Source organism: Pseudoalteromonas sp. SA25, assembly GCF_011378705.1.
In the GTDB taxonomy this organism is placed as follows: domain Bacteria; phylum Pseudomonadota; class Gammaproteobacteria; order Enterobacterales; family Alteromonadaceae; genus Pseudoalteromonas; species Pseudoalteromonas arctica.
Window position 1 is genome coordinate 115,344 of sequence record NZ_WTKV01000005.1, and the last position, 57,671, is coordinate 173,014.

Here is a 57,671-nt window from a genome sequence, read left to right on the forward strand (position 1 = left end):
CAAACCCCAATTTACACTGGCGATGATGATTTAGGTCCAAGTTTAAATGACGATCCAATTGTACCCGACCCTTTAGATGACTTGAGTGTTCAACTTGATGATAATCTTGAAAATGATATGTTGCCTGATGATGATTTGGATGACGGCCTAGATGATTTTTCAGGTGGTGAGAATTTACTCGATCAGGATGAGCTTGAAAGTCTACTAAGTGATGACATTGTTTTTGATGATGAAAATACCGATGACGATGATGAACTCGATATTTTTATGCAGCAAGGGTTTGATCAACCTTCAGATGAAAACACTGAAGATATTGATTTAGACTTATCTGATGACTCAATAAACAATGATGAAATTCTAACTAATGATGATTTAGATAGCTTGTTTGATGAAGACGATAGTCTACCTGAGTTTGATGCACCGCAAACAAGCGAAGCTTTAGAGGATGATAGCTTAGAGTCTCATGATGAAATGGCGGCTTTAAGTGAGGAGCTTGCAGATGATGATAATTTTGATATAGATGAATTATTAGATCAAACATCAACAGAATTAGATACCTCAAATAACACTTCAGCTGAACTTGATACAAGCGACGACTTTGATTTAGACGATATAGATAGCTTAATTGATGAAGCGAATGACCCAAAAAGTGATGTGGCAGATGACTCAATTGATGCAGAGTTACTCGACGAAGATGAACTTCTAGAAGAAAGCGACGATTTTGATTTAGATGACATAGATAGCTTAATTGATGAAGCAGCGGTTGACACTGCAGATGATTCATTAGTTGAGGAAAGCGACGATTTTGATTTAGATGACATAGATAGCTTAATTGATGAGGCAGCGGTTGATACTGCAAATGATTCATTAGTTGAGGAAAGTGATGACTTTGATTTAGACGACATAGATAACCTAATTGATGAGGCAGCAGTTGATACTGCAAATGATTCATTAGTTGAGGAAAGTGACGACTTTGATTTAGACGACATAGATAGCTTAATTGATGAGGCAGCGGTTGATACTGCAAATGATTCATTAGTTAAGGAAAGTGATGACTTTGATTTAGACGACATAGATAACCTAATTGATGAGGCAGCAGTTGATACTGCAAATGATTCATTAGTTGAGGAAAGTGACGACTTTGATTTAGACGACATAGATAGCTTAATTGATGAGGCAGCGGTTGATACTGCAGATAAATCATTAGTTGAGGAAAGTGACGACTTTGATTTAGACGACATAGATAACCTAATTGATGATGAACTAAAAAATTCAGATGTAAGAGATTCAGAAATTGATAATGCATTAGCAGACTCAGTTGAGGATTTAGCAGATGCTCAAGAAGAATTAAATGTTGATGATATTGAGTTGATTGCTTCATCATTAAATGAAGAGCCTGAACTTACAGAAGAGCCAGAGCTTGAAGAAGAGCCTGAACTTACAGAAGAGCCAGAGCTTGAAGAAGAACCAGAGCTTGAAGAAGAGCCAGAGCTTGAAGAAGAACCAGAGCTTGAAGAAGAACCAGAGCTTGAAGAAGAACCAGAGCTTGAAGAAGAACCAGAGCTTTACGATGAGCCAGAACTTGAAGAAGAGCCTAAGCTTGAAGAAGAGCCTAAGCTTGAAGAAGAGCCAGAGCTTGAAGAAGAGCCAGAGCTTGAAGAAGAACCAGAGCTTGAAGAAGAGCCTGAGCTTGAAGAAGAGCCAGAGCTTGAAGAAGAGCCTGAGCTTGAAGAAGAACCAGAACTTGAAGAAGAGCCTGAGCTTGAAGAAGAGCCAGAGCTTGAAGAAGAGCCAGAGCTTGAAGAAGAGCCTGAGCTTGAAGAAGAACCAGAGCTTGAAGAAGAGCCAGAACTTATAGATGTAACGGTTGATGATTTTTCAGACACATCAGAGTCGCTTCTTGATCCTGAAGATGCACTTGAAGAATATACAGATGATACTTTAAAGAGCGTTGATGAGCTTTTAAGTGAGCTACAACAGGCCACTGATGACGACTATATAGAAACACCTGATTGGTCTTTAGATGAGCTTGATGATGATCTTGAAGAAATAGAAGTTGATCTTGGTGACGATCCGCTAGCGGGCGACGATGACTCAGATCTTACTGAAATTGAAGAGCAGCTTGATAGCGAGCTTGTAACGCCAAGTGAAGAGTTGGATGAATATCCTGAACTTGAATTAGACGATGATCAATCATTATTAGAGAATGAGCCTTCGTTTGAGCCGCAAGAGCTTAAAGGAGATGCATCGGGTGATGAAAATGCAGTAGCACTTAGTCAAACAGAGAAAGATCTCGCAAATGCGCTTATGGCAGATGGTGATTTAGATAGTTTAGAAGATGATTTTGATGATGAACTATTAATTGATAATAACTTCTCTGAATTAGAAACTGAAACGGAGATTGAAGATGAGTCGCTTGATGATGATTTACTTCAAGAAATTAATAATGAGGTTGATTCTGTTGAACCACCAAGTATTGAAGATGACATCAAACCTCTTAACCTTGATGAAGTTCAAGAAACATTAGAAAGTGAGTTACCACTTACCCCTGAAGAATTACAAGGGGATGATTTAGATGGTGAGGCACCGGGAGTCGCTTCCAGCCAAGCTGAGCAAGATTTAGCAAACGCACTTATGGCAGATGCTGATTTAGATAGTTTAGAAAATGATTTTGATGATGAGATTTTAATTGAAAATGATTTTTCTGAATTAGATGCTGAATTTGACGAAGATAGTTTAGAGCAAGCACTAACTGATGAGTTATCAGACGAATCGCAAGAGCAAACAAATGCAGAGCGCGAAGCACAGTTAACAAGCTTAGATGAAGTGGGTAGCACTGATATTAGCTCTGACGACGAACTTGATGAAGAGTTTATGTCGAATTTGACGCAAACTGATTTTGATTCATTACTTAGTGAGTTAGCAGAGCCTGAAGACTTAAGTGTTGATGACCGCAGTGAATTTGATGTTGACTTTGACAGCTTGCTAAAAGAAGACTTAGAGACAGATGATTCATTAACTACAAAAGAGTCACTTGTTGAAAGTAGTGATGTTGAGCAACTTGATAATGATGAATTTGTAGATATTGATTCATTATTAGAAGAAAGTGACGACGCTGAACTTGAACACGAACCTTACACCGACGTTAATATGGATGTCGGTTTGAGTGAGTTTGATGCATTACTTGCAGGTGATAACCCAACGGATGTTGATGCTGAAAGTGGTGGCTACTCAGCTAAACTTGATTTAGCGCGTGCTTATATTGAAATTGATGATTTTGATTCTGCGCTTAAAGTTATTGAGGATGTCATTAACAAAGGTCCTGAAGAAGTTCAAGAGGAAGCACTTAGCTTAAAAGCTAAACTAAAATAATTAAAATGTTTATAAGAACCCGTATCTAGCTTAGCTAAATACGGGTTTTTTTATGTGTATTGGTTTGATTACGACAGGTCTCCTTTTATTGCATCGTTAGATAGCATAAAATGCCTCGTTCATTAGCACAGTAGGTAAAACGGTAATTATGCGAGTAGCACTTGGAGTTGAATACAACGGCGCACGTTATAGTGGTTGGCAGCGTCAATCACATGTAAATAGCGTACAGCAAGAAGTAGAAAAAGCGTTGTCGCGTATTTGTAATCATCCTGTTGAAGTTATATGTGCAGGGCGTACAGATGCTGGTGTGCACGGTACAGGCCAAGTAATACACTTTGAAACGCAAGCTGATCGCGATATGGTCGCATTTACACTAGGTATGAATACTTTAATGCCTAAAGATATTGCTATTCGCTTTGCCCAACCGGTTGCTGATGACTTTCATGCCCGTTTTAGTGCTACAGCTCGTCGTTATCGCTATGTTATTTATAACTCCCCCCTACGAGGTGCGGTATTAAACGAGGGTGTTACGCATTTTCATCATCATCTTGATGAAACAAAGATGCAAGAGGCGTGTCAGTACTTAATAGGTAAACACGATTTCACCTCTTTTAGAGCGATACATTGCCAAGCGAATACACCGACAAGAACAATTCATCATCTGTCGGTACAGCGCCAAGGTACTTACGTTATTATTGATATTAAAGCGAATGCATTTTTACATCACATGGTACGTAATATCACAGGCAGCTTAATGGATGTTGGTTTACATAAACAACAACCTATATGGATAAAAGAGCTACTTGATTGTAAAGAACGCGCAAAGGCCAGTGCTACCGCTAAGGCTGCTGGTTTGTATTTAGTGGATGTTGACTACCCTGAGCAATTTAATATTCCTCAAACACCTTTAGGCCCTTTATTTTTGCCTGATATAGATGTGGTATAAGTACTTTTTATGAGCACTTTTAACTACTAAGACCAGTTTTTTATACCGCGTTAGTGTAATTCATGTTTTAATTGAAAAAATTTGTCTGCTAATTGCTATTAGCAGGCTCGCGACACAGAACAGTATTAAGAGAGTTGCAAATGAGTTGGCTAGAAAAAATCTTACCTAAAACGACAAAATCATCAGGTCGTAAAGAAATCCCAGAAGGTGTTTGGGCTAAGTGTACATCGTGTGATTCAATTTTATATAAAGCTGAATTAGAAAAGTCATTAAACGTATGTCCTAAGTGTGACCACCACATGCGTGTTAGTGGCCGTAAGCGCCTAGAGCACTTTTTAGATGAAGGTGATCGTCAAGAGCTTGGTACACAACATGAGCCTAAAGACATTCTTAAGTTTAAAGATTCTAAAAAGTACTCTGACCGTATCAGTGCAGCCCAAAAAGCAAGTGGTGAAAAAGATGCACTTGTAGCTATGAAAGGCCGATTAAAAGGTATTCCAGTGGCAGCGGTAGCATTTGAGTTCTCATTTATGGGTGGTTCAATGGCTTCTGTTGTTGGCGCTCGCTTTGTTGATGCTGTTGATCAATGTTTAGAGCATAACATGCCGCTTATTTGTTTTTCTGCATCAGGCGGAGCACGTATGCAAGAAGCGCTTATGTCGCTTATGCAAATGGCTAAAACAAGTGCTGCACTTGCAAAAATGACGGAAAAAGGTCTTCCATTTATTTCAGTAATGACCGACCCGACAATGGGTGGTGTATCTGCATCACTTGCTATGCTGGGTGATATTAACGTTGCTGAACCTAAAGCGTTAATTGGTTTTGCAGGTCCTCGTGTTATTGAGCAGACTGTTCGCGAAACATTACCTGAAGGTTTTCAGCGTAGTGAATTTTTGCTAGAACATGGTGCAATTGACATGATTATTGACCGCCGTGAAATGCGCGATACCCTTGCACGCATTTTAGCTAAATTTATGAACTTGCCTTCTACGGAGCAAGAGCATAGAGTAGCGTAAATTTCAGCTTTACTGATTACACGCTATGACAAAAACAATTCCTAGCCAATCATCAAGCCTTGATGATTGGCTTTTTTATTTAGAAAGTGTTCACCCAGCTAACATTGCAATGGGCCTAGAACGAGTTGCTAATGTTGCCAACAATATTGGCCTTTTAAACACTCCAAGTAAAATTATTCTTATTGCCGGTACAAACGGTAAGGGCACCACTGCACGTTGCTTAGAGTCGCTATTGCTAGCGCAAGGTTTTAGCGTGGGTACTTACGCATCTCCTCATTTAATTCGTTATAACGAGCGTGTACGAGTTAATGGCGAAGAACTGGCAGACCAATTTCATATAGATGCTTTTCACCAGCTTGAGCAAGGCCGTAAAGACACTCCTCTGACTTATTTTGAATATGGTACTTTGGGTGCGTTGGCAATTTTTAAACGCTGTAAGGTCGATTATGTATTACTAGAGGTTGGTCTAGGCGGGCGCTTTGATGCTACAAATATAGTAACTCCCTTTGCAAGCGTGATCACCACTATCGATTTAGATCATAAAGAGTACTTAGGTGATACACGAGAGTTAGTGGCTTATGATAAAGCCGGTATTTTTCGTGAAAATACGCCTGCTATTATAGGGGATTTAAATATTCCTCACACAATGACTGATTACGGCAAAGAAATTAATGCCAATATGACGTTGTCGGGCAGTGACTTTATTTTCAAAGAGAATGCTGAGAGCTTTAATTGGCAATATAAAGAACATAATCTTGTAATAGATAAGCCAGCAATACCGTGTCAAAATGCAGCAACTGCGTTAACTGCGCTAAGTGTTTTAAGCTTATTACCTAGTGAGCAAGTCATACGAAGTTGCCTCGCTAATTTAGTTGTAGAAGGGCGGTTTCAGCAGTTAAGCGCTGAGCCTTTAGTCTTTACCGATGTAGCACATAACCCTGAGTCGGCGCGTTATTTAGCCAATAAGTTATCAAGCTATAAAGATAAAGGCTTTAAAATTCATGCATTAGCCGCTATGCTTGCTGATAAAGATAAAGTGGGTGTACTTAAAGAAGTAAGTCACTTGGTCGATGAGTGGTCATTAGCGAGCTTAAGTGGTCCGCGAGGCGACACTGCAAGTAATTTACAAAATGCGCTGCAGGGTATATCTCATCATAATACTATCAATAGCTATGATAGTGTGGCACAGGCACTGAGTGTAATTTTACCAAAACAACAAAGTGATACTATGTTGATTGTATTTGGTTCATTTTTTACAGTGGCCGGCGCTATTAATTACTTTAAAAAATAGAGAGGATGTCGGTGAACTCAAGTTTTATTAATCGCTTAGTCGGAACAAGTATAGTAGTGATCGCAGCAATTGTGTTTATCCCTAATATACTCGATGGCGAAAAAGTGCATTATAAAGAGGGCTTTAAAGCGATACCTGATCGCCCTGAGTTCAAAACAATCGATCTTCAAGAGTCAATTGATGAAAACATGGCTAATGCTGAGCCACTAAAACAAGATGAAATTGAAGATATTCAAGCTGACGATGAAGCTTTTGAGCAGCAAAACGCTATGGATGAGAGTGACTACGCTGTAGAGAATAAAGTTGTTGAAGCGACTATTGAACCCAAAGCTACACCGAGCACTAAGGCACCGGTTCAGGCTAAACCAAAACCTATTGCGCCTCGTAAAAGTGATGAAAACCTAACAAGTATGGCTTACGTGATTCAATTAGGTAGTTTTTCACATGTTGCAAATGTAAAAGCATTACAGGCTAAATTAAAAGTTGAAGGGTTTAAAACGTTTACTAAACCGATTAAAACCCCAAATGGGACGTTAACTAAGGTATTTGTTGGTCCTTCGCTTGATAAAAATGAATTACAAAAGCAGCTTCCCCAGCTGAAAGAGCTTACTAAATTAAATGGTAAAGTTACGCAATACGAAGTAACAAAATAATTAAAAAAAGGCTTGTATCACAAGCCTTTTTTTATTTATTTATATTTGTTTTTATCATTATCTTTATCTCACAATACCCATTCTATAATGTTAATTTTTTGTATTGACTACAGCCCAGTAATCTCCCGTTTAAACTTGCATACTAACGATGTTTGGGTATAGAATGCGCCCCAAATTAGCGACTAATTGGTTCTTATGATCTGGGTTGATTACGCCATTATTGGCATCATTGCATTGTCTACCATCATCGGTTTAATACGCGGCTTTGTAAAAGAAGCAATGTCATTAGCGGTATGGGCTGGCGCCTTTATCATCTCTAGCTTATTTTACCAATATTTAGCTTCCTTCCTAACAACCATTTCTGAACCCCTTTTAAGAAATGCTGCGGCCATAGCCATATTATTCTTTGCGACGCTACTGTTAGGCGGTTTACTAAACTATATTTTAGGTGAGCTTGTACATCGTACTGGTTTATCGGGTACCGACCGTGTCTTTGGCATAGTGTTTGGTGCTCTACGAGGCGTGTTGGTCGTGAGCGCGTTACTCTTCTTTCTTGATGCTTTTACTGGTGCACCCAATACGCACTGGTGGGGCAATTCTATTTTGATTCCAGAATTTGGCTTTGTTGTTGAATGGTTCTTTTCGTACCTAGAAAACAACTCGAGCTTTTTAAATTCAGTAAACCGTTAATCGGCGAGGATAAATTACATGTGTGGTATCGTTGGAATAGTCGGAACATCCCCTGTGAATCAGGCGATTTATGATGGCTTAACTGTTTTGCAGCACCGTGGTCAAGATGCCGCGGGTATCATTACCATTGAGAATAATACGTTTAGCTTGCGCAAAGCAAATGGCTTAGTGAAAGATGCCTTTCACACACGTCATATGAAACGACTACAAGGTACAATTGGTCTTGGCCATGTGCGCTATCCTACAGCAGGATCTTCAAGCTCATCTGAAGCACAGCCTTTTTATGTTAACTCACCGTTTGGTATAGCACTTGCCCATAATGGCAACCTTACTAATGCAGAAGCTTTAAAAGAGCAGTTATTCTCAGAAGCACGTCGTCACGTTAATACAACATCAGACTCTGAAATTTTACTTAATATCATGGCACACGAATTAAGCAAATCTGATAAGTTGCATTTAGACCCTGAAGATATTTTTACTGCGGTAACCGAAGTAAACAATAAAGTAAGCGGTGGTTATGCAACTATTGCTATGATTATCGGCCACGGCATTGTTGCTTTTCGCGACCCTAATGGTATTCGCCCACTTGTATTTGGTAAACGCGAAACCGAAAAAGGTACTGAGTACATGTTTGCCTCAGAAAGCGTTGCGTTGAAACCGGACGGTTTTGAGTTTGTACGTGATGTTGCCCCTGGTGAAGCTATATATGTTACAGAAGAAGGTGAATTCCATTCGCTCAGTTGTGCTGATAAGGCATCTTACTCGCCGTGTATTTTTGAATTTGTTTATTTTGCTCGACCTGACTCAACAATAGACCGTATGTCTGTGTACGCAACACGCGTAAACATGGGGACTAAACTAGGCGAAAAAATTGCACGTGAATGGGCTGACAAAGATATTGATGTAGTTATCCCAATCCCAGAAACTTCATGTGATGTGGCACTGGAAATTGCACGTGTACTTGATTTACCGTATCGCCAAGGTTTTGTTAAAAACCGTTATATTGGCCGTACATTTATCATGCCTGGCCAAGAGATGCGTAAAAAATCAGTGCGTCAAAAGCTAAACGCAATTGATCGCGAGTTTAAAGGTAAAAACGTATTATTGGTTGATGACTCAATTGTTCGTGGTACAACATCAGCACAAATTGTTGAAATGGCCCGAGAGTCTGGCGCTAAAAACGTTTACTTTGCATCAGCGGCACCTGAAATACGCTTCCCTAATGTGTACGGTATTGATATGCCTTCAGCAGCTGAGCTTATTGCTCACGGACGTGAAGTAGAAGATATTAACGCAAGTATTGGTTCTGACGGTTTAATCTTTCAATCGTTAAAAGATTTAATTGCTGCGGTTAGCCAAGAAAATCCTGAAATTACTAAGTTTGAAACTTCAGTATTTGATGGCCAATATATTACTGGCGATATTGATCAAAACTATTTAAATCGTATTGATAAGCTACGTAACGATTCAGCAAAAAGCACCCGCGAAAGTGCGATGTCTTCAGGTTTAGAGATACACAACCAAGACGAAAATGAAGCTGATTAATAGTTAGTTAATAAAAAGTCGTTACACAAAAAAAGGAGCTAATTAGCTCCTTTTTTGCGAAGGAAAGAAAGGGAACATTTCTATCAAACACACTCTTTATTAGGTAAACTTTATTAAGTAAACATTGGGCTAACAATCCCATTTGTCCAAAGCATAGCTGTTACAGCTAAAATAATAACCAGTAATATTAATCCACACGTTACTACCGAGCTGGCGTAAATAAAGCCACGCTCTTCTGGGATATGCATAAGTATTGGTACGCCGGTGTAGAGTAAATAAACCGAGTAAGCCAGTGCAATAATTCCAATACACACTACAAACCAAAGTACAGGCCAAAAAGCGGCGAGTGCCGACATAAACACTGGTGTTGCAGTATATGCTGCAAGTTCAAGTGTTTGTGTAAATGTAGGTTTAGAGCCAAATGTAACCGCCATCCAATGGGCTAAATACGCCAATGCAAAAACACCCGCTATTAAAGCAAAATACATTGCACCTGCAATTAGCAGTGCACTATCGTGCGTTAAAAATACGGGATTGCCTGCACCTATACTCCATCCTAAATAAACAGATGAGTAGTAGCCCATTATTGAAGGAAATAAAGCAATCAGTAAAATATGCGACAAACTATAGGTTAAACTTTCATGGCGATTATCTATTGTTTGCCATTCTTCAAGTGGGTGAGCATAAATGCCCCAGAGGTGATTTAGTATCATAGTACTTACTCCATAAAAGGAACGTATTATTGTTTTGGTTGGTTTATTTTTATACAGCCTATGTACAGTTATGGTTCACTTATTTTGCAAAGTCAAGTTAACTCGTTATTAACATTTAGACGCAGATAAGGGCTTTGATTTATCCCAAGCAAAATTTCGTGTTAAAATAACGGTCTATCAAATTTATTTAGTAATGAGCAGTCAACGTGCCACATAGCCAACTTTTAGAGCCGATTAATAACTTTTTATTGTGTACCACCCCAGAGCAATGGGTGGAGCAAGCAATTAAAAAAGAAAACTTATCAGTCATTTTAATAGATCACTTAATTTGTGAATTAAAAGCAGCTCAAAGTGCGATGTTTTTAATACGTAAATACGCGGTAGATAAAGAGGGTAGTGATGCATTACTCGAGTGGCTAAAGCCATTTGAAACGCTTATTTACAAGCGAGAAGGGAATTGGCGCGATCTGGCTGCTAAAAATAAGCTCACTAAATCAATAATTCCTAAATCGAGTTCTCCATACGGGCAAGGTCTAATCGATAAAATGGTTTTGCTGATAAAAGAAGAGCTGCATCACTTTTATCAAGTGCTCGAAATTATGGACGAGTACGGTGTTGAGTATCGAAGTATTACACCATGTCGTTACGCAAAAGGCATGCTCCGTCATGTTAAAACGTTCGAGCCCGATGCATTAGTCGATAAGTTAATAGTAGGCGCTTATATTGAGGCGCGTTCGTGTGAGCGTTTTGCAAAGCTTGCACCGCATGTTGACAAACGTTTAGGTGATTTTTATATTTCGTTGTTACGTTCAGAAGCGCGTCATTACCAAGATTATTTAACTTTAGCGCAAGAAATTGCTGATTTTGATATTACCGATCGCGTAAACTTTTTTGGTGAAAAAGAAAAAGAGTTAATTTCGACAACCGATACTGATTTTAAATTTCACAGCGGTGTTCCCACTGTTTAAATACCCTCATTTTCTTTTAAAAAATTAATATATTCTGCTATTTTCTGATTGCTGAAATTATGTTTTTTCATAATTTTAGCAATGCGTCCATTTTTAGTTATTATATCAATTCCTCTATTAAATTTTTGTAAGTATTCTTTGGCTCTATAATTTGATTTAGAGACAACTAAATATAGTTTATGAGAAGCAAGATCTGGCGATAAGTACTCAATATTATTATCATCTGAATCTTCGGTTTTAGTGTGTTCAAGCCAATAATTTCCAACCTCTTTAGTACCCGCGACTAAATCAATACGCCCTTGTTGTAGTAAATATAAGCTTGTAGGAAGGCTTTTAGTGGACGTTATTGCCAGCTCCCTATTTCTAGCAAACTCTTGGCTTACAAAGGCATTGTCTTCTGTGCCAATACTATAAGGTGTTAATGATTGAACTGTACCGTCGAAATTAATAACACTCTCTTTTCGTTTGAAAACTCCTGAGTGAGCAACTGCAAGTGGACGAGAGTAGTAAAAAACTTCATTTCTTTTTAATGAATAAAAAGCACCTAAAATAGCGGTTTTTCTGTTTTTTTCTAATAGCTTTAAAGCGCGATCCCATGTCGTGAATTCTGATTCGCTATTAATACCTTGCGTTTTAAGAGCTGATTCGGCTATTTCATATAGCCAGCCATTACTAGGTAGGTTTTCGCTAAAATAGGGAGGATAGTTTTCTGTAACAATTTGCCATGTTTGCTTGCTAAATACTTGTGTAGGAATGGCAATTACTACGATGAAAATTAACAGCTTAATCATTCAACCTCTCACTATTATTCATATATATAGATAAATAATAGTCAGAATTTTAAATTATGCGAAAGGCGTGCTAATTAATTCTTGTGATTGAGGGGTAACGACTAAATAAGAGCCTTGGGTATACCAGTCACCTAGCACTGTGCGAGTAAGTGTTTGTTCATTAACTTTATACGTATGAACATTAGGGCGGTGAGTATGACCATGAATCATATTCGTAACGTTATGTTTGGCAAAGGTGGCAAGTACAGCCTCATCGACAACGTCTAAAATTTCGATAGGTTTATCAGCTTGGCTTAACTTACTTTTTTCGCGGGCATTACGCGCTATTTTTTTACGATACCAAAGCGGCATTGCAAGCATCAATTTTGGCCACCACCAACCACGGCTCTTTTTACGAAAGTTTTGATATTCAGTGTCTTGAGTGCACATTTCGTCGCCATGTAAAATAACGGTAGGCGTGCCATATAAATCAATGACTGTTTGTTCATCGAGTAATGTCATTGCGGCCATGTCGGCATATTGCTTGCGCATAATGAAATCACGATTGCCATGTATAAAATAAACAGGTGTGCCACCATCATTAACGGCGCTTAAATGTTTTGCTACATCGGCACTCAGTGCAGTAATGTAGTCATCTCCAACCCATACTTCAAAAAAATCACCCAAAATATAAAGTGCATCTACATCTTTATTTAATATATGTGTATTTAAAAAGTCAAAAAATGCAGCGCTAATGTCGGGGCGGTTTTCGCTTAGGTGTAAATCTGCAATAAAGTAAGTTTGGCGTGTCATAGGTCAGTCTATTCTAGTTTAAAAAAAACGGGCATATACTAATAGTATACACCCGCTTATATACTCACATAATATGAGTAAACGTTACTAGTTAACAGTAACGCTTTCGATGATCACATCTTCAAGAGGTACGTCTTGGTGAAAACCAGTACTACCTGTTGCAACTGCTTTAATCTTATTTACTACGTCCATGCCTTCTACTACTTCAGCAAAAACACAATAACCCCAACCTTGCGATGTTTCGCTGCTGTGGTTTAAAAAGTCGTTGTTGTTCACGTTAATGAAAAACTGTGCTGTAGCTGAATGAGGATCAGGTGTACGTGCCATAGCTAAAGTGCCTACTTTATTAGACAGGCCATTATTCGCTTCATTCTGAATTGGGTCGTTTACTTCTTTTTGTTCCATACCTGGAACAAAACCACCGCCTTGAACCATAAAACCATCGATTACACGATGAAAGATAGTGCCGTTGAAAAAATCAGCATTTGCATACTCTAAAAAGTTTTTAACTGTGTTTGGAGCTTCTTGCTCAAACATTTTAATGGTGATGTCACCAAAATTAGTGTGTAGAACAACCATGTGTTTTCCTATATCCGGTTTAAATATTGACGCTATTTTATCGTAGTTGGCTAAGATTAACAAAGTAGATGTTTGGTTTGTTATAAAGCGCTAGAGCAGGGGCTTTTCAAGTGGTAACATAACTGTTCAAGTAAATAGTCAAGGACTCAAAGTAAATGGTAAATATATACAACACACTCACGCGACAAAAAGAGCAATTTAAACCTATGGTCGAAGGAAAAATCGACATGTATGTGTGTGGTATCACCATTTATGATTACTGCCATATTGGACACGCTCGTACTTTTGTAGGTTTTGACGTAATTGTGCGCTACTTACGCCATATTGGTTACGATTTAAAATATGTACGTAACATTACAGATATCGACGATAAAATAATTAAACGTGCGAACGAAAATGGTGAGTCAATAAACGACTTAACTGTGCGCATGACTAAAGCGATGCATGAAGATTTTGATAGCCTAAATATGCTACGCCCAGATATTGAACCAACAGTTACAAGCCATATGGATGAAATTATCGTTATGGTTAAGCGCTTGATTGAAAAGGGCCATGCTTATGTTGCAGCTGATGGCGATGTATTATTTGATGTATCAACGTTTGAGCAATACGGTGCACTTTCTCAGCAAGATTTAACTATGCTGCAATCGGGCTCTCGCGTTGAAGTGGCTCAAGATAAAGACGACCCACTTGATTTTGTTTTATGGAAAAAAGCTAAAGCAGGTGAGCCATCATGGTCATCACCGTGGGGTGAAGGGCGTCCGGGTTGGCATATTGAATGTTCGGCAATGAGCTCAAAGCACTTAGGTGAGCATTTTGATATTCACGGTGGGGGGTCTGATTTACAGTTTCCACATCATGAAAACGAAATTGCCCAATCGTGCTGTGCAAACAACGGCAAGTATGTAAATACATGGATACATACTGGCATGGTTCAAGTAAACAAAGAAAAAATGTCTAAGTCGTTAGATAACTTCTTTACAGTGCGTGAAGTTTTAAAAGCATACGATCCTGAATCTGTTCGTTACTTTTTAATTTCAGGTCATTACCGCAGCCAACTAAATTACTCACAAGAAAATTTAGACCAAGCGCGTTCATCACTTGAGCGCATTTATACAGCGCTTCGTGATGTCGAACCGGTAGAGTGCGATTTAGAAGGTAATGAGTTTGTTGCTAAATTTAGAAAAGCAATGAATGACGACTTTAATACACCAGAAGCACTACCTGTGTTGTTCGAACTTGCTAAAGAATTAAACCGCGTAAAAGAAAGTGACGCAGTTCAAGCTGGGCAACTTGCGTTTATATTACGCAGTATTGGTAACGTTTTAGGTGTTGCTCAACAAGCACCGGAAGCCTTTTTACAAGGCGGGCAAGATGACGACGAAGTTGCGACAATTGAAGCATTAATTGTAAAACGTAATGAAGCACGTACGAGTAAAAACTGGGCTGCTGCTGATGAAGCACGTGATGCGCTTAATGCGTTAGGTGTAATACTTGAAGATTCAGCCGGTAAAACAACGTGGCGTAAAGCGTAAGCGTTTAAAGTAATACACGTTAAACAAAAAAAGGGTTGCCAAATGGCAACCCTTTTTTGATTTTTTAACAGCTTAGCTGTGATATTTCTCACACGCTTCAAGTGTGTTTTCAATTAAGCTCGCGACCGTCATCGGGCCAACGCCACCTGGTACAGGTGTAATAAAATGCGCTTTTTGTTCAGCCACACTGTATTGAACATCACCAACTAATTTACCCGTGTCTAAACGGTTAATGCCTACATCGATGACTATAGCGCCTTCTTTTATCCAATCTCCAGGTATAAATTCAGGTTTACCTACAGCCACAACTAATAAGTCAGCGCGGCGAACATGCGTTTCTAAGTCTTGAGTAAACTTATGGCATACTGTGGTAGTACAACCCGCTAATAAAAGCTCTAGCGACATTGGACGACCAACAATATTTGACGCGCCAACGACAACTGCATGCATCCCTTTATAACGTACACCCGTTGAATCAAGTAATGTAATAATACCTTTAGGGGTACATGGGCGAAGGGCAGGCATACGCTGTGCTAATCGACCAATGTTATATGGATGAAATCCATCAACATCTTTATGTGGGGTAATGCGTTCTAAAATCTTTTCAGCATCAAGACCTTTTGGCAGTGGTAACTGCACTAAAATTCCATCAACTTCGGCATCATTATTTAGCTCGTCAATTAAATCTAAAAGAGTTTGCTCTTGCGTGTCTGCTGGTAAATCAAATGATTTGGAGATAAAACCTACTTCTTCACAGGCTTTACGTTTTGAACCAACATAAACTTGGCTTGCTGGATCAAGTCCTACAAGTACTACTGCAAGTCCTGGTGCACGTAAACCATTTGCTACACGTTCACTTACGCGTTCTGCTACAGCGCTACGTACTTGTTTTGCGATTGCCTTACCATCAATGATGTTTGCCGTCATGGGTGACCTTTAATTGGGGTTAATTAACTAGATACCGATACTCTAAAAACGAATGCATAATAAAATAGGGGTAAAAATGCTAATAAAGAAAACATACTCTTTATTTAACTCGTTTTATAATATGCCTACTATTTTCGCAGAAAAGCATAGCAGCGCCAAGTTGCTTTTAATGTATATAACATTTGAGTTATTAAATAGTTTAAATTTCAGCCTACTATTGTAATATTTAACCATTGTGCACTAAAAATGAGCACTTGATTGGTTTTATTAAAAAAACGTTTGACCTAACCCCGTCAAATCACTATTATGCACCCCGTTGTCAACGAGGTCACTCGCTAACAATAATAAGTTTCGGCGATTAGCGCAGTTTGGTAGCGCACTTGGTTTGGGTCCAAGGGGTCGCAGGTTCAAATCCTGCATCGCCGACCATTTTTATAATTTATTATAATCGAATAGCTTATTGGTAAACTATGAAGTTTTCGATGCGCCCATAGCTCAGCTGGATAGAGCAACGCCCTTCTAAGGCGTGGGTCGAAGGTTCGAATCCTTCTGGGTGCACCATTTGAAAACATGTAAATATAGCGGTGATTGTAGCTCAGTTGGTAGAGCCCCGGATTGTGATTCCGGTTGTCGTGGGTTCGAGCCCCATCAGTCACCCCATTTACAACGAATATCGGCGATTAGCGCAGTTTGGTAGCGCACTTGGTTTGGGTCCAAGGGGTCGCAGGTTCAAATCCTGCATCGCCGACCATTTTCTTAAAATGGTCTTAAACTCTCAGTTTAAGTGTTCAGTATGAAAAAAGAAGTTAACTCTTCAATGTCGGCGATTAGCGCAGTTTGGTAGCGCACTTGGTTTGGGTCCAAGGGGTCGCAGGTTCAAATCCTGCATCGCCGACCATTTTCTTATCTAATAAGAATAATAAGTAAATTCCTCTAAGTTATAAATCTAAATCTGTTAGCCTATAATTCTATTAAATAATTTCTACTTTAATCCATTCAATGCCTAGTTAGCCTGTTTTTTATTCAGTTAGTCTCTATAGTCCCTTATCTAGTCCAAATAATTGCCCCCTATACTCGACTATCATAAATATTAGGTTATAATGCCGCGTCTATTGTTTAACATAGTGCCCGAAGGGCAAAGCAGCAATGGTATCTCATGGTAGCGACGGATGCTTTTAAGTGTGAAAAACCGCTTAAACTTTATCAAGACTCATGCAGATCACTTTGTTTGTAAAGGAAGGCGAACAGTCGCCAAAATTGAATATTGAGGTAAATCATGCAAGTTTCTGTTGAGACGACCCAAGGCCTTGAGCGCCGTATAACTATCACCGTTCCTTCAGAGAACGTTGAGACCGAAGTAAAAAAACGCCTACAACAACTGTCAAAAACACAGCGTATAGATGGTTTCCGTGCTGGTAAAGTTCCAGTATCTGTAATTAACAAGCGTTTTGGCCCTGCAGTTCGTCAAGAAGTTGCTGGCGAAGTAATGCAACGTAATTACATTGAAGCAATCGTTTCTGAAAAAATCAATCCAGCTGGCGCGCCTACATTCGCACCTAAATCACTTGAAGCAGGTAAAGATTTAGAATTCTCAGCAACGTTTGAAGTTTACCCTGAAGTTGAAGTTCAAGGTTTAGATAAAATTACTGTTGAGAAACCAGCGGTAACAGTGACTGACGAAGATTTAGCTAACATGCTAGAAACACTTCGTAAGCAACACGCAGCTTGGGCTGATGTTGATGCAGCTGCTGGCGAAAACGACCGTGTAACAGTTGATTTCGTAGGTACTATCGACGGTGAAGTATTTGAAGGCGGCAAAGCTGAAGACTTCCCATTAGAACTTGGCCAAGGTCGTATGATCCCAGGTTTTGAAGATAACATCGTAGGTAAAAAAGCAGGCGAAGAAGTAGTTGCTGATGTAACTTTCCCTGATGATTACCACGCTGAAAACTTAAAAGGTAAAGCGGCTCAATTCACTATCACAGTGAAAAAAGTTGAAGCGCAAGAATTACCAGAATTAAGCGAAGAGTTTGCAACTAAATTCGGTGTTACCGAAGGCGGCGTAGACGCGCTTAAAGAAGAAGTTAAAAAGAACATGACACGTGAGCTAGACCAAGCGGTTAAAGCAAGCGTTAAAGACCAAGCAATCAAAGGTCTTTTAGCTAACAACGAAATCGAAGTGCCTAAAGCACTTGTTGATCAAGAAGTTGATGCTCTACGTCAGCAAGCAGCTCAACGTTTTGGCGGCGACGCTCAAAACATGCCAGAGCTTCCAGCTGAATTGTTCCACGAGCAAGCTGTAACACGTGTTAAAACTGGCCTTTTATTAGGTGAAGTGATTAAAGCTAACGAGATTAAAGTTGATGACGCTAAAGTTGAAGCATTAATCGCAACGGTAGCTTCTGCATACGAAGATCCAACTGAAGTAGTAGAATACTACAAAGGTAATGATCAACTTATGCAGCAAATGCGTAATGTAGCAATGGAAGAGCAAGCTGTTGAAGCTATTTTAGCTAAAGCAGTTGTTACTGATGTTGAAAAAGCATTTGATGACATCATGAATCCACAGCAAGGTGCTTAATAAGTCATTGACTTAAGCTCTCGCTAACGATTAAATGGCTCGTGCTACTCTGTTTATACAGCGTGCCCGGGCCATTTTAGTTTTTGGCTCTAAATTTGCGAAAAACGATAACTATGCTTCCTTATAATAAGGATAAGTATAAGCGCATAAGGAATTAAATAAGTATGAATACTGGTATTACAGATCCCCTAAATGCATTGGTCCCAATGGTTGTTGAACAAACACCGAAAGGCGAGCGCTCGTATGATATTTATTCGAGATTATTAAAAGAGCGTATTATCTTTTTAACAGGTCAAGTTGAAGACAACATGGCAAATCTGATTTTAGCGCAAATGCTATTTTTAGAATCAGAAAATCCTGATAAAGATATCTTTTTATACATCAACTCACCAGGTGGTTCAGTAACTGCGGGTATGGCTATTTACGACACAATGAACTTCATCAAACCAGATGTAAGTACAATATGTGTAGGTCAAGCTGCAAGCATGGGTGCTTTTTTACTTACTGCTGGCGCTAAAGGTAAGCGTTTTTGCCTACCAAACTCACGTGTGATGATTCACCAACCATTAGGTGGTTTCCAAGGTCAAGCATCTGACTTTGAAATACATGCTAAAGAAATTCTGTCTATTAAAGATAAGCTTAACCGCTTAATGGCTGAGCATACAGGCCAACCATTAGATATTATCTCTAAAGACACAGATCGTGATAACTTTATGAGTGCCACGCAAGCTGTAGATTACGGCTTGGTAGACTCTGTGTTTACAAATCGCGACAAAAAGTAAGCGCTTGGCGAGCAGGATTGCCTGTTTGCCACTTTGAGTTACTATGCGAAAACCAATAAATTTTGGTATAGTTAAAGCGTATTGAAATAGCCGCCAACAGTTTTGGTGGCCAACGTAATAAAATGAGGTAGCTGAATGTCTGACACTCCTACAGACGGCGACAAAAGTAATAAATTGTTATACTGCTCTTTTTGTGGCAAAAGCCAACATGAAGTGCGTAAATTAATTGCAGGCCCTTCAGTATACGTTTGTGATGAATGTGTAGAGTTGTGTAACGATATTATCAGGGAAGAGATCAAAGACATTGCTCCTAAGCATGATACGTCTGACAAACTACCTGTACCAAAAGAAATTCGTAAACACTTAGACGATTATGTTATTGGTCAAGATCATGCTAAAAAAGTATTGTCTGTTGCCGTTTATAACCATTATAAACGCCTACGTAACCAATCGACTAAGCAAGACATTGAATTAAGTAAAAGTAATATTTTGCTTATCGGCCCAACAGGTAGTGGTAAAACATTACTTGCAGAAACATTAGCGCGTCTACTTGATGTGCCGTTTACTATGGCCGATGCCACTACATTAACCGAAGCAGGTTATGTAGGTGAAGATGTTGAAAACATCATTCAAAAGCTTTTACAAAAATGCGATTACGATGTTGAAAAAGCGCAACGTGGCATTGTTTACATTGATGAAATTGACAAAATTTCTCGTAAATCAGATAACCCGTCAATTACACGTGATGTATCGGGTGAGGGCGTTCAACAGGCGCTACTTAAACTGATTGAAGGCACCGTTGCTTCTGTTCCACCGCAAGGTGGTCGTAAACATCCACAACAAGAGTTTTTACAAGTAGATACGTCTAAAATCTTGTTTATTTGTGGTGGTGCATTTTCAGGGCTAGATAAAGTAATTGAGCAACGTAGCCATAAAAATACCGGTATCGGTTTTGGCGTTAGCGTAAAAGAATCTGCGGCGAGTCGTTCTTTAAGTGAAACTTTTAAAGACGTAGAACCAGAAGATTTAGTTAAATACGGCTTAATTCCTGAGTTTATAGGTCGTTTGCCAGTAGTTGCTACGTTAACTGAACTTGACGAAGCTGCTCTTGTGCAAATATTGAGTGAACCTAAAAACGCGATTACTAAACAGTTCTCAGTATTGTTTGGTATGGAAGACGTTGAACTTGAGTTTCGCGATGATGCCTTAGCTGCAATTGCCCACAAAGCAATGGAGCGTAAAACAGGTGCACGTGGTCTTCGTTCAATCGTTGAAGGTGTGTTACTTGATACTATGTACGAACTTCCTTCAATGGATGATGTAAGCAAAGTGGTTATTGATGAAACCGTTATTAAAGGTGAGTCAGACCCAATCTTGATTTATGAAAATAATAAACAAGATAAAGCTGCATCAGAATAGTTTTTAAGCTATTTGAATGAAAAAAGGAGCCTTAGGCTCCTTTTTTTATAATTAATTTAATCGAGTATGGGAAAATTGTTGAACTTTAATTAGGTTATCCCCATATACTTGAGTAATCTTTAAAATAAATGAAGTGCGAAGAGAAACTATAATGACGCTTGAGAGAACCGACCGAGTCGAAATCCCAGTCCTTGCACTGCGCGATGTTGTGGTATACCCGCACATGGTGATCCCGCTTTTTGTTGGCCGTGAAAAATCAATAAAATGCCTAGAAGCGGCAATGGACAAAGACAAACAAATTTTCTTGGTTGCACAAAAAGATGCAACTGTAGATGAACCAGAGCAAGATGATATTTATCGTATCGGTACTATTGCCACTGTACTTCAGTTATTAAAATTACCAGACGGTACAGTTAAAGTTTTAGTTGAAGGTACACAGCGCGCACAAATTGAAGAATTTGTAGATAACGATGACTTTTTTGTTGCTAATGCTCAATTTATTGAATCTGATTCGGTAGACGAGAAAGAACAAGATATTTTTATTCGTAGCGCAATTAGCCAGTTTGAAGGCTATGTAAAGCTAAACAAAAAAATTCCACCTGAAGTACTAACTTCAGTTTCAGGTATTGATGAGCCAGCACGCCTTGCCGATACAATGGCAGCCCATATGCCGCTTAAAGTACCTGAAAAGCAAAAAGTGCTCGAAATTTCAAGCGTTACAGAACGTCTTGAATATTTAATGGCATTAATGGAAGGCGAAATAGACTTACTGCAAGTTGAGAAGAAAATTCGTACCCGCGTTAAAAAGCAGATGGAAAAGTCTCAGCGCGAGTATTACCTCAATGAGCAAATGAAAGCCATTCAAAAAGAGCTGGGTGAGCTTGACGATGTACCTGACGAATTTGAAGCACTTAAAAAACGCATCGAAGAATCGGGTATGCCAGCAGAGGCACAAGACAAAGCGACGACAGAGCTTAATAAGCTTAAGATGATGTCGCCAATGTCTGCAGAAGCGACTGTAGTGCGTTCATACATTGACACATTAATTAATGTGCCATGGAAAAAACGCTCTAAAGTGAAAAAAGACTTAGCGGGCGCGCAAAAAATTCTTGATAGCGATCACCACGGCTTAGATAAAGTAAAAGAACGCATTATTGAGTATCTCGCAGTACAACAGCGTACTAATAAGCTTAAAGGGCCAATTTTATGTTTAGTTGGGCCACCAGGTGTTGGTAAAACATCACTTGGTCAGTCTATTGCGCGTTCAACTGGTCGTAAGTATGTTCGTATGGCGCTTGGCGGCGTACGTGATGAAGCTGAGATCCGTGGTCATCGTCGTACATACATTGGTTCAATGCCAGGTAAGCTAATTCAAAACATGACAAAAGTGGGCGTTAAAAATCCATTATTTTTGTTAGATGAAATCGATAAAATGTCATCAGACATGCGTGGCGATCCAGCATCAGCACTATTAGAAGTGCTTGATCCTGAACAAAATAGCCACTTTGCCGATCATTACCTTGAAGTAGATTACGATTTATCTGATGTTATGTTTGTAGCAACATCAAACAGCTTTAACATTCCTGGCCCATTACTGGACCGTATGGAAGTTATTCGCTTATCGGGTTACACCGAAGATGAAAAGCTAAACATTGCAAAAGAGCACTTAATTACTAAACAAGTAAAACGTAACGGCTTAAAAGAGTCTGAAATAGTTATCGAAGATAGTGCAATTATTGGCATTATTCGTTACTACACACGTGAAGCGGGTGTACGTAACCTAGAGCGCGAAATTTCAAAACTATGCCGTAAAGCAGTTAAAAATATCTTACTTGAAAAAGACACTAAAACAGTGACTATCAATCAAGATAACCTAGAAGACTTTTTAGGTGTGCAACGCTTTGATTATGGTAAAGCTGAAGATGGCGACCGTATTGGTCAAGTTACAGGTTTAGCATGGACAGAAGTTGGCGGTGATTTGCTAACAATCGAATGTGCGGCTGTACCAGGTAAAGGTAAACTTACTTATACCGGTTCACTGGGCGATGTAATGCAAGAGTCGATTCAAGCGGCAATGACGGTAGTACGTAATCGCGCAGATACATTTCGTATTAATAGCGACTTTTACGAAAAACGTGATATTCACGTACACGTACCTGAGGGCGCAACACCAAAAGATGGTCCTAGTGCGGGCGCAGCAATGGTAACAGGTCTTGTATCTAGCTTAACGGGTAACCCTGTACGAGCAGATGTTGCAATGACCGGTGAAATTACGCTACGTGGTGAAGTACTTCCTATTGGTGGCTTAAAAGAGAAATTATTGGCGGCGCATCGTGGTGGAATTAAAACAGTAATCATTCCAAAAATTAACGAACGTGACTTAAAAGAGATTCCAGAGAACGTGCTGGCAGGTCTTGATATTCACCCAGTTACTTGGATTGACGAGGTGTTAAAGCTTGCTTTAGTGCATCCTGTTGAGAGTTTTTCGGTCGAAACACCTAAAAACCAAGAAAAAAGCTAAAAAAAGTGCTTTTTAGGGCTTTTCAAATCTAAACGGTATGATAAGTTAAGCACTGGTTTTCAAGCCTAGCCCTTATGGGGCGTAGGCTTAAGAAAAATATAATCATGTGAGCATTAAAAGTTTGCTCTACAATTTTCAAAAAAGTGATGTTAGTTTAAAAAACCATCGCTCTTGATAATAACAATGAAAGAGGATGATATTGTGAATAAATCTCAATTAATCGATCAAATCGCAGCTGATGCTGACATTTCTAAAGCGGCTGCAGGTCGTGCACTAGATTCATTCATCGAATCTGTATCTGGCGCGCTAAAAGAAGGCGACTCAGTTGCACTTGTTGGTTTTGGTACTTTCTCAGTACGTGACCGTGCTGCACGTTCAGGCCGTAACCCGCAAACTGGTGAAACAATCCAAATTGCTGCTGCAACTATTCCTGCTTTTAAAGCCGGTAAAGCGCTTAAAGACGCAGTAAACTAATCACTGTTTTAAACACATTAGTTATGGCGAGTGTAAAGTTACTGATTCACCACAACAGATGAATTAAGTAACTTTACCGCCAGTTACTTCAAGTGAAAAAGCGTATCTGGTAAGATACGCTTTTTTTACATGTGACAAGGTAAAATACCTTGATCAAAAAGAGATAAACAAATGCTTGAGAAAATCAGAGAAGGTTCGCAAGGACCTGTAGCCAAAATAATTTTAGGCGCGGTGATTTTATCTTTTGCCTTAGCAGGGATCGGTAGTTACTTAGGTCAAACCACAGAACAACCCGTTGCTGAAGTAAATGGAATTAAAATTAGTCAAACCGATTTTAACCGTGCTTACCAAAATGAACGTAGCCGTTTAGAGCAACAATTTGGTGAATATTTCACACAAATTGCCGCTGATCCAAATTACATGGCGCAAATTCGCCAAGGTGTAGTTGACCGCTTAGTACAACAAGAATTGCAATCACAGCTAGCGGCTGATTTAGGCCTTCGCGTAAGCGACGAAAGTGTACGTAAAACAATTTTAGAACTACCGTACTTTCAAATTGGTGAAAAGTTTAATAACGATCGTTACTTACAAGTAATTCGTCAAATGAACTTTCAACCAGATGCTTTTCGTGAATACTTACGTAAAGATATGACACGTAGTCAGGTAGTATCTGCTGTTGCAGGTACAGACTTTGCCCTAGAGAGCGAGCTTAAAAGCGCAATTGCTCTGCAGCAGCAAACTCGTAGTATTGACTACTTAGTCATTAATAAAGAAGCGCTTGCCGCGGACGTAGAAGTATCAGAGCAAGAAGTGTCTGATTACTACGAGCTAAACGCATCACAATTTTTATCTCCAGAGCTTATTTCAGTAAGTTATATTGAGCTTAAAGCAGCAGATATTAATGTTGAATCGGTAACCGAGGATGACGTTAAAGCGTATTACGAGCAAAACAAAGCGCAGTACGTTGAGCCAGAAAAGCGTCGCGTATCACATATCTTAATTGATAACAGTGAAGACGATGATGCAGCAAAAGAAAAAGCCAATGCACTTCATGCACAACTAGAGCAAGGTGCAGACTTTGCTGAGTTAGCACAATCATCATCTGACGATATCGTTAGTGGCGAAATGGGCGGCGACCTTGAATGGATTGAACGTGACGTAATGGATCCTGCATTTGAAGATGCGACTTTCGCACTGCAAAACAAAGGTGACATTTCTGAGGTTGTTGCTTCTGAGTTTGGTTATCACATAATTAAACTTACAGACATTCAACCACAACAAGTTAAAGCGTATGACGATGTTAAAGCTGACTTACGTGCTGAATTAGAACAAGCTGAAAAAGTAGATGCGTTTTACGAAAAGCAAACAGAAATGGGCGCACTTGCATTTGAAATTTCAGACCGCTTAGACGACGCTGCAGAAGTTGCTGAAGTGGAAGTTAAATCTACACCTCTTTTAGCACTTAATGCTCTACCAGAGCCTTTAAACAGCCCTGCAGTTGTAACAGCACTAACATCAGTTGATTTACTTGAAGATAAAGTAAACTCTGAAGTTATTGAGCTTGGTGAGGAGCATGCAATTATTGTTCGTATTAACGAGCATAAACCTGCTGCTACTAAAGCGCTGGATGAAGTAAGCGAGCAAATTAAAGCGCGTTTAGTTAATGAAAAATCATCTGAGCTTGCTAAAGAAAAAGCGCGTAGCTTATTTGCAGAAGTACAAGCAGGTAAGAGCTTAAACGATGTAGCAAACGAGCAAAGCTTGACGGTTCGTCAAGAAGCGCAGTTAACACGTCAAAGCTACACTGTTTCACCTGCTATTGTGACTCAAGCATTTAAAATGGCTCACCCAGCAGATTCTGCGGTAGTTGAGCTTGTTAATTTAAATAATGGTGATGCAGCAATTGTTGCGCTTAAGTCGGTAACAGATGCACAAGTTGCAGCTAATATTGACCCTCAAGCAAAACAAAGCATTACTATGGCGCAAGCTAATAAAAACTACATGGTATTTATTGAAGCGCTTAAAGCCAATGCTGAACTTAACTTACCAACGGCTACACAAACTGTTGAATAATTAATTTTGGCTCATAAAGAAAGGCGCTTTTAAAGCGCCTTTTTTATTGTCTTAAATAAAGTTGGTATATTACCAATTCGCTTAATTAAGTATTATTGCGGATTGGTATTAATTACCTCTGGCAATAAACTCAATCCGATTGCCGCTAGGCTCTCTTATCATCATATGTTGGGTTGGACCTTTACCTAAGTTTTCTGGTGCAAACTCTATAATAATATTATTTTGCATTTTTAAGTGTGTATGTAGCTCGCTTAACTTTTTGATACTTTCTACACTGAGTGCTAGATGGTGTAAGCCCACATTTTCTGCCCGATTAAACTCCACACGTTTTTCATCATTTTTTACGCGCCATAATGTAATGGTTATTTTATTGTTTGATAAAAAATAAGCGGGGTAGGTTGGATCACTTCCTAGCGTTTTAAAACCAAGTACATCAGTAAAAAACACTTTAGATGAGTCTAAATTAGAAACTGTTAAACCGAGGTGATCAACGCCGCCTACCCAGCTTTTAACTTCTTGTGATGTATTTGAAATAGCTGAAGCAGATAGTAGCAGTAGGGGAGAAAGACTAAGTAGTAACGTTTTTTTAAGCATAAGATTTCTTGTTAATTAAATGTAGTTAACAACAAGACCCACCTAAATGCGGTTACCTTACAAAAAAGGTATAAATTTATAAGCTGCTTTTAGCAGCTCAGTAATCGCTGCGTTACTTTTGATTGGGGGTTTTGGAAAACGTCTTCAGTAGGGCCATATTCAACCACTTCGCCTTTATCGAGTACAACCACAAAATCACTGATGTGGCGCACTAGGCTTAAATGGTGGGTGATCATTACATATGTTAGGCCTGTGTCGCGCTGCAGCTTAAGTAATAAATTCACTATTTGAGCGCGTATAGAAGGGTCTAAAGACGAAACGGCTTCATCAAGCACAATCACCTTAGGATCTAAAATTAATGCACGAGAAAATGCAACACGCTGTAGTTGCCCCACACTAAACATATGCGGGTAGTAGTGTTTATGATCGATTAACAAACCCACCTTTGAAAGCGTTGCATCAATCTTTTCAGTGCGTTCACTAGCATCAAGCTCAGTATTATATTGCAGGCAATCATCAAGCATTTCGCCAATGGTTAATCCCGGGTTGAGCGATGCAGCTGAATCTTGAAAAATCATACGAATATGGCGACATTGATTATCGCGTACGCCATTATCTTCGATAATATTATTCTCGAGCAAAATTTGCCCGCTATCAGCAGTATCAGCTCCAGAAAGTAGTTTTGCTAATGTACTTTTACCTGCACCTGTTTCACCAATTATGGCAATACTTTCGCCTTTACCGACACAAAACGAAATATTTTTAAGTACTTCAAACTTTTTACGTGAAAAAAGCCCAGCTCGCACATTGAATGTTTTTGATAGTGCTTGTACTTTTAGTAGCGGCTGCATTATTTCATGTCCTTAATTAACGGAAAATGGCACGCATAACTATGACCATGATGCTTAGTAAGGGTGGGAGTTACCACGCAGGCTTTTTGTGCTTGCGGACAACGCGGCCCTAGGCGGCAGCCAATAGGCAAATGTTGCAGAGTAGGGATAGTCCCTTTAAGTGCATAAAAAGGTTCTTTATGCGCTAAACCTTGTTCGTAGTCTGGCAAGCTTTTTAGTAATGCTTGCGTGTATGGATGGCGAGGCTGTTTAAATATTTCATGGGTTGGGCCTGCTTCAACCATTTGCCCGCAATATAAAACATGAATGCCATGCGACCAATGTGCAATCTCTTCAAGTTCATGAGAGATCATCAAAATAGACATGTTTTTAAGTTGGTTTAAGCTTTTTAGTAGTCTAAATACTTGTGCGCGAGTTGTGCTCTCAAGTGCTGTAGTTGGCTCATCAGCGATTAATAACTTAGGCGTGCGAGCAATGGCCATCGCAATCATTACTTTTTGACATACGCCCTCTGAGAGCTCATGAGGGTAACTACTTAGTACCGCTTCGTGGTTTTTAATGCCCACCTTATGAATAAGCGCTTTTACTCTGTCTTTTCTCTCGCGGTTGCGCTTTAAAAAGAAACCTTTAGTTGCGATCTCTGGGAGTGTTTCGGCAATTTGGTCAAATATTTTAGCGGTTGGGTCAAGGCAGCGACTTGGATCTTGATAGATCATCGCTATATCTTGGCTTACTATTTTACGGCGTTTCTCTGGACTTAAACGCATTAAGTCTACGCCGCGCCAATGAATACGGTCGGCAGTAATGTCCCAGCGTTCGTTCAATACACCAATAATCGCTTTTGCTATTAGGCTTTTACCAGAGCCAGACTCGCCCACAAGCGCATGTACTTCGCCTTCTTTTAAGCTAAAACTCACTCTGTCTACGGCTCTAATTACAGTTTCAGAGGTACGTAGTTCAATTGTTAAGTTACGAACATCGAGTAATTGCATTTAATCAGCCTTACGTGCTTTTAGCACTTGTCGCAGGCCATCGCCTACTAAATTAGTAGATAACACGGCTAAAAATAACAGTATACCAGGTAGCGCTACAGTCCACGGTGCTAGATAAATGAGGCCTAGGTTTTCGGCTAATATTGCGCCCCATTCGGTCGTCGGTGGCTGAGCCCCTAATTTTAAAAATCCCAGTGCTGAAATATCTAATATAGCGGTAGAAAGCGCCATCGTGAATATAACCACAATATGCTCATAAATATTAGGAAAAATACCACGCGATATAATATGCCAATTAGACGCACCATCTAGTCTAAACGCAGTAATGTAATCTTTACTTAATTCATCAACAATCAGGTTACGCACTGAGTGAATAAATTGCGGCAGTAATGCTAAAATAATTGCCCATACGGTATTCATTAAACCCGGGCCGAGTATGGCGATTATTATTATTGCCAGTAACAAAGAAGGAATAGAAAGCGTTATATCAAGCAAGTGATTTAAAAAGCTTGAACGCAGCCCTTTACTAATCCCTGCAAAAGTACCCACTAACACACCAAAAATAGTCGTGATCAGGGCGGCTACAACAGAGAGGCCAAACGTATACGTAGCACCATTCATTAAGCGCGAGAGTACATCACGGCCTAAATCATCGGTACCTAAAAGAAAGCGTACATCGCCCATTTCTCGCCACGATGGCGGAATAAGCAGTGCATCAGTGTGTTGTTGGTTTACACCATACGGGGCTAAAAAAGGAGCGGTGGCGGCTAATAGTGCAAACGCCATAAATATCCATAAACCAACCAAAGCAGGGTGGTTATTTTTAAACTTTCGCCAAAATCGCGCCAGTGGCGATTTATTCGACTCTTCAGAAAATAAATTAAACTTTGCCATGGGCCTGATTCCGCGAGAGTGGATCGAATAAAGTGTAAGTAAGCTCAGCTGTAATAGAAGCTAAAATAACAAATAAAGACACTGCCATTAACCCGCCTTGAATTGCAGGAAAGTCACGCTGATAAATACTATCGATTAACCATCGGCCAATACCCGGCCACGAAAAAATAACTTCGGTAATCATCGCAAGCGTTATTAGCGTACTAAATTGCAAACCAATTTGCTTAATTACCGGCAGTAATGCATTACGCAGTGCATGGTGCATGATAAGTTGGCGGCGGTTAAGGCCTTTTGCCCTAGCTGTTTTAATAAAGTTTTGATCCATTACTTTAAGCATAGACTCGCGAGTAAAGCGCACTAATACAGTGGTTGGATACATAGCCAATACAATAGTCGGAAGTGTTAAATGGCGCAGCGCATCAACAAAAGCCATTCCTTTATATGGAAATCCAGCTAGAGCAATATCAATTAATATAAACCCTGTACTGGCGGGTATTTCGTAAAGGAGGCCCATTCTGCCCGACATAGGAAACCAGCCAAGCTTTAATGAAAAAACCATTATTAATAACAATGCGAGCCAAAATACAGGCATTGAATAACCCACCATAGTGGTAGAGTTTATAAGCTTGTCGGGCCAACGTTTATGATACCCAGAGCCTAAAATGCCAGTCGGTACACCAATAACAACCGATACAATTAATGCGTATACGCTTAGCTCTAAAGTAGCCGGTAGCAAATCAACAATATGGCTAAACACACTATTACCAGAGGCAAACGAAAGCCCCCAATCACCCTGAAATATTCGCCCTAAAAAGGCAATGTATTGCATAAAGTAATTGCTGTTATATAAATATTTGTCTTCAAGCTCACTATGCTGTGCAAAGTTACTACTTGGTATGCCGCTTAAATTACTTAGCGGATCACCGGGAAATAAATACGCCAGTGAAAACGTAAATACGCTGAGCATCAGTATCATAAAAAAGAACAAACCAAGGCGACGTAAAATATAATCTAAGATCATTATTTCTTCCTCGCATTGGCAAGCGAAATAGCGCCAAATGGGCCAAGTGTTATGCCTTCCACGTCGGCGCTACTCGCTTGAAAGCGCAGGCCATGAGCAATCGGTAATAACGGCAGCTCTTGAATAATTAAGCTTTGTGCGTCTTCGTAGTATTTTTTACGTTTGTTTAAATCAGTGGTGTCTAGTGCTTGAGTAAGCAATAAGTCAAATTGGGGATTACACCAGTTTGCTGGGTTTTTACCACTAAAAGTAGCGGTACAACTCAGCAGTGGGCTAAAAAAGTTATCAGGATCGGGTGTATCTGCGGCCCAACCAAGTAATACACTGTCGTGCCTATGCTCGCCAATACGTTGAATAAACGTGTTCCACTCATATTCTACAATGCTTACATTAACGCCCACTTTGCGTAAATCACTTTGCATAAGCTCAGCCATTTTTCGCGCGTTAGGGTTATAAATACGACTCACAGGCATAGCCCATATCGTCATATCAAAGCCATCAGGTAAGCCTGCTTCAATTAGTAACTTTTTAGCAAGTTCTGGATCAAACGTAGGTATATCTTCTTGTGGCTCAAACGCCCAAGAGGTTGGCGGCAAAATAGATTGTGCGCGAGTACCGTTACCGTAATAAACCGCCTGCATTATTTTATCTACATCTATTGCATGTGCGAGTGCTTGGCGTACGCGCAAGTCGTCAAACGGGGCACGTTCTGTATTAAATGCCCAATAACCTATGTTTAAGTTCGTTTCTTTTTCAACGTTTATATCATCACGTTGAGCTAAAATACTTAATTGCGCACTACTTGGATGAGCCGTTACATCGCACTCTTTAGTCAGCATTTTTGCTATACGCGTAGTGCCGTTAGGGGTTATGTCGTAAACCAATTGTTCAAGTGCAACGTCGTGCTTCCAATAAAGTGGATTACGGTAAAAGCGTACAAGGTGATCTCGGCGGTATTCTTTATAAATATAGGGACCAGTGCCAATAGGGTACTGATCAAATAAGTTTTCTTCGTTTTTTTTCTTAAGTTCCATGGCGTATTCTTCTGAAAGCACCACGGCAAAGTCAGTGGCCATATTAGCTAAAAAGCTGCTTTCAGGATTAAACAGTTCAAAACGCACTTGGTAGTCAGACACGCGCACAATTTTACGAATGAGTTGATCAATCCCCACACTTTGAAAATACGGGTAATTGGCATCGCCCACAAAGTGATATGGATTGTATACATCGAATAATCGGCTAAAGGTGAATATAACGTCGTCGGCGTTAAAATCCCGCGATGGGGTAAAATAAGAAGTTGTATGAAACTTTACATCTTTACGCAAGGTAAAGGTAACCGATTTACCATCTTTACTAATTTTCCAATCGGTTGCTAACTCACTTTGAAATTCTGCCGTAACAGGGTCAATGCTAATTAAACGGTCGTATAATTGGTTAGCAATTATATCAATAGTTGAACCGGTGGTCGTGACTTGCGGATTAAACGACACAGGGTTAGCTTCAGCGCAATAAACTAAGCCTTGGTTTTTTTCTTCTATGATTTCTTCTTTGCTATCAAGGCAACCAACTAAAGTGGTGGCAAGCAAAACAAGTAATAATTTATGCACCCGCATAACCTCTGACTATTGTTGATCCAACAAGTTGTATTTTTTAAGATAACCACGTAATTGATGATACGTTAAACCAAGTACTTCTGCAGTTTTCTTTTGATTAAATTGGCTATGTTCGAGCGCTTTATTAATCATGTTTATTTCAAAGTCGTTTGAGCGCTCTTTTAAGCTGCACGGAAATTGAATATCGACGGCTATATTACTGCTTGCTTGAGCAATCGGCGGCGCAACAACAATAGGCTCGGCATTAACAGTTTGAGCCGCTATAGGTGCTTTAATGCGCGCTTTTGGTCTAAATGGGCTATCGAATGGGTCTAAAATAATCTGGTGAACGGGGATATGTTCACTACCGTGGCGATACAAACTGCGTTCAACCACATTTTTAAGTTCACGAATATTACCAGGCCAATCATAACTAAGCAGTGTTTCTGTTGCGCTTCGGGTAAAACCGCTAAAGAGTTCCCACTCTAAATCGCGCGCCATATTCATCGCAAACTGCTCAGCAAGAAGCATAATATCGTCTTGGCGTTCGCGCAGTGGCGGCAGGGTAATTACATCAAAGGCAAGGCGATCGAGTAAGTCACTTCTAAATTCACCTTGCTCAGCCAAATAAGGGAGGTCTTCGTTTGTGGCACACACTAAGCGTGTATCTACTTTTACAGTTTGTTTGCCGCCAACACGTTCAAACTCACCGTATTCTATAACGCGCAGCAGTTTTTCTTGTACCATAGCTGAGGTATTAGCTAATTCATCTAAAAACAGTGTGCCGCTGTTAGCGCGTTCAAAACGACCTTCGTGGCGTTTGCTTGCCCCCGTAAAAGCACCGCTTTCGTGGCCAAACAATTCACTTTCGAGTAAGTTTTCGTTAAGCGCTGCACAGTTAAGTTTTACGTAGTTTTGATCCCAACGCTTTGATAAAAAGTGTAAGCGTGCTGCTATTAGCTCTTTACCTGTGCCGCGTTCACCAATAATAAGTACCGGTTTATCTAAATTAGCCAGTTGCGAGACCTGATCTAATACAGACAGAAAGCTATCTGATTGGCCGAGTAAATTATCCTGTTGGCGATATTGGCTCATATTTCCTAACTCTTGGTCATTTTTACTAACAGTTAGTGTATTTCATAAATAGGGATAACTAAAGAAATTTGTATATTTAGTTTAACGTAATGAAAATAAAGTGTATTTTAACTTTTAAAAAGTTGGCAAGCATATTGATACTAGTTATAGCAGACTAACTAAGTTTTAATTACAGAGGTAAATGTTATGGGAATTTTTTCACGTTTTGCAGATATTGTTAATTCTAATATCAACGCCATTTTAGATAAAGCAGAAGACCCAGAAAAAATGGTTCGTCTGATTATTCAAGAAATGGAAGACACGCTTGTTGAAGTACGTTCTACATCAGCTAAAACATTGGCTGAGAAAAAAGAAATTGTACGCCGCTTAGATACGCTTAAAGCACAGGTAAGCGATTGGCAAGATAAAGCCGAACTGGCTTTAAGTAAAGACCGCGACGATTTAGCGCGTTCAGCCCTACTTGAAAAGCAAAAGTCGGCAGATGCCGTTGCTTCAGTCGCTAGTGAACTTGAACATGTAGAGTCTCATATTGAGAAATTACAGCAAGAAGTAACGACACTACAAGAAAAGCTAGCAGATGCGAAATCTCGTCAAAAGGCAATTATACTTCGCCAACGTTCGGCTGAGTCGCGCCTTGAAGTGAAAAAGACACTTGATAGCTCAAAAGTAGAAGACGCACTTAATCGCTTTGAACGTTACGAAACTAAAATTGATGGACTAGAATCTCAAATTGAGTCTTACGATTTAGGTAAAAAGACGTTAGCGGACGAAATTGCTAATCTACAAAAAAATGAAAAGATAGATGATGAGCTAGCCGAACTTAAAAAGAAGCTAGCTGATAAATAATTTATAAAGGGGCACTTAAAGTGCCCCACTGCTTAAAAACATCAAAACGGATTGTCAGGAGAGAATTATGTTTGATTCAGATGTAATAATTGTTCCATTTGTTATGTTTATGATTTTTGTTGCCCCGCTGTGGCTAATTTTGCACTACCGTAGCAAAAAACAAGTAAGCCAAGGTTTAAGTGAACACGAACATCGCCAGTTACTTGAGCTTGCACATAAAGCCGAAAAAATGGCAGACAGGGTTGAAACACTTGAAGCATTGCTTGATCAAGAGTCACCACAATGGAGACGCAAAGTATGAGTGCCAAACGCGAATTATTAAGAGACCCACAACGCGGTAAAATAGCCGGAGTATGTGCGGGATTAAGTGACTACTTTAATATGGAGTTATGGTTAGTTCGCATTATATTTGTTAGTGCGGTACTGCTAACGGGTGGCCCATTATTTGTGGTAGCGTATATTGCAGCCTGGTTCATTTTAGATAAAAAAGAGCCCGCAACAGTGCAAACTAACAGCTCAACTAAACATGACGATCCGCTAGAAGTAAAATTTAAAGTATGGCAAAAAGGCGAGCCACCGCGCCGCGCATTGCAAGATTTAAAAGAGCGTTTAACGCGTGTAGATACTCGCCTTCAAGATATGGAGCGCCATGTAACTTCAAGCGAGTTTACGGTGAGCCGTGAAATTAACAAACTTTAAAGGATTTAATAGCACCTTATTTGCAGCGTGATAAATTACGGCAAATTAGGTGCAAGACACTTTATGAGCCAATCATTTGCAAAAAAGACCTTTAAAAGTATTAAAGGTAAAGCACAAAAAGCCCTTCATCGCAGTTTAGACCAACACGTAAAACTTGCCGTAACGGGCCTAAGTGGTAGTGGTAAAACAGCCTTTATTACCGCGCTTGTTAAACACTTAACAACGCAAGCGGACGATAAAAATTTACCTTTTTTTGATGTAATGCGCGAGCACCGCCATGTGGCCACTAAAGTTGTGCCGCAAGAAGCGTTAAAAGTCCCTACGTTTAATTATACGCGCGCACTAAATTCATTATTACCCAGCGATGGGATGCCTACATGGCCTGCATCAACTGAGCGGATTAATACGCTGCGCTTGGCAATAAAGTATCAGAGTAATGCTGGGCTGCGCGGCCACTTTTCGCCGCAATCAACGCTTTATTTAGATATTATTGACTACCCCGGTGAATGGCTCCTTGATTTACCTATGCTTGAGCAAAGCTATGCTCAATGGTGCGAGCAGCAATATCCGTTATTAACTCAGCCTTCGCGCGTAAACACATCAAGTGATTTTTTAATGGCCGTTGAGCAACTTGACTTAAACGCTCCCGTTGATGAAAACGCACTTGCTCATATTGCTCAGCTTTATCAAAGCATGTTAGTAGGGCTTAAAAAAGACACCAAACTTGCCATGTTACAACCTGGGCGCATGCTAATGCCTGGCGACTTACAAGGCGCGCCATTGTTATTTTTTTTTCCGGTATCGGGTAAAGTAAATAGTGACGATGTTGTTGCGGGTTCTAATTTAGCGCATTTAATTAAGCGCTTTAACGCTTATATAAAAGAAGTTGTAAAACCATTTTATAATGAGCATTTTAGACACTTCGATCGCCAAATCGTACTTGTAGATGTACTTAGTGCGCTAAACGAAGGGCACGAAACACTCCAAGAGCAAAGCAGTGTAATAAACCAATTACTCGCACACTTTAACTATGGCGAGTCGGGCTTTTTTAAACGTTTATTTAAGCCCAACATAGACAAAATATTATTTGCAGCTAATAAGTCAGATCATATAAGTGCTAAGCACCATAAAGATTTAGCACTGCTACTTGATTCGCTCGTGCATGAGCAAAGTAATCATTTAAAGTTTGATGGTGTAAAAATAGAAACCATGGCCATGTCGTCAATTACAGCAACGCAGCCGCGCCAAATTACCGACAAAGGTCAAACACTTGACTGCATTTACGGCAAACCATTATACGAGCCTGATTGGCTTACCTATTTACCGCCGCAACCTCCCTCGCGGATGCTTAATAAAAGTGAGTGGCCAGCACAGGGATTTGAGTTTTTATCGTTCTCTCCAATGCCGAGCCCCGATAAACAACTAAAACATATTCGATTAGATCATGTCATGCAGTACCTGCTAGGAGACAAATTAACATGAGTGAGTCAAACCAACCATTTCAAGCAGGGCGTCGCATAGATACGCAAAGTATTGAGCAAAACGAACCCGTTTTAGCACCTGCAAAAATTATTCAGCACGGACAAAGTGATTACGAAGAACTTGAAGATGAAGCACTAGAGCCAGAAATAGATCTAGAACCTGTGTACAAAAAGTCAAAGTGGCAAACGCTTAAAGGTGTTTTTGCTATTAGTTTTATAGTGCTGGTGCTTTTAGAGTTTGCATACTCGTTATTATTTGCTTTCGAGCAGTCAATTATTTTAGGCAGTGTTTATTTAACCGCGGTTGTAAGTGGCGTGCTGCTAATAGGGCGCTTATTGTGGCGAGAGTACCGAATGCTGCGCAGTTTAAAGCGTAACCAATTGCACCGAGTTGAAGCCGACAGGCTTTTAAACAGCGAGCAAGTAGGCGGTGCATTACCTTGGCTTGAAAAGCTTAATAAACACCAGGAGCTTGATAACTTTGAAACCTTTAAAAACCAAGTAGCGACGCATCACAGTGACAAAGAAATAATGACGCTGTACGCCAATAGTTTATTAATAACCCAAGACACCAAAGCTAAAAAGCTTATAAATCGTTTTGCGACTGAATCTGCACTGCTAGTTGCCCTAAGCCCACTGGCGCTGGTGGATATGATGGCTGTGCTTTGGCGCGGTACTAAGTTAATAGAACAAATTGGTAAAATTTATGGCATTGGTTTTGGCTACGCGAGCCGTATAAAGCTGTACCGTATGCTGATAAAACAAGTAATGTTTGTAGGCAGTGCTGAGCTTGTATCTGACCTTGCTGCAACTGCACTGAGTGCTGAGCTTTTAGGTAAGCTTTCGGGGCGGGCAGCGCAAGGGGTCAGTGCCGGTATTTTTACAGCGCGTATTGGTTACAAAGCAATGGAGCTTAGTCGCCCATTACCACGGCTTGAAAACAAACGCAGCTTACTAAAAGGCACTGTGCAAAGCATCGCAGGTAAAATTATGAGCCGTAAAAAGGCGGAACCAACACAGTAAAAAGTAGTGGCAATATTTGTGTACAAACATGAGCTGCACGGTTTTTACACAAATAGCCATCTGAGCATCCGGCATGCTTGCTGTTTGTAAGCGCATACGTTTTGATTGTTGAATCGCAAAAACATAATAATCAAAAAATGAGCCTACAATGAGCAAGCATCATATAAACACCCAGTGTATTCACGGACCACAAAAAGCAAACGACCCGCACGGCGCACTCACTTCTCCTTTGTATCAAACCTCTACCTTTCATTTTGAAAATGCCGCACAAGGTGCTGCGCGTTTTGCAGGCGACGAACCTGGCTATATTTATACGCGTTTAGGAAACCCCACAACCACAGAGCTTGAGCAAAAAGTTGCTCAACTAGAGAGTTGTGAAGCAGCTGCTGCAACCGCAACAGGTATGGGGGCTGTATCAGCCTCAGTACTGAGCTTTTTATCGCAGGGAGATCATCTTGTTGCCTCAAGTGCTTTGTATGGTTGTACCTTTGCGTTTTTCTCGCATATGTTGCCGCGCTGGGGAATCGAAGTCACTTTTGTTGATATGACCAACGAGGACGAACTACGCGCTGCCATCAAACCTAATTCAAAAATGATATTTGTAGAAACGCCAATCAACCCCACTATGGCGGTGATTGATTTGGCACTCATTGGCGCAGTTGCTAAAAAGCACAACTTAATTAGTGTGGTCGACAACACCTTTTTAACGCCGCTACTGCAATCGCCCAAAAAATACGGTATCGACATAATAATGCATAGTGCGACCAAGTACTTAAACGGCCACGGAGACGTAGTCGCCGGTATTGTATGTGGATCGCTTGAGCACATAACACACATTAAAATGACCGTACTAAAAGACATTGGTGCAACCATAAGCCCGCACGACGCATGGCTAATTAATCGAGGTCTAAAAACACTCGCTATTAGAATAGAGCGCCATTGTCAAAGTGCACAAACAATAGCCGAATATCTAGAAGCGCATCCACAAGTAAGCACCGTATATTACCCGGGGCTTAAATCGCACCCAGGTTATAAGTTTATTGGTAATCAAATGAAAGCCGCTGGTGGTGTTATTGCGTTTGAAATAAAAGGCACGCTACAAGATGGCACACAATTTATTGATAGTATGAAACTTTGTACACTTGCAGTAAGCCTCGGCGACGCTGAAACACTGATTCAGCATCCTGCATCTATGACTCACTCGCCTTATACGCCAGAGGAGCGAGCTGCCGCTGGAATAAGTGATGGGCTGATCAGACTCTCGGTTGGGCTTGAAGATGTTAACGACATTATTAGTGATTTAGACCAAGCTTTTACTAAAATTGGTTAGATGTATTTAATTGTGTACACATAAAAATAAGCTGCAGGCCTTTATTTAAAGGCCTGTATTTTTAATGTGCCATAGGTGTAATTTTAACTTTACGATTAGGGTGATCGCGCCAAATACTGATGTTAGCCTATCTATTAAACTTTTCTTCACTTTTGCATAGTATGGGGTCATTCGATATTCAATAGGTTTGAGTATCACACTGACACCGATTTAGGGCTCACACCCAAGAAGGTACTTATGGCTAAAGCAAGTAAATACACATCCAAAACACCAGACGAAAATGGTGTTATACACTGGAGTGATGAAGAAAATAAAATTTGGTCTGAGCTTGTAGCGCGCCAACTTGCATGCATTGAAGGCAAAGCCTGCAACGAGTACATGCAAGGGTTAAAAAAGATTAACCTGCCGCACGATCGTATTCCGCAGTTAAGCGAACTAAACGAAGTGTTACTAGCCACTACCGGTTGGCAAGTTGCACCAGTACCTGCGCTTATCGACTTTGATGAGTTTTTTAGATTACTGGCAAACAAGCAGTTTCCGGTAGCTACATTTATTCGTAGCCGCGAAGAATTTGACTACCTACAAGAGCCAGATATTTTTCATGAAATATTTGGCCATTGCGCCATGCTAACTAACCCTGACTTTGCCGAGTTTACGCATAAGTACGGGCAATTAGGTTACGCAGCGCAGAAAAAAGACCGTGTATACCTTGCGCGTATATACTGGTTTACAGTCGAATTTGGCTTAATGCAAACCGAAGACGGTCTGCGTATTTACGGCGGTGGTATTTTATCAAGCCCAGGTGAAACTCAGTACGTATACTCAAACACGCCAGAAATCAGCCCAATGAATGTGCTTGATGTACTGCGTACGCCGTACCGTATTGATATTATGCAACCACAGTACTACACCATAAATTCGATTCATGATCTGTTTGATATATCGCAAATGGATATTATGACTTTGGTTGAGCGAGCTAAAGAGCTTGGTTTGCACGACCCAAAATTTCCACCAAAAGAAAAATTAGCCAGTTAAATATTAATGCTAAAAAAGCTAAAAGTAAGGATTTAGAATGTCTTCATTAAGTGCACAAAAATGCGAAGCCTGTCATGTAGATGCGCCAAAAGTATCTGACGAAGAGTTAGCGCAATTAATTACTAAAATCCCAGACTGGGTACCAGAAGTACGTGACGGCATTATGCAGCTTGAGCGTGTTTATAAATTTAAAAACTTCAAACAGGCTATCGCGTTTACTAACAAAGTAGGCGACATGGCAGAAGACGAAGGCCATCACCCAGGCTTATTAACCGAGTGGGGCAAAGTAACCGTTACATGGTGGAGCCATTCGATTAAAGGCCTACACAAAAACGATTTTATTTGCGCAGCTAAAACAGACGACGTATTTAACGCGCTGTAAGCCAAACTAATTGAGCAAACCAAAAAAGCACTTATTTTTATAAGTGCTTTTTTGGTTTTTGGGAGGTTATTGCTAATAATAATTAGCAGCTCGGTATTAATTATATTGGCGTAGGTTGGGTTGAGTGACACGAAACCCAACGTTTTAATTTATTGTTTGGTAACTTAATGTAAACCACGCCCATTGTAGCCATTAGCCGAGCCTAAGTCGTAATGTTTTTTGAGTGCTTCAAACTTCATGTTAGAAAGCTCTTCGACCCCTTTTTTTGTTATTTTTATCATATTGATATTATTTTCATTTTCATCTTCAATTTCTATTAAATCGCTTTCAAATCCCCATGCAGATAAAGTCTTACTGTTTTTTAAAATATATGTTGAATCTGGATAGAGGCTTTCATGATTCACAGAGGAGCATAGAAATTGCTCTAAGAATCTTATTTTATCTATTTCAGGGTTTGCTAGTTCGCTTTTTAAAATGTTTTCATCTAACTCTACAGCTGCAAATAAATCAAACACGTTATTAATTTTGTCTTTGTACTCTTTAAATATATTTTCATCTTTTGTTCTGTAGTCTGTGATAGTTTCATTTGCTTTAGAAAGTTCTTTATTTAAGGAGATAAATTCGGTTTCGTAGAAATCCCTTAATGAGTTTGAATCTTCTAAACTTAGACTGTGGGGTTTGAAAAACTCAGGTAGTGACTTTATTTGAAACTCTTTAGTATAGGCTATGAAGCGTGTGTAAGCAGCGGTGAAAAGCGGTAATAAAAATACAAGCACCAGGCTAGAGGTGAGTGGTAAAAATAAATTTAGGTGCCAATCAGAGTAATTTTCGGTAATACTTTTTATTTTATAAGCAGCATCTAGATTTGAGAAGCAGATGAAATAAACAGCTTTCCAGTTGAAAAAAAACCAAGATACAATGAAGCTACCTAATAAAGGATGAGTAACTTTATCTGTTATAGATGATTTTATTGAGTTTGATAGGTCTGAAAGTGAAGACATTATAAATCCTTTTAATTAACATAAAAGCTCTAAACCAAAGGGCTTAGAGCTTTCTATATATAATTAAAGTTTAGCTAAAACACTTAACTTCAAAGTATCGTTGGGTTTCGTTTCACTCAACCCAATCGACTGTTACTCATCAATTGAGCGTAGTAGGGCGTTTATGCCTACTTTTTCACGTGTTTGTTTATCTACTTTTTTCACGATGATTGCAGCGTATAGGCTGTGGGTGCCATCTTTTGACGGTAGTGCGCCTGGTACAACTACTGCGCCTGCTGGTACGCGGCCGTAGTGAATTTCGCCAGTTTCGCGGTCATAAATACGGGTGCTTTGGCTTATGTAAACGCCCATTGAAATTACCGCGCCTTCTTCAACAATTACGCCTTCAACAATTTCAGAACGTGCGCCAATAAAGCAGTTGTCTTCAATGATAGTTGGGTTAGCTTGTAGAGGCTCTAAAACGCCGCCTATGCCTACGCCACCTGATAAATGTACGTTCTTACCAATTTGTGCACATGAGCCTACAGTCGCCCATGTATCAACCATGGTGCCGTCGTCAACATATGCGCCAATGTTTACGTACGATGGCATAAGTACTACGTTTTTACCTACAAAGCTGCCTTTACGCGCTACTGCGTTTGGCACTACGCGCATACCGCCTTGCTGAAATTGCTCTGGCGTGTAGTCGCTAAATTTAAGTGGTACTTTGTCGTAAAACTGGTTTACGCCGTCGTTCATTGGTTGGTTGTCGCGAATACGAAACGACAGTAATACTGCTTTTTTAAGCCACTGGTGTACAACCCATTCACCTGATATTTTTTCAGCAACGCGTGTTGCGCCGCTATCAAGTAAATCAAGTGCGTCGATAATAGCTTGTTTTACGTCGCTTGATACTGTGCTTGGGCTAATGCTATCGCGGTTGTCCCATGCGTTTTCGATCATCGTTTTTAAATCTGACATGTGTGTCCTCTATTCTGTTTCGGCGTTGAATTTTTTACGTAATGCCTGATGAATTTTTGCTTGCTCTTCATCAGTCAGCGCTTGGTATTCGTTATTAGATACGACAAAGAAATCCTCGGCACGTTCACCTACCGTTGTAATGCGGGCAGCGTGAATGTGTAGTAAATGCGCTTGGAAAACTTCGGCTATTTTGGTTAGTAAACCTTGTATATCGACGGCTTGAATTTCTATTAAACTACGGTCTTTGCGTGCATGTGGGCGCAACACAATTTTAGGTTTAATATTAAAATCTTTAAAGCGTTGCGAGCGGCTCTTTTTAAAGCGAATCTTTTTACGCGGATCGCTCAGAGCTTGCTCAAGCCCGCGTTTAATTGATTGCGCTCGACCACTTGCAATAGGGTCGCCACTTACTTCAAGTATTACAAAGCTAAACAAGACGTAGCCGTCTTTTGTGGTCAGTACTTGCGCGTGTTGTATTTGCGCTTTTTTAGAGCCAATCACACTTACTAATCGGGCAAACAGTGGGCCAGAGTAGGGGCTGTATACAAATACTTGTGTGCCACCATGCATAGCTTTGTTAGATACAACAACACTTGGCTGGCTTAAGTCTGTGCTACTTAATAAATGCTCACTTTGCCATGATATTTGTTGTTCGCTAAAGGCGGTAAAGTAGTTGGCTTTAAAGCGGCTCCAAATTAAATCAATTTTTTCCTCTTGATAACCCAGATTTATTAAGCGTTGTTTAGCTTGGTGCTTTTTATCGCGAATTTGGTCGCGTTGATCCATTGGGTTTTCGAGCCCTAGACGCAAAGCGCGCTGCGTGTGTAAGTAGAGCTCACGCAGTAGGGTGTTTTTCCAATCGTTCCATAAGTTGTCGTTGGTTGCACGTATGTCGGCAACGGTTAAACAATATAAGTAGTCGAGTTGGCGCTCTGTTTTAACGCGTGTAGCGAAGTCTTTTATTACAGCAGGGTCGTTAATGTCTTTACGCTGTGCGGTAACCGACATAAGTAAATGATTACTTACAAGCCATGCAACGAGCTTTGCATCCACCGATGAAAAACCATGTAATTTAGCAAATGCTATTGCGTCAACAGCGCCAAGTTCTGAGTGGTCGCCACCTCGGCCTTTAGCAATGTCGTGAAATATACCGGCTAAATAAAGTAGCTCTGGTTTGTCCATTCGAGTGACTATTTCACTACAAATAGGAAACTCGCTAATGCCTGTTTTATCAAAATATTCGTAAATGTTTTTGATTAATTTGTGAGTGTGCTCATCTACGGTGTACGCGTGAAACAAATCAAACTGCATTTGCCCAAATATATTACGCCACTGCGGTAAGTAGGCGGCAAGCATGCCGTGCTTGTGCATGAGCGTAAATGCGCGGCCCATGCCGTTAGGGTGTTTAACTAAGCGTAAAAAGGCTTCACGACAGGCTGCGTAATCTTGCAAATCGCCCAATAAACGACGGCGCACTTGGCGAATAGTACGAATAGTACTTGGGTAAATATGCGTTATTGCTGGGTTATCGGCTATGTGCTCAAACAATACAAAGAGTTGGTCGCGTCTAAAAAATACCGACGGATCTTTTACGCGTATTTGATGACCTACTTGCTCAAAGTTTCTGTCGAGTTCTATTGCTGCCACAGCACTACTTTCGGGCATTATACTTTGTTCAAAGTATGAAAGTAGCATTTGGTTAAGCTCGCGCACGCGGCTCATTATTCTAAATAAGCGTTTCATCATACGCTCAACAGAGGCTTTACCGTCGCTACCAAAACCTAAAATTTCGGCGGCTTGCGGTTGATGATCAAACAATAAGCGGTTTTCAGCTCGACCTGCAGCTAAATGCAGTGCAAAACGAATGTTCCATAGGTTTTCTAGGCACTCAGAAAGCTCTTGAAACTCTTCGTGAGTTAAGTATCCGTGGCTTATTAACTCTTGCAGGGTTTCGGTTCTAAAATGCTTTTTTGCCACCCAAATAATGGTTTGTAAGTCGCGCAGACCACCGGGGTTTTCTTTAATGTTTGGCTCAAGATTATACGCGGTGCCGTGGCACTTTCTGTGGCGTAAGTTTTGTTCTTGAACTTTGGCAGTAAAAAATTCACCTGAGCGCCATACTGGCGTTTCAAGAATATGCATTTTGAGTTTTTCAAACTCAATGTGGTTACCAAAAATAAGGCGGCTTTCGAGCAAGCTGGTGGCAAAAGTAACGTCTTCACGTTTTTGCTCAATGGCTTGTTCTATCGTACGCACGCTGTGACCAATCTCTAAGTTGAGATCCCATAGCATGGTGACAAACTGGCCTATTTTTTCGCATATTTCTTCGCTTGGCGGTTTAGTTACAAGCAATAAAAAGTCGATGTCGGAGTAGGGATGTAGCTCACCACGTCCGTATCCGCCTACCGCTATTAATGCTAAATCAGGTTCGCGCGCTAAGTCGTAAACATGAAAAAGCTTAATGAGTAGGCGGTCAATAAACTCAGCCCGGGCATTAATTAAATTCCCAACCGGTTGTTTAGAAAATTCGTTATGTAACCATTTATAAAAATAGCTAGAACAATCGCGATAATCACTAAGTTGCTCTGCATCGCTAAGCAACTTTTTTACTTTGTTGGGTAATGCCACGTGGGCTGGCTCCTTGTTGAACCTTTCACACGGATAAGAATTTTCTTATCAAGTGTTTCGGTTTTATTAGTGTTCTATGATCCGCTCGATAGTATCATCTGATCGTAGCGTTAAAATTTCAACACCATTTTCAGTCACTAATAAAGTATGTTCCCACTGTGCAGACAAACTACGGTCGCGTGTTACTACTGTCCAATCATCTTTAAGAAGCTTACATTGGCGTTTACCCGCATTAACCATAGGTTCAATAGTTAAACACATACCTGCTTTTAGGGCTTCGCCAGTACCGGCTTTACCGTAATGCATTATTTGTGGTTCTTCATGAAATCCTGCGCCGATACCGTGGCCGCAATATTCACGTACAATTGAGTAGTTAAAGCTCTCTGCATATTTTTGAATTGCTGAGCCAATATCACCCAAGCGCACACCTGGTTTTACCATTTTGATAGCAAGGTATAAGCTTTCTTGTGTTACTTCTGCAAGACGCTTAGCTTGAATGTTTGGTGTACCAACGTGGAACATTTTAGATGTGTCGCCATGGTAACCATCTTTAATGACAGTTACGTCGATATTTACACTGTCGCCTTCTTTTAATGCTTTGTCATTTGGAATTCCGTGACAAATAACATGATTAACTGACGTACAAACTGATTTTGGAAAGCCATGATAATTTAACGGAGCAGGGATTGCTTGTTGCACATTAACAATATAATCATGACAAAGTGTATTTAGCTCATCGGTGGTAACACCTGGCACTACATGAGGGCCGATCATTTCAAGTACATCGGCCGCTAAGCGCCCAGCTACGCGCATTTTCTCTATTTCTTCAGGGGTCTTGATAATAGCGCTCATTGAGGCTCCAAAGTTGAGTTTTTAACATTTATCGTCGAACAAATTTTGCACGCGACGTTGAGTATTTAATTTTAATATGGTATAAAGCGCGCCGTCTTTTTACAAATAAATTCTTAAATGATTTTTTGTATTTAAGGCAAACACAATTTTATTTTAACACACACACGTATCGTCACATACACTTGGGTGCATTTGAAGTTTAATTACTTCGGTGTTGGTGCTATGGGATATGTGGAGGCCTAACCCTAAACAACTATAGAGGATCTATAAAATGGCAAACGTTTCAATGCGCGATATGCTTCAAGCTGGTGTTCACTTTGGTCACCAAGCACGTTACTGGAACCCTAAGATGAAGCCTTTCATCTTCGGCACACGTAACCGTGTACATATCATCAACCTTGAGCAAACTGTACCAATGTTCAACGACGCACTTAAGTTTTTATCAAGTGCTGCAGCAAACAAAGGTAAAGTTCTTTTCGTTGGTACTAAGCGCGCAGCAAGCGACGCAGTTAAATCAGCTGCTTTAGAAAGCGACCAGTTCTTCGTAAATCACCGTTGGTTAGGTGGTATGTTGACTAACTGGAAAACTGTACGTCAATCAATCAAGCGTCTTAAAGACCTTGAAGCACAAAGCCAAGACGGAACTTTCGAGAAATTAACTAAGAAAGAAACGTTAACGCTTAACCGCGAAATGGAAAAGCTTGAAAAGAGCCTTGGTGGTATCAAAAACATGGGCGGTCTTCCAGACGCGCTTTTCGTTATCGATGCTGACCACGAGCACATTGCTATCCGTGAAGCAAACAACCTAGGTATTCCAGTTGTTGCAATCGTAGATACTAACTCTAACCCAGACGGTGTTGATTACATCGTACCTGGTAACGATGATGCTATCCGTGCTGTAAGCCTTTACACTAGCGCTGTTGCAGCTGCTATTACTGAAGGTCGCGAGAATAACATCGTTGCTCAAGCTGAGAAAGACGATTTCGTTGAAGCTGAGTAATTAGCTGTCATCAAGTCTTCATCTTTTTAAGGTGAAGACTTGCTATTCTTGTCGAGCGGGTAACCCGCTTATCTAACCTGATTTCAGATTTGAGGATTTACTAATGGCTGTAACTACTGCCCTAGTTAAAGAATTACGCGAGCGCACAGGCGCTGGCATGATGGATTGTAAAAAAGCGTTAACTGAGACTGATGGCGACATCGAGTTAGCGATTGAAAACATGCGTAAAAGTGGCGCTGCTAAAGCTGCTAAAAAAGCAGGTAACATTGCTGCTGAAGGTACTATCATCATCAAGCAAAACGCGGGTGTTGCAGTACTAGTAGAAGTTAACTGTCAAACAGATTTCGTTGCAAAAGACGTAAGCTTCTTAGCATTTGCTAACAAAGTTGCTGACGCTGCAATTGCTGACACTATCTCTATCGAAGACTTACAAGCTAAGTTTGAAGAAGACCGTGTTGAGCTAGTTACTAAAATTGGCGAAAACATCAATGTACGTCGTTTACAGTACGTAACTGGTGAAAACCTAGTTGAGTACCGTCATGGCGATCGTATCGGTGTTGTTGTTGCGGGTGTTGCTGATGAAGAAACACTTAAGCACGTTGCAATGCACGTTGCTGCATCTAGCCCTGAATACTTAACACCTTCAGATGTACCAGCTGACGTTGTTGCTAAAGAAAAGCAAGTACAAATCGAAATCGCGATGAATGAAGGCAAGCCTGCTGAAATCGCTGAGAAGATGGTTGTTGGCCGCATGAAAAAATTCACTGGTGAGGTTTCTCTTACTGGTCAAGCTTTCATCATGGAGCCTAAGAAAACTGTTGGCGATATTCTTAAAGAGAAAAACGCAACAGTTACTAGCTTCGTACGTGTAGAAGTTGGTGAAGGTATCGAGAAGAAAGAAGAAGATTTTGCTGCTGAAGTTGCTGCTCAAATTGCTGCTGCTAAAGCTAAGTAAGATTACTATTTGTGAAGGATAATGAAATTAGATGCAATTAAAGTACTATTTGGTTTTGCTTCGCAGCTAGAAATTCTTTAAAATAACCGCGCTTTTATGTTTAACATAAGCGCGGTTATTTTTTATCCATAATTCAATAAAAGTTGGCCCCAATACTATGACTATCAATCGCAAACCTATTTTTAGACGTGTTCTTCTCAAATTAAGTGGTGAAGCTTTAATGGGAGACGAAGGCTTCGGCATCGATCCTAAAGTTTTAGACCGTATGGCACAAGAAATTAAAGAGCTAGTAGAGCTCGACGTAGAAGTGGGTTTAGTTATTGGTGGAGGTAACTTTTTACGCGGTGGATCACTTGCAGAAGCAGGTATGAATCGCGTAGTAGGCGATCACATGGGTATGCTTGCAACGGTTATGAACGGCCTTGCAATGCGTGATGCGCTACACCGTGCATTTGTAAATTGTCGTCTTATGTCGGCTATTCCGCTTAATGGTGTATGTGACGCTTATAACTGGGCTGAAGCAATTAGTTTATTGAAAACTGGTCGCGTAGTCATTTTTGCAGCGGGTACTGGTAACCCATTTTTCACTACCGATTCTGCAGCATGTTTACGCGGTATCGAAATTGAAGCGGATACGGTAATTAAAGCGACTAAGGTTGATGGCGTATACAGTGATGACCCTGTTAAAAACCCAGATGCGACGCTTTATACCCACTTAAGCTACAATGAAATCATTGAAAAAGAATTAAAAGTTATGGATTTAGCGGCATTTACTCTAGCCCGCGATCACAATATGCCATTGAGCGTATTTAACATGAATAAATCAGGCGCGCTAAAACGCGTAATTATGGGTGAAGAAGAAGGAACACTTATTTCTTCACAAGCCTCAGATGAAATAATCAAATAATTAGGATTAAACCGTGATTAACGATATTCAAAAAGACGCGCAAGCGCGCATGCAAAAAAGTGTAACTGCACTAGGTAGCCAATTATCTAAAATTCGTACTGGCCGTGCACATCCTGCAATCCTAGATGGCATTATGGTGTCGTACTACGGTGCACCAACGCCTTTAAACCAAGTTGCTAACGTAACAATTGAAGATTCTCGTACACTTGCTATTGGTGTATTTGATAAGTCTTTAGCGCAAGCTGTTGAAAAAGCAATTATGGCATCTGATTTAGGTTTAAACCCTATGTCGGCAGGTACTGTTATTCGCGTACCACTTCCTCCACTTACAGAAGAGCGTCGTAAAGACCTAATCAAAATTGTACGTGGCGAAGTTGAAGGCGGTCGTGTTGCTATTCGTAACATTCGTCGTGATGCTAATGGCGATGTAAAGGGTTTATTAAAAGATAAAGACATATCTGAAGATGAAGCGCGTCAATCAGATGATGCGATTCAAAAGCTTACTGATAAGTTTATTAAAGAAATGGATACTTTATTAGCTGCCAAAGAAACAGAATTGATGGAAATCTAAGTAAGGTCCTGTTTATCTTTCGAGGTTGAATTTGCAGCAGTGTGTTTGGTTTTTAGGCAAGGCAGAGCCTATGTAGTGTGGTTATTCCCCATAATTAGGCGATAACGATGCATAAAATCCAAACACGCGCTGCCCAAAGGGTTCTGCCTAGGGGCGATTAACTCTTTGTTGCCTACATGGATGTAGGTAAGGGGCGTGAGCAGGACGCGGAAGCTTTACTCGATTTTTACTTAGTCCACTAGGTTACAAATCTCGCGCCGCGATTAAGTCGCCCCTAGATTGAACAAATTACAATCCTGAAAGGTCGACAGGACCTATTAAAATTATTAGTTTTGAAACGCCGTCTAGGGTATACTAGGCGGCGTTTTTTTATGGAATACTCGATATTTATGGTTCTAGATGCTGACACAATTTCACAGCAATGTTTACCCAAACATGTTGCTATCATCATGGATGGGAACGGACGTTGGGCGCAAGCTAGAAATAGACCTCGTGTGTATGGGCATAAAAAAGGCGTAGACGCAGTTCGTCAATCTGTTCAGTTTTGTACTAAATTAGGGATACAATCGTTAACCTTATTTGCTTTTAGTAGTGAAAACTGGCGCCGCCCTGAAGACGAAGTAAACACTTTAATGGAGCTTTTCTTATTTGTTTTAACAAAGGAAGTTAAAAAGCTTCATAAAAACAATGTAAAACTGACCATTATTGGAGACTTATCACGATTTTCTGAAGGATTACGTAGCAAGGTAGACGCTGCGCATAAGCTGACTGAAAATAACACCGGGTTGCGTTTAAATGTTGCAGCTAATTACGGTGGTCGTTGGGATGTTGCCAATGCGGCAAAACAACTTGCTTTGCAAGTTGCGCAGGGCACACTAAACGCAGAAGATATTACAGAAGAGCGCTTAGCACAGCATATGAGCATGGCAGATCAGGCAGAACCTGATTTACTTATTCGCACTGGTGGCGATGTTCGTATTAGTAATTTTTTACTATGGCAAGTTGCTTATGCAGAACTTTACTTTACCGAGACACTTTGGCCAGATTTTAATGAAGCAGCATTTGCTGAGGCCATTGCGTGTTACGTTGCCAGAGAGCGACGTTTTGGTTGTACGAGCGAACAAATAAAACAATTACTCGCTCAAACCTAAATAGAATAAGGGTCACATTTTGTTAAAACAACGAATTTTAACCTCTCTAGTGCTAGCTCCATTAGCATTGGCTTTGGTTTTTTATACACCGCTTACGTTATTTAGTTACTTTGCTGGTGCAATTGTATTATTAGGCGCATGGGAATGGTCTGCATTTATGGGCCTTTGCGACAAGCTTAAACGTGCTGCCTTTGTTGTGTTTATTGCAGCTTTACTTGCCTTGCTTAATTTACATTGGCCTATTGAATCATTATGGGAAAATGGCAAGCTAGTCGGTGATGCAAACTACGTATTTACGCTTTCGTTTGCTTGGTGGATTGTTGCTAGCTATCTAATTTGGCGCTACCCAGAAATGGCTAAAGCGTGGAATGAAGGCCTAGTTATGCGCGGCATTGCAGGATTATTAACGCTTGTGCCGTTATGGCTTGCACTAAATACACTACGTAGCGCGCAATATGCTGAATCAACTCATTTTGGTTCGGTGCTTATTTTAGTGGTACTCGGTATTGTATGGAGCGCAGATGTGGGTGCTTACTTTACGGGTAAAAGTTTTGGTAAACATAAGTTAATGCCTAAAGTCAGCCCTAATAAAACAATTGAAGGGTTAGCGGGCGGTGTAGTCGCTTCTATTATTTTTGTATTAGCATTTTGTCATTTTACCGATGTTGATTTAGTTGTATGGCCTGTGTACGCGATAATGACAGCATTTATTGCGTTGTTTTCTGCGGTAGGTGATTTACTGGAAAGCATGTTTAAACGTGAAGCTGGTTTAAAAGATAGCGGTCGATGTTTACCAGGGCACGGCGGTATTTTAGATAGAATTGACAGCTTAACGGCTGCTGCTCCAATGTTTGTTATGTGCTATGCGTGGACTCTTAGTTTATGAGCCAAAAGCAATTGCTGGTTATTTTAGGCGCAACAGGCTCAATTGGTTTAAGTACACTTGATGTTGTGTCGCGCAATAAAGAGTTATTTGATGTTTTTGTTTTGGCTGCAGGACAAAATGCAAAGAAAATGGCGGAGTTGTGTATTGAACATGAACCGCTTTATGCGATTATGGCTAACCAGCAGGTCGCAGAGCAATTATCTGCGTATTTAGCTAATACTCAGTGCCAAACTCTTGTTATGCACGGTGAGCAAGCAATGAGTGACTTATGTGCTCATCCTGATGTTGACATTGTAATGTCGGCAATTGTAGGTGCAGCTGGTTTACTACCCACATTAAGTGCTGTTGAAGCGGGTAAAAAAGTACTACTAGCTAATAAAGAATCTTTAGTTATGTCAGGTCAGTTGTTTATTGATAAAGTTAAACAACATAAAGCCACTTTGCTGCCAATAGATAGTGAACATAATGCAATTTTTCAATGCCTACCTTCTTCGTTACAAAATGCCAAAGGCGATCAAAAACTACAGCAACATGGCGTAAGTAAAATTTTGCTTACCGGCTCTGGTGGCCCGTTTTTAACGCGTGATATAAATACATTAAAAGATGTAACCGTAAGTGAAGCCGTTGCACACCCTAACTGGTCGATGGGACAAAAAATATCAGTAGATTCCGCAACTATGATGAACAAAGGCTTAGAGTTTATTGAAGCTAAGTGGTTATTCAATTGTGATGCTAGTGATATTGATGTAGTTATTCATCCGCAAAGTATTATTCATTCAATGGTGCAGTACCACGATGGTTCTATTTTAGCGCAAATGGGTAACCCCGACATGCGCACGCCAATTGCCCACGCACTTGCGTATCCTGAGCGAATTAATGCGGGTGTTAAACAGTTAAACTTCTCTGACATTTGTGATTTTTCGTTTACTAAACCTGATTTTTCTCGTTATCCAAATTTACAATTAGCGATTGATGCGTGTAGTGCAGGGCAGGGCGCGACAACAACGGTTAACGCAGCAAATGAAATAGCTGTGGGCGCCTTCTTAAACGGTAAAGTTGGTTTTACCGATATATACAAAATAAATGCACAGACGCTAGAAGCTGCAACTTACACCAATGTGCAAAGCCTAGATGAAATTTTAGAGTGTGATAAATTAGCGCGTATTAGCGCTTCAGAATTTATAACAAAAGTGGCGCATTAATATGTTTGATTTTTTTTGGAATCTTGGCTCATTTATTTTAGCGCTTGGTATTTTAGTGGCCATACATGAATATGGCCATTTTTGGGTTGCACGAAAAATGGGCGTTAAAGTGCTGCGTTTTTCAATTGGTTTTGGTAAGCCACTGTTAAAATGGCATGACAAATATAATACCGAATACGTGATTGCCGCTATTCCATTAGGTGGTTATGTAAAAATGCTTGATGAGCGAGTTGATGACGTACCAGCAAATCAACGACACTTGTCGTTTAGCTCTAAATCTGTACAAGCGCGTATTGCTATTGTTGCTGCGGGACCGATGGCTAATTTTCTGTTTGCCATTTTTGCTCTTGCGGTGATGTATATGGTAGGAGTGCAATCGGTTAAGCCAGTTGTTGGCAGCATAACCGAAGGCAGTCGCGCAGAGCAGGCGGGCATTATGCCTTCTCAACATATTATAAAAATTGGTGATGATGACATAACGACATGGCAAGATGCCACGTTTGCGCTTATGTCTAACTTAGGTGAAGAAAGCGTTGAAGTTATTGTTCGTGATAAAAACCTTCAACCACGCGTTAAAACGCTTAATTTAGAGGGGTGGAAGCTTGATCAGCGAGACGTACCACCATTAAGTTCGTTAGGTATTGTGCCATTTAGACCTCAAGCAACTTTAACAATTGCCGCCGTAACTAAAGACTCAGCCGCAGAACACGCTAATTTACAAGTTAACGACACAATTTTGGCTGTAAATGGTGAAACAATAAGCAATTGGCAGCAATTAGTTAATCTTATTACGCAATCAGCTAACAAATCTTTACAATTTAGTGTAAAAAGACAAGATACTATACAAGCCATTACAGTTACTCCTAAAGGGCGCATTGATAATAACGGTATTGAGCAAGGCTTTTTAGGTGTTGCTCCTGTTGTACAGCAATGGCCTGATGGCTATGTAGAGACAAGGCATTACGGCCCGCTCGATAGTATCGTGCGAGGCACAAAAGAAACTTGGCGCTTAATTACACACAGTTTTGACATGATTGGTAATTTAATTACAGGCCAGGTTTCGGTTAAAAATTTAAGTGGTCCTGTAGGCATTGCAGTAGGCGCTGGAACTAGCGTAAGCTATGGGTTAGTGGCCTTTTTAAGCTTTTTAGCCTTAATAAGCGTTAACTTGGGTGTATTTAATTTATTACCCCTACCAGTGCTTGATGGCGGACACTTAATGTATTACATAATTGAACTTTTTCGTAAAAAGCCGGTCTCTGAAAAGACACAAGAGTTTGGTTTTAAAGTGGGTGCCTTGTTGCTCATTTTTCTAACATGTTTCGCTTTGTTCAATGATGTATCGCGTTTGTAGTTACAGCGTGGCAAATTACTAATTAGAACACGATTGTAAAGCACCACTAGTAGGGTGTTATGCGGTAATACAGTTGTAAAGGATAAAGATAATAAAATGGCTATAAAAAAACATTTGGCAATAACAAGTTTATTGGGTGCAAGTTTTGCAGCCCTAGGCCAAAACTCCTTTATTGTTGAAGACCTGAAAGTTGAAGGTTTGCAGCGCGTAGCACTTGGTGCAGCGCTAACACATATTCCTATTAACGTAGGCGATAATGTTGATGACTATACGATTTCAAAAACAATAAAGTCACTTTATCGTTCTGGGCACTTTGATAACATAAAAGCACTTCGTGATGGCAATAACGTTATTTTTAAAGTAACGGAACGTCCTACCATCAGCTTTATAGAGTTTGAAGGCAATAAAGACATTAAAGACGAGCAGCTTAATGAGTCTCTTGATCAGCAAGATATTCGCCAAGGTGAACCACTTGATAAAACCGTTATCGATAGTATCGAAAAAGGCTTAGTTGAGTTTTTCCACAGCATCGGTAAATACAACGCTAAAGTAGATATCAGTATTACTAAGCTGCCACGTAACCGCGTTAAACTTAAGTTAGAGTTTGATGAAGGTGATGCTGCTTCTATCCGCCAAATTAACTTAGTGGGTAATGAACTTTTTTCTAATGAAGAGCTTCTTAAACTTGCTGAATCGCAGCAAGATTTACCTTGGTGGCAGTTTATGGGTAGCGACCGTTACCAAAAGCAAACCATTGAAGGCGATTTAGAAAAAATTCGTAGTTATTATTTAGACCGTGGTTACCTGCGTTTTAATATCGACTCAACGCAAGTTTCAGTGAGCCCTGAACGTGAATCAGTTTACGTTACAGCTAACTTAACTGAAGGCGTAAAATATAAAGTTAAAGGCTTTGACTTTATTGGTGACTTGCTTGGCCGTGAAGACTTAATTAAAAGTGTTATCCCACTTAGAGCGGGTGAGCTTTATAACGGTTCTGTAGTTACTTCATCTGAAGAGTTTATTAAAAGCTACTTAGCACGTTTTGGTTACGCTAATGCTGAAGTGCGTACAATTCCAGAAATTGACGACGAAAAGCAAGAAGTACAATTAACACTGTCGGTTAATCCAGGTAAGCGTGTATACGTTCGTCGTATTATTGTTGGTGGTAACCAAAATACGGCAGATGAAGTACTTCGTCGTGAAATGACACAACTTGAAGGCGCATGGTTATCTAATCAAAACCTTGAGCGTTCAAAGCTGCAAATTCAACGCCTACCTTACATGGAAACTGTTGATTTTAACGTAGTGCCTGTACCCGGTGTGGATGACCAAGTAGATGTAGACTTTACTGTAAAAGAGCAATCTGCAGGTAGCTTTAATGCTGGCCTTGCTTATGGTTCTTACTTAGGTCTGCAGTTTAATATTGGTGTAACAGAATCTAACTTTTTAGGCACAGGTAACCAAATTGGTTTAAACCTTAATACATCTACAGGTTCTGAAAGCTTAAGCTTATCGTACACAGACCCATACTTTACGCCAGATGGTGTATCGCAAGGCAGTAGCATCTTTTACAGAAACTACGATGCAAGTAAATTCAGTCTTGTTGAATATAAATCGAAAAGTTATGGTTTAGGCACAAATATTGGTTTTCCAATTGATGCTGTAAATCGTGTTAACTTTGGCGCTCGTTGGATAAAAGAAGAGCTTTCTGATATTGCAGAGTACGAGCAAACGCGTGTACTTCGTGAAACATTCTTAGATCCAGAGAACCCAGATGCAGGCTTTGACTTTACTAAGTATGAGCTGAGTGTTGGTTGGTCGCGTATCACCGTTAACCGTGGTTTATTCCCAACAGCAGGTTCGCGTCAAACTCTAAACTTAACAGCAACAACGCCTAACTCAGATCTTCAGTATTTTAAACTGAATTACGATTCGCGTTTTTACTGGCCTATATCAAATGACCACCGTTGGGTATTCTCGACGCGTGCAGCACTTGGTTATGGTAACGGTTATGGTTCTACAAACGGGTATGAGCAAACACTTCCATTTCAAGAGTACTTCCGTATAACGGAAATGGAACTACGTGGCTTTGACCGTAATACAATATTACCACGTGCTGTGTCGCGTATACCGCAGTCTATTCCGGGTACGCCAGGTGCAGACGGTACTACAACCGGTAGTATTGGTGGTTCATCAGAATTTGATATTCTAATACCACAAGGCCGTATTGGTGGTAATGCTAAAGCAGTGGCAGGTATGGAGCTAATCGTTCCTACACCATTCTTAGATGAAGAAAATACCAGTTCTGTACGTACTAGCTTCTTTGTTGATGCTGCAAACGTATGGGATACTGAGTTTAACGTAGATCGCTATCAAAACTTAGCACCCGATGAACGTGCTAAATTAGATGACTATTCAGACCCAACGCGTTTTAGGGTTTCAACCGGTCTTTCATTACAATGGATCTCTCCAATGGGTCCAATGCTGATCAGTTTTGCGTATCCATTGCAAAAAGAAGAAGATGACGATACGAAAACCATTAGCTTTAACATTAGTAACACTTTCTAAAGGAGTTTTTTGTGAAAAAATTATTTAAATCAACAGCTGTAGCAGTTTTAGCAACTTTAATGATGGGTACTTCTGTGAATGCATTTGCACACAAAGTAGGTATTGTTGATATGCAGGAAATCTACAAGCAAATTCCTCAAATGGCTAAAATTGAACAGTCTTTACAAACTGAGTTTGCTGAACGTCGTCAAGAGCTTGAAAAGTTACAAGGCGATATTCGTTTTGAAGCTGAAAAATTTAAACGTGAAAGTACCACTATGAGCCAAGCTCAAAAAGATACTCTACGTGAAAAAATTCAAGGCATGCAAAAAAATCTTGCTGAACAAGGTCGCCCTTTAGAGCAAGAGATTAAAGCGCGTCAAAACCAAGAGCTTGCTAAAGTTCAAGGTGTAATCATCAAAACAATTGAAGAGATTGCTAAAGACGGCGACTTCGACGAAGTTAAAGTAAAAGACACTACTATTTACTTTAACCCTAAAGAAGTGACTGATCTTTCATCTAAAGTTGTAGCCGCTGTTAGTAAGAAATAATCACTCTATGCAAAATTATACGCTTTCGCAAATTGCGGAACTTCTAGGCGCCGAACTTCAGGGTGATGGCGCTTTAGAAATAAAAAAAATAGCGACACTTGCAAATGCCCATTCTGGGCATATTGCATTTTTAGCGAACTCAAAATATCGATCGCAACTTGAAACTACTCAAGCTAGTGCTGTAATAGTAAGCCAAGCCGATGCAGAGTACTTTAGTGGCAGCAAAATTATTGTTGCTAATCCGTATGTAAGTTACGCAAAATTAGCGCAATTTATGGATACAACACCACGCTCAGCCTCGACGGGTATTCATCCAAGTGCAACTGTTCATTCAACAGCGATTGTTAGTGATAGCGCCGCTATTGGTGCTAACGCAGTCATTGAAGCTCATGCAGTGATAGGTGACAACGCGCAAATTGGTCCGAACAGTTTTATCGGGGAACGTGTTAAAATAGGTTCTGGCACTAAGCTTTGGCCTAGTGTGACTATTTATCACGATGTTGAAATTGGTTCAGATTGTTTGTTTCAAGCAAATAGTGTTGTAGGTAGTGATGGGTTTGGCTATGCAAATGAGCGCGGGCAGTGGGTTAAAATACCTCAGCTTGGTTCAGTGATCATAGGCAACAAAGTTGAAATTGGTGCAAGTACGACAATTGATCGTGGTGCACTGGACAATACCATCATTCATAGCAATGTTATTATCGATAATCAGTGCCAAATAGCGCACAACGTTGAAGTTAATTCAGGCACCGCAATAGCGGGCTGCACTGTACTTGCAGGAAGCGTTACCATTGGCAAGAACTGTCAAATTGGTGGCATGGTTGCAATTAATGGTCACATGTCTGTATGTGATGGTGTTATAATTACCGGCATGAGTATGGTGACAAAATCAATCACCGAACCAGGTATTTACTCATCTGGTATGCCCCATACAACAAACAAAGAATGGCGTAAATCAATAGCTCACTTGCGTAACCTTTCAGACATGAAATCTCGTCTTAAAGCGCTTGAAGCATTGGCTAAGTCATAACGTTGAACACTAATAAGGATGCTATTTTGGCAAACGAATTAAATAGCCTTGATATTCAAGAAATTTTAAGTTTATTACCGCACCGTTACCCGATGCTATTAATTGATCGTGTTATTGATTTTACACCTGGCAAGTCTTTACATGCTATTAAAAATGTTTCTATAAATGAACCAATTTTTACTGGGCACTTTCCAAATCAGCCAATTTTTCCTGGTGTGCTAATATTAGAATCAATGGCGCAAGCAACGGGTTTATTAGGTTTTAAAACAGTAGAAAACCGTAGCGAAAACGAATTGTATTTGTTTGCTGCTGTTGATAACGCACGTTTTAAACAACCTGTAATTCCTGGTGATACAATGCATCTTCATGTTGAGTTTTTAAAAGAACGTCGCAACATTTGGAAGTTTGCTGCAGAAGCTAGAGTCGACGGCAAAATAGTGTGTAGTGCCGAAATTATGTGTGCGAGAAGAGAGTTTTAATAGTGATCCATTCTACAGCAATAATCGAACCTGGCGCTAAACTAGGCAACAATGTCTCAGTTGGTCCGTATAGTTATATTGGCAATGATGTTGT

The 57,671-nt window shown here is 40.1% G+C and carries 52 protein-coding genes and 5 tRNA genes (2 of these 57 cut by a window edge); 41 read left to right on the plus strand and 16 right to left on the minus strand.

Annotated features, from left to right (window positions below):
• From GQR45_RS05805 to purF, 7 genes are all read left to right on the plus strand, one after another.
• A protein-coding gene (locus tag GQR45_RS05805) for a FimV/HubP family polar landmark protein (protein ID WP_165725401.1) crosses the window boundary here: on the plus strand, positions 1 to 3,372 show its 3' portion. The gene continues 894 nt to the left of window position 1, outside the view; the window shows 3,372 of its 4,266 coding nt (coding positions 895-4,266); the start codon falls outside the window, past its left edge; the stop codon is at positions 3,370 to 3,372.
• A 148-nt stretch (positions 3,373 to 3,520) separates the two neighbouring features.
• Positions 3,521 to 4,318 (plus strand): tRNA pseudouridine(38-40) synthase TruA, encoded by a 798-nt coding sequence (gene truA / locus GQR45_RS05810; protein WP_007584098.1) that lies wholly within the window; start codon positions 3,521 to 3,523, stop codon positions 4,316 to 4,318.
• Positions 4,319 to 4,458: 140 nt separating this feature from the next.
• Entirely contained in the window at positions 4,459 to 5,334 is an 876-nt protein-coding gene (accD, locus tag GQR45_RS05815) for an acetyl-CoA carboxylase, carboxyltransferase subunit beta (protein ID WP_007376856.1), read from the plus strand.
• A gap of 25 nt (positions 5,335 to 5,359) precedes the next feature.
• Positions 5,360 to 6,625, plus strand: a complete 1,266-nt coding sequence (gene folC, locus GQR45_RS05820) for a bifunctional tetrahydrofolate synthase/dihydrofolate synthase (protein WP_024590974.1) — start codon at positions 5,360 to 5,362, stop codon at positions 6,623 to 6,625.
• A gap of 11 nt (positions 6,626 to 6,636) precedes the next feature.
• A complete protein-coding gene (locus GQR45_RS05825; protein WP_165725402.1) occupies positions 6,637 to 7,278 on the plus strand; it encodes an SPOR domain-containing protein in 642 nt (213 codons plus the stop codon).
• A gap of 195 nt (positions 7,279 to 7,473) precedes the next feature.
• Positions 7,474 to 7,968 carry a CvpA family protein gene (locus GQR45_RS05830; RefSeq protein ID WP_007376853.1) on the plus strand — a complete coding sequence of 165 codons (495 nt, stop codon included), beginning with the start codon at positions 7,474 to 7,476 and terminating at the stop codon, positions 7,966 to 7,968.
• A gap of 18 nt (positions 7,969 to 7,986) precedes the next feature.
• Positions 7,987 to 9,513 carry an amidophosphoribosyltransferase gene (purF, locus tag GQR45_RS05835; RefSeq protein ID WP_007580920.1) on the plus strand — a complete coding sequence of 509 codons (1,527 nt, stop codon included), beginning with the start codon at positions 7,987 to 7,989 and terminating at the stop codon, positions 9,511 to 9,513.
• A gap of 113 nt (positions 9,514 to 9,626) precedes the next feature.
• Here purF and GQR45_RS05840 read toward each other — a convergent pair whose 3' ends face one another.
• On the minus strand, positions 9,627 to 10,226 hold the full coding sequence (locus tag GQR45_RS05840) for a Yip1 family protein (RefSeq protein ID WP_007580923.1): 600 nt from the start codon (positions 10,224 to 10,226) through the stop codon (positions 9,627 to 9,629).
• Between the two features lie 206 nt (positions 10,227 to 10,432).
• Here GQR45_RS05840 and miaE point away from each other — a divergent pair, with 206 nt between their 5' ends.
• On the plus strand, positions 10,433 to 11,194 hold the full coding sequence (miaE, locus tag GQR45_RS05845; protein WP_101217603.1) for a tRNA isopentenyl-2-thiomethyl-A-37 hydroxylase MiaE: 762 nt from the start codon (positions 10,433 to 10,435) through the stop codon (positions 11,192 to 11,194).
• Here miaE and GQR45_RS05850 read toward each other — a convergent pair.
• The 3 genes from GQR45_RS05850 to GQR45_RS05860 all read right to left on the minus strand — a co-directional run bounded on the left by GQR45_RS05850 (position 11,191) and on the right by GQR45_RS05860 (position 13,356).
• Positions 11,191 to 11,985, minus strand: a complete 795-nt coding sequence (locus GQR45_RS05850; protein WP_165725403.1) for a transporter substrate-binding domain-containing protein — start codon at positions 11,983 to 11,985, stop codon at positions 11,191 to 11,193. The two genes, miaE and GQR45_RS05850, sit on opposite strands and share 4 nt — an antisense overlap.
• Before the next feature lie 54 nt (positions 11,986 to 12,039).
• Complete coding sequence (locus GQR45_RS05855) at positions 12,040 to 12,777, minus strand: UDP-2,3-diacylglucosamine diphosphatase (RefSeq protein ID WP_007580929.1); 738 nt, start codon at positions 12,775 to 12,777, stop codon at positions 12,040 to 12,042.
• A gap of 87 nt (positions 12,778 to 12,864) precedes the next feature.
• Positions 12,865 to 13,356: a peptidylprolyl isomerase gene (locus tag GQR45_RS05860; protein WP_007580931.1), complete on the minus strand. Its 492-nt coding sequence runs from the start codon at positions 13,354 to 13,356 to the stop codon at positions 12,865 to 12,867.
• Positions 13,357 to 13,511: 155 nt separating this feature from the next.
• On the opposite strand from GQR45_RS05860, the gene cysS reads away from it, so the two are divergent.
• Positions 13,512 to 14,891: a cysteine--tRNA ligase gene (cysS, locus tag GQR45_RS05865; protein WP_024592761.1), complete on the plus strand. Its 1,380-nt coding sequence runs from the start codon at positions 13,512 to 13,514 to the stop codon at positions 14,889 to 14,891.
• Positions 14,892 to 14,963: 72 nt separating this feature from the next.
• Here the strand turns inward: cysS and folD are convergent, their stop codons facing one another.
• On the minus strand, positions 14,964 to 15,818 hold the full coding sequence (gene folD / locus GQR45_RS05870; protein WP_002958348.1) for a bifunctional methylenetetrahydrofolate dehydrogenase/methenyltetrahydrofolate cyclohydrolase FolD: 855 nt from the start codon (positions 15,816 to 15,818) through the stop codon (positions 14,964 to 14,966).
• Between the two features lie 352 nt (positions 15,819 to 16,170).
• Here folD and GQR45_RS05875 point away from each other — a divergent pair.
• The 11 genes from GQR45_RS05875 (at position 16,171) to GQR45_RS05925 (ending at position 25,668) form a co-directional block, all read left to right on the plus strand.
• A tRNA-Pro gene (locus tag GQR45_RS05875) sits at positions 16,171 to 16,247 on the plus strand.
• A 55-nt stretch (positions 16,248 to 16,302) separates the two neighbouring features.
• Positions 16,303 to 16,379 (plus strand) — tRNA-Arg (locus tag GQR45_RS05880).
• Positions 16,380 to 16,402: 23 nt separating this feature from the next.
• Positions 16,403 to 16,478, plus strand: a tRNA-His gene (locus tag GQR45_RS05885).
• A gap of 14 nt (positions 16,479 to 16,492) precedes the next feature.
• Positions 16,493 to 16,569, plus strand: a tRNA-Pro gene (locus tag GQR45_RS05890).
• 70 nt (positions 16,570 to 16,639) lie between these two features.
• Positions 16,640 to 16,716, plus strand: a tRNA-Pro gene (locus tag GQR45_RS05895).
• A gap of 378 nt (positions 16,717 to 17,094) precedes the next feature.
• Positions 17,095 to 18,399 (plus strand): trigger factor, encoded by a 1,305-nt coding sequence (gene tig / locus GQR45_RS05900; protein WP_007580935.1) that lies wholly within the window; start codon positions 17,095 to 17,097, stop codon positions 18,397 to 18,399.
• A 164-nt stretch (positions 18,400 to 18,563) separates the two neighbouring features.
• On the plus strand, positions 18,564 to 19,181 hold the full coding sequence (gene clpP, locus GQR45_RS05905; RefSeq protein ID WP_007580937.1) for an ATP-dependent Clp endopeptidase proteolytic subunit ClpP: 618 nt from the start codon (positions 18,564 to 18,566) through the stop codon (positions 19,179 to 19,181).
• Between the two features lie 135 nt (positions 19,182 to 19,316).
• Positions 19,317 to 20,600, plus strand: a complete 1,284-nt coding sequence (clpX, locus tag GQR45_RS05910) for an ATP-dependent protease ATP-binding subunit ClpX (protein ID WP_002958344.1) — start codon at positions 19,317 to 19,319, stop codon at positions 20,598 to 20,600.
• Between the two features lie 151 nt (positions 20,601 to 20,751).
• A complete protein-coding gene (lon, locus tag GQR45_RS05915) occupies positions 20,752 to 23,121 on the plus strand; it encodes an endopeptidase La (RefSeq protein ID WP_024592760.1) in 2,370 nt (789 codons plus the stop codon).
• Positions 23,122 to 23,304: 183 nt separating this feature from the next.
• Positions 23,305 to 23,595 carry an HU family DNA-binding protein gene (locus GQR45_RS05920; RefSeq protein ID WP_157823336.1) on the plus strand — a complete coding sequence of 97 codons (291 nt, stop codon included), beginning with the start codon at positions 23,305 to 23,307 and terminating at the stop codon, positions 23,593 to 23,595.
• Between the two features lie 171 nt (positions 23,596 to 23,766).
• A complete protein-coding gene (locus GQR45_RS05925; RefSeq protein ID WP_165725404.1) occupies positions 23,767 to 25,668 on the plus strand; it encodes a SurA N-terminal domain-containing protein in 1,902 nt (633 codons plus the stop codon).
• Between the two features lie 108 nt (positions 25,669 to 25,776).
• On the opposite strand, the gene GQR45_RS05930 is transcribed toward GQR45_RS05925, so the two are convergent.
• From GQR45_RS05930 to pspF, 7 genes are all read right to left on the minus strand, one after another.
• Positions 25,777 to 26,262 carry a VOC family protein gene (locus GQR45_RS05930; protein WP_165725405.1) on the minus strand — a complete coding sequence of 162 codons (486 nt, stop codon included), beginning with the start codon at positions 26,260 to 26,262 and terminating at the stop codon, positions 25,777 to 25,779.
• Positions 26,263 to 26,351: 89 nt separating this feature from the next.
• On the minus strand, positions 26,352 to 27,113 hold the full coding sequence (locus GQR45_RS05935) for an ATP-binding cassette domain-containing protein (protein WP_165725406.1): 762 nt from the start codon (positions 27,111 to 27,113) through the stop codon (positions 26,352 to 26,354).
• Positions 27,113 to 28,105, minus strand: coding sequence for an oligopeptide/dipeptide ABC transporter ATP-binding protein (locus tag GQR45_RS05940; protein ID WP_007580952.1), 993 nt, complete (start codon positions 28,103 to 28,105; stop codon positions 27,113 to 27,115). The genes GQR45_RS05935 and GQR45_RS05940 overlap by 1 nt, the downstream gene beginning before the upstream one ends.
• Complete coding sequence (locus GQR45_RS05945; protein WP_007580954.1) at positions 28,106 to 28,999, minus strand: ABC transporter permease subunit; 894 nt, start codon at positions 28,997 to 28,999, stop codon at positions 28,106 to 28,108.
• On the minus strand, positions 28,986 to 30,020 hold the full coding sequence (locus tag GQR45_RS05950) for an ABC transporter permease (RefSeq protein ID WP_007580956.1): 1,035 nt from the start codon (positions 30,018 to 30,020) through the stop codon (positions 28,986 to 28,988). The genes GQR45_RS05945 and GQR45_RS05950 overlap by 14 nt, the downstream gene beginning before the upstream one ends.
• The gene (locus GQR45_RS05955) at positions 30,020 to 31,627 is read right to left on the minus strand and encodes an ABC transporter substrate-binding protein (RefSeq protein WP_010553755.1); all 1,608 of its coding nucleotides are present in this window, start codon (positions 31,625 to 31,627) and stop codon (positions 30,020 to 30,022) included. The genes GQR45_RS05950 and GQR45_RS05955 overlap by 1 nt, the downstream gene beginning before the upstream one ends.
• 15 nt (positions 31,628 to 31,642) lie before the next feature.
• Positions 31,643 to 32,707 (minus strand): phage shock protein operon transcriptional activator, encoded by a 1,065-nt coding sequence (gene pspF, locus GQR45_RS05960; RefSeq protein WP_002958334.1) that lies wholly within the window; start codon positions 32,705 to 32,707, stop codon positions 31,643 to 31,645.
• 186 nt (positions 32,708 to 32,893) lie between these two features.
• On the opposite strand from pspF, the gene pspA reads away from it, so the two are divergent.
• The 8 genes from pspA (at position 32,894) to GQR45_RS06000 (ending at position 39,503) form a co-directional block, all read left to right on the plus strand.
• Positions 32,894 to 33,553, plus strand: coding sequence for a phage shock protein PspA (pspA, locus tag GQR45_RS05965; protein WP_002958333.1), 660 nt, complete (start codon positions 32,894 to 32,896; stop codon positions 33,551 to 33,553).
• A gap of 67 nt (positions 33,554 to 33,620) precedes the next feature.
• Complete coding sequence (pspB, locus tag GQR45_RS05970; RefSeq protein ID WP_008168589.1) at positions 33,621 to 33,854, plus strand: envelope stress response membrane protein PspB; 234 nt, start codon at positions 33,621 to 33,623, stop codon at positions 33,852 to 33,854.
• Positions 33,851 to 34,252 (plus strand): envelope stress response membrane protein PspC, encoded by a 402-nt coding sequence (gene pspC, locus GQR45_RS05975; RefSeq protein ID WP_165721613.1) that lies wholly within the window; start codon positions 33,851 to 33,853, stop codon positions 34,250 to 34,252. The genes pspB and pspC overlap by 4 nt, the downstream gene beginning before the upstream one ends.
• Positions 34,253 to 34,315: 63 nt before the next feature.
• Positions 34,316 to 35,734, plus strand: a complete 1,419-nt coding sequence (locus GQR45_RS05980) for a YcjX family protein (RefSeq protein ID WP_165725407.1) — start codon at positions 34,316 to 34,318, stop codon at positions 35,732 to 35,734.
• Positions 35,731 to 36,756 (plus strand): TIGR01620 family protein, encoded by a 1,026-nt coding sequence (locus GQR45_RS05985; protein WP_165725408.1) that lies wholly within the window; start codon positions 35,731 to 35,733, stop codon positions 36,754 to 36,756. The genes GQR45_RS05980 and GQR45_RS05985 overlap by 4 nt, the downstream gene beginning before the upstream one ends.
• A 148-nt stretch (positions 36,757 to 36,904) precedes the next feature.
• Entirely contained in the window at positions 36,905 to 38,086 is a 1,182-nt protein-coding gene (gene megL, locus GQR45_RS05990; protein WP_165725409.1) for a methionine gamma-lyase, read from the plus strand.
• A 237-nt stretch (positions 38,087 to 38,323) separates the two neighbouring features.
• Positions 38,324 to 39,121: a phenylalanine 4-monooxygenase gene (gene phhA / locus GQR45_RS05995; RefSeq protein ID WP_002958327.1), complete on the plus strand. Its 798-nt coding sequence runs from the start codon at positions 38,324 to 38,326 to the stop codon at positions 39,119 to 39,121.
• A 37-nt stretch (positions 39,122 to 39,158) separates the two neighbouring features.
• Positions 39,159 to 39,503: a 4a-hydroxytetrahydrobiopterin dehydratase gene (locus GQR45_RS06000; RefSeq protein WP_002958326.1), complete on the plus strand. Its 345-nt coding sequence runs from the start codon at positions 39,159 to 39,161 to the stop codon at positions 39,501 to 39,503.
• A gap of 164 nt (positions 39,504 to 39,667) precedes the next feature.
• Here GQR45_RS06000 and GQR45_RS06005 read toward each other — a convergent pair whose 3' ends face one another.
• The 4 genes from GQR45_RS06005 to map all read right to left on the minus strand — a co-directional run bounded on the left by GQR45_RS06005 (position 39,668) and on the right by map (position 44,944).
• Positions 39,668 to 40,504, minus strand: coding sequence for a hypothetical protein (locus GQR45_RS06005; protein ID WP_165725410.1), 837 nt, complete (start codon positions 40,502 to 40,504; stop codon positions 39,668 to 39,670).
• A 132-nt stretch (positions 40,505 to 40,636) separates the two neighbouring features.
• Positions 40,637 to 41,464, minus strand: coding sequence for a 2,3,4,5-tetrahydropyridine-2,6-dicarboxylate N-succinyltransferase (dapD, locus tag GQR45_RS06010; RefSeq protein WP_165725411.1), 828 nt, complete (start codon positions 41,462 to 41,464; stop codon positions 40,637 to 40,639).
• A 9-nt stretch (positions 41,465 to 41,473) separates the two neighbouring features.
• Positions 41,474 to 44,092 (minus strand): [protein-PII] uridylyltransferase, encoded by a 2,619-nt coding sequence (gene glnD, locus GQR45_RS06015; RefSeq protein ID WP_007580974.1) that lies wholly within the window; start codon positions 44,090 to 44,092, stop codon positions 41,474 to 41,476.
• A gap of 66 nt (positions 44,093 to 44,158) precedes the next feature.
• Complete coding sequence (gene map, locus GQR45_RS06020) at positions 44,159 to 44,944, minus strand: type I methionyl aminopeptidase (protein ID WP_007580976.1); 786 nt, start codon at positions 44,942 to 44,944, stop codon at positions 44,159 to 44,161.
• A 271-nt stretch (positions 44,945 to 45,215) separates the two neighbouring features.
• On the opposite strand from map, the gene rpsB reads away from it, so the two are divergent.
• From rpsB to lpxA, 13 genes are all read left to right on the plus strand, one after another.
• The gene (rpsB, locus tag GQR45_RS06025) at positions 45,216 to 45,944 is read left to right on the plus strand and encodes a 30S ribosomal protein S2 (RefSeq protein ID WP_007580978.1); all 729 of its coding nucleotides are present in this window, start codon (positions 45,216 to 45,218) and stop codon (positions 45,942 to 45,944) included.
• Between the two features lie 103 nt (positions 45,945 to 46,047).
• Positions 46,048 to 46,899 (plus strand): translation elongation factor Ts, encoded by an 852-nt coding sequence (gene tsf / locus GQR45_RS06030; RefSeq protein WP_007580981.1) that lies wholly within the window; start codon positions 46,048 to 46,050, stop codon positions 46,897 to 46,899.
• Positions 46,900 to 47,056: 157 nt separating this feature from the next.
• A complete protein-coding gene (pyrH, locus tag GQR45_RS06035) occupies positions 47,057 to 47,806 on the plus strand; it encodes a UMP kinase (protein WP_007580982.1) in 750 nt (249 codons plus the stop codon).
• Between the two features lie 13 nt (positions 47,807 to 47,819).
• Positions 47,820 to 48,377, plus strand: a complete 558-nt coding sequence (gene frr, locus GQR45_RS06040) for a ribosome recycling factor (RefSeq protein ID WP_007580984.1) — start codon at positions 47,820 to 47,822, stop codon at positions 48,375 to 48,377.
• Positions 48,378 to 48,748: 371 nt separating this feature from the next.
• Positions 48,749 to 49,528: an isoprenyl transferase gene (locus GQR45_RS06045; RefSeq protein ID WP_165725412.1), complete on the plus strand. Its 780-nt coding sequence runs from the start codon at positions 48,749 to 48,751 to the stop codon at positions 49,526 to 49,528.
• A gap of 19 nt (positions 49,529 to 49,547) precedes the next feature.
• Positions 49,548 to 50,414, plus strand: a complete 867-nt coding sequence (locus tag GQR45_RS06050; RefSeq protein WP_101217235.1) for a phosphatidate cytidylyltransferase — start codon at positions 49,548 to 49,550, stop codon at positions 50,412 to 50,414.
• Positions 50,411 to 51,616, plus strand: coding sequence for a 1-deoxy-D-xylulose-5-phosphate reductoisomerase (ispC, locus tag GQR45_RS06055; RefSeq protein ID WP_165725413.1), 1,206 nt, complete (start codon positions 50,411 to 50,413; stop codon positions 51,614 to 51,616). Before GQR45_RS06050 ends, ispC begins: the two co-directional genes overlap by 4 nt.
• 1 nt (position 51,617) lies before the next feature.
• Positions 51,618 to 52,970, plus strand: coding sequence for a sigma E protease regulator RseP (gene rseP, locus GQR45_RS06060; RefSeq protein ID WP_165725414.1), 1,353 nt, complete (start codon positions 51,618 to 51,620; stop codon positions 52,968 to 52,970).
• A 96-nt stretch (positions 52,971 to 53,066) separates the two neighbouring features.
• On the plus strand, positions 53,067 to 55,538 hold the full coding sequence (gene bamA / locus GQR45_RS06065; RefSeq protein WP_165725415.1) for an outer membrane protein assembly factor BamA: 2,472 nt from the start codon (positions 53,067 to 53,069) through the stop codon (positions 55,536 to 55,538).
• Between the two features lie 11 nt (positions 55,539 to 55,549).
• Entirely contained in the window at positions 55,550 to 56,068 is a 519-nt protein-coding gene (locus GQR45_RS06070) for an OmpH family outer membrane protein (RefSeq protein ID WP_007580993.1), read from the plus strand.
• A gap of 7 nt (positions 56,069 to 56,075) precedes the next feature.
• Entirely contained in the window at positions 56,076 to 57,098 is a 1,023-nt protein-coding gene (gene lpxD, locus GQR45_RS06075; RefSeq protein WP_007580995.1) for a UDP-3-O-(3-hydroxymyristoyl)glucosamine N-acyltransferase, read from the plus strand.
• A 26-nt stretch (positions 57,099 to 57,124) separates the two neighbouring features.
• Positions 57,125 to 57,577 carry a 3-hydroxyacyl-ACP dehydratase FabZ gene (gene fabZ, locus GQR45_RS06080; RefSeq protein WP_007580997.1) on the plus strand — a complete coding sequence of 151 codons (453 nt, stop codon included), beginning with the start codon at positions 57,125 to 57,127 and terminating at the stop codon, positions 57,575 to 57,577.
• Between the two features lie 2 nt (positions 57,578 to 57,579).
• Positions 57,580 to 57,671: the beginning of an acyl-ACP--UDP-N-acetylglucosamine O-acyltransferase gene (gene lpxA, locus GQR45_RS06085; RefSeq protein WP_007580998.1), read on the plus strand. The gene runs 679 nt beyond the window's last position; the window shows 92 of its 771 coding nt (coding positions 1-92); it begins with the start codon at positions 57,580 to 57,582; its stop codon lies off the right edge, out of view.

Bases quoted from the DNA above. Each gene is read 5' to 3' on its own strand.
- truA (WP_007584098.1), top strand. From the start codon at position 3,521: ATGCGAGTAGCACTTGGAGTTGAATACAACGGCGCACGTTATAGTGGT.
- accD (WP_007376856.1), top strand. From the start codon at position 4,459: ATGAGTTGGCTAGAAAAAATCTTACCTAAAACGACAAAATCATCAGGT.
- folC (WP_024590974.1), top strand. From the start codon at position 5,360: ATGACAAAAACAATTCCTAGCCAATCATCAAGCCTTGATGATTGGCTT.
- GQR45_RS05830 (WP_007376853.1), top strand. From the start codon at position 7,474: ATGATCTGGGTTGATTACGCCATTATTGGCATCATTGCATTGTCTACC.
- purF (WP_007580920.1), top strand. From the start codon at position 7,987: ATGTGTGGTATCGTTGGAATAGTCGGAACATCCCCTGTGAATCAGGCG.
- GQR45_RS05840 (WP_007580923.1), bottom strand. From the start codon at position 10,226: ATGATACTAAATCACCTCTGGGGCATTTATGCTCACCCACTTGAAGAA.
- GQR45_RS05850 (WP_165725403.1), bottom strand. From the start codon at position 11,985: ATGATTAAGCTGTTAATTTTCATCGTAGTAATTGCCATTCCTACACAA.
- GQR45_RS05855 (WP_007580929.1), bottom strand. From the start codon at position 12,777: ATGACACGCCAAACTTACTTTATTGCAGATTTACACCTAAGCGAAAAC.
- GQR45_RS05860 (WP_007580931.1), bottom strand. From the start codon at position 13,356: ATGGTTGTTCTACACACTAATTTTGGTGACATCACCATTAAAATGTTT.
- cysS (WP_024592761.1), top strand. From the start codon at position 13,512: ATGGTAAATATATACAACACACTCACGCGACAAAAAGAGCAATTTAAA.
- folD (WP_002958348.1), bottom strand. From the start codon at position 15,818: ATGACGGCAAACATCATTGATGGTAAGGCAATCGCAAAACAAGTACGT.
- tig (WP_007580935.1), top strand. From the start codon at position 17,095: ATGCAAGTTTCTGTTGAGACGACCCAAGGCCTTGAGCGCCGTATAACT.
- clpP (WP_007580937.1), top strand. From the start codon at position 18,564: ATGAATACTGGTATTACAGATCCCCTAAATGCATTGGTCCCAATGGTT.
- clpX (WP_002958344.1), top strand. From the start codon at position 19,317: ATGTCTGACACTCCTACAGACGGCGACAAAAGTAATAAATTGTTATAC.
- lon (WP_024592760.1), top strand. From the start codon at position 20,752: ATGACGCTTGAGAGAACCGACCGAGTCGAAATCCCAGTCCTTGCACTG.
- GQR45_RS05920 (WP_157823336.1), top strand. From the start codon at position 23,305: ATGAAAGAGGATGATATTGTGAATAAATCTCAATTAATCGATCAAATC.
- GQR45_RS05925 (WP_165725404.1), top strand. From the start codon at position 23,767: ATGCTTGAGAAAATCAGAGAAGGTTCGCAAGGACCTGTAGCCAAAATA.
- GQR45_RS05930 (WP_165725405.1), bottom strand. From the start codon at position 26,262: ATGCTTAAAAAAACGTTACTACTTAGTCTTTCTCCCCTACTGCTACTA.
- GQR45_RS05935 (WP_165725406.1), bottom strand. From the start codon at position 27,113: ATGCAGCCGCTACTAAAAGTACAAGCACTATCAAAAACATTCAATGTG.
- GQR45_RS05940 (WP_007580952.1), bottom strand. From the start codon at position 28,105: ATGCAATTACTCGATGTTCGTAACTTAACAATTGAACTACGTACCTCT.
- GQR45_RS05945 (WP_007580954.1), bottom strand. From the start codon at position 28,999: ATGGCAAAGTTTAATTTATTTTCTGAAGAGTCGAATAAATCGCCACTG.
- GQR45_RS05950 (WP_007580956.1), bottom strand. From the start codon at position 30,020: ATGATCTTAGATTATATTTTACGTCGCCTTGGTTTGTTCTTTTTTATG.
- pspF (WP_002958334.1), bottom strand. From the start codon at position 32,707: ATGAGCCAATATCGCCAACAGGATAATTTACTCGGCCAATCAGATAGC.
- pspA (WP_002958333.1), top strand. From the start codon at position 32,894: ATGGGAATTTTTTCACGTTTTGCAGATATTGTTAATTCTAATATCAAC.
- pspB (WP_008168589.1), top strand. From the start codon at position 33,621: ATGTTTGATTCAGATGTAATAATTGTTCCATTTGTTATGTTTATGATT.
- pspC (WP_165721613.1), top strand. From the start codon at position 33,851: ATGAGTGCCAAACGCGAATTATTAAGAGACCCACAACGCGGTAAAATA.
- GQR45_RS05980 (WP_165725407.1), top strand. From the start codon at position 34,316: ATGAGCCAATCATTTGCAAAAAAGACCTTTAAAAGTATTAAAGGTAAA.
- GQR45_RS05985 (WP_165725408.1), top strand. From the start codon at position 35,731: ATGAGTGAGTCAAACCAACCATTTCAAGCAGGGCGTCGCATAGATACG.
- megL (WP_165725409.1), top strand. From the start codon at position 36,905: ATGAGCAAGCATCATATAAACACCCAGTGTATTCACGGACCACAAAAA.
- phhA (WP_002958327.1), top strand. From the start codon at position 38,324: ATGGCTAAAGCAAGTAAATACACATCCAAAACACCAGACGAAAATGGT.
- GQR45_RS06000 (WP_002958326.1), top strand. From the start codon at position 39,159: ATGTCTTCATTAAGTGCACAAAAATGCGAAGCCTGTCATGTAGATGCG.
- GQR45_RS06005 (WP_165725410.1), bottom strand. From the start codon at position 40,504: ATGTCTTCACTTTCAGACCTATCAAACTCAATAAAATCATCTATAACA.
- dapD (WP_165725411.1), bottom strand. From the start codon at position 41,464: ATGTCAGATTTAAAAACGATGATCGAAAACGCATGGGACAACCGCGAT.
- map (WP_007580976.1), bottom strand. From the start codon at position 44,944: ATGAGCGCTATTATCAAGACCCCTGAAGAAATAGAGAAAATGCGCGTA.
- rpsB (WP_007580978.1), top strand. From the start codon at position 45,216: ATGGCAAACGTTTCAATGCGCGATATGCTTCAAGCTGGTGTTCACTTT.
- tsf (WP_007580981.1), top strand. From the start codon at position 46,048: ATGGCTGTAACTACTGCCCTAGTTAAAGAATTACGCGAGCGCACAGGC.
- pyrH (WP_007580982.1), top strand. From the start codon at position 47,057: ATGACTATCAATCGCAAACCTATTTTTAGACGTGTTCTTCTCAAATTA.
- GQR45_RS06045 (WP_165725412.1), top strand. From the start codon at position 48,749: ATGGAATACTCGATATTTATGGTTCTAGATGCTGACACAATTTCACAG.
- ispC (WP_165725413.1), top strand. From the start codon at position 50,411: ATGAGCCAAAAGCAATTGCTGGTTATTTTAGGCGCAACAGGCTCAATT.
- rseP (WP_165725414.1), top strand. From the start codon at position 51,618: ATGTTTGATTTTTTTTGGAATCTTGGCTCATTTATTTTAGCGCTTGGT.
- bamA (WP_165725415.1), top strand. From the start codon at position 53,067: ATGGCTATAAAAAAACATTTGGCAATAACAAGTTTATTGGGTGCAAGT.
- lpxD (WP_007580995.1), top strand. From the start codon at position 56,076: ATGCAAAATTATACGCTTTCGCAAATTGCGGAACTTCTAGGCGCCGAA.